This window comes from Salmonella sp. 2020_1395, from assembly GCF_043848115.1.
GTDB lineage: Bacteria > Pseudomonadota > Gammaproteobacteria > Enterobacterales > Enterobacteriaceae > Salmonella > Salmonella enterica.
The window spans coordinates 1-56,175 of sequence record NZ_JBCMFH010000009.1 but is presented as its reverse complement, the minus strand read 5'-3'; the positions used below and the strand labels follow the sequence as shown (position 1 = coordinate 56,175).

At 54.3% G+C, this 56,175-nt stretch carries 59 protein-coding genes (1 of these 59 only partly in view); 25 read left to right on the top strand and 34 right to left on the bottom strand.

Going from position 1 to position 56,175, the window contains the following annotated elements; all coding sequences use genetic code 11:
• The 4 genes from glmM to rlmE all read right to left on the bottom strand — a co-directional run.
• Positions 1-401 carry the start of a phosphoglucosamine mutase gene (gene glmM, locus ACH0WD_RS16000; protein WP_000071169.1) on the bottom strand. The gene continues 937 nt to the left of window position 1, outside the view, so only the first 401 of its 1,338 coding nucleotides appear in the window; its start codon is at positions 399-401; its stop codon lies off the left edge, out of view.
• On the bottom strand, positions 394-1,242 hold the full coding sequence (gene folP, locus ACH0WD_RS15995; protein ID WP_000764711.1) for a dihydropteroate synthase: 849 nt from the start codon (positions 1,240-1,242) through the stop codon (positions 394-396). Before folP ends, glmM begins: the two co-directional genes overlap by 8 nt.
• A 103-nt stretch (positions 1,243-1,345) precedes the next feature.
• Positions 1,346-3,280 carry an ATP-dependent zinc metalloprotease FtsH gene (gene ftsH, locus ACH0WD_RS15990; RefSeq protein ID WP_001107481.1) on the bottom strand — a complete coding sequence of 645 codons (1,935 nt, stop codon included), beginning with the start codon at positions 3,278-3,280 and terminating at the stop codon, positions 1,346-1,348.
• A 103-nt stretch (positions 3,281-3,383) separates the two neighbouring features.
• Positions 3,384-4,010 carry a 23S rRNA (uridine(2552)-2'-O)-methyltransferase RlmE gene (rlmE, locus tag ACH0WD_RS15985; protein ID WP_000145974.1) on the bottom strand — a complete coding sequence of 209 codons (627 nt, stop codon included), beginning with the start codon at positions 4,008-4,010 and terminating at the stop codon, positions 3,384-3,386.
• Positions 4,011-4,136: 126 nt separating this feature from the next.
• Here rlmE and yhbY point away from each other — a divergent pair, with 126 nt between their 5' ends.
• Positions 4,137-4,430: a ribosome assembly RNA-binding protein YhbY gene (gene yhbY, locus ACH0WD_RS15980; protein WP_001592995.1), complete on the top strand. Its 294-nt coding sequence runs from the start codon at positions 4,137-4,139 to the stop codon at positions 4,428-4,430.
• 155 nt (positions 4,431-4,585) lie between these two features.
• Here the strand turns inward: yhbY and greA are convergent, their stop codons facing one another.
• On the bottom strand, positions 4,586-5,062 hold the full coding sequence (greA, locus tag ACH0WD_RS15975; RefSeq protein WP_001148008.1) for a transcription elongation factor GreA: 477 nt from the start codon (positions 5,060-5,062) through the stop codon (positions 4,586-4,588).
• A 247-nt stretch (positions 5,063-5,309) separates the two neighbouring features.
• On the opposite strand from greA, the gene dacB reads away from it, so the two are divergent.
• Entirely contained in the window at positions 5,310-6,743 is a 1,434-nt protein-coding gene (dacB, locus tag ACH0WD_RS15970) for a serine-type D-Ala-D-Ala carboxypeptidase (RefSeq protein ID WP_001212687.1), read from the top strand.
• 130 nt (positions 6,744-6,873) lie between these two features.
• Here the strand turns inward: dacB and cgtA are convergent, their stop codons facing one another.
• From cgtA to rplU, 4 genes are all read right to left on the bottom strand, one after another.
• Positions 6,874-8,046, bottom strand: coding sequence for an Obg family GTPase CgtA (gene cgtA, locus ACH0WD_RS15965; RefSeq protein ID WP_000673556.1), 1,173 nt, complete (start codon positions 8,044-8,046; stop codon positions 6,874-6,876).
• 15 nt (positions 8,047-8,061) lie between these two features.
• On the bottom strand, positions 8,062-9,027 hold the full coding sequence (locus ACH0WD_RS15960) for a DMT family transporter (protein ID WP_000813052.1): 966 nt from the start codon (positions 9,025-9,027) through the stop codon (positions 8,062-8,064).
• 129 nt (positions 9,028-9,156) lie between these two features.
• Entirely contained in the window at positions 9,157-9,414 is a 258-nt protein-coding gene (gene rpmA / locus ACH0WD_RS15955) for a 50S ribosomal protein L27 (RefSeq protein ID WP_000940593.1), read from the bottom strand.
• A 19-nt stretch (positions 9,415-9,433) separates the two neighbouring features.
• Positions 9,434-9,745 (bottom strand): 50S ribosomal protein L21, encoded by a 312-nt coding sequence (rplU, locus tag ACH0WD_RS15950; protein WP_000271396.1) that lies wholly within the window; start codon positions 9,743-9,745, stop codon positions 9,434-9,436.
• A 257-nt stretch (positions 9,746-10,002) separates the two neighbouring features.
• Here rplU and ispB point away from each other — a divergent pair, with 257 nt between their 5' ends.
• Positions 10,003-10,974: an octaprenyl diphosphate synthase gene (gene ispB / locus ACH0WD_RS15945; RefSeq protein ID WP_001047354.1), complete on the top strand. Its 972-nt coding sequence runs from the start codon at positions 10,003-10,005 to the stop codon at positions 10,972-10,974.
• 232 nt (positions 10,975-11,206) lie between these two features.
• Complete coding sequence (sfsB, locus tag ACH0WD_RS15940; protein ID WP_000444167.1) at positions 11,207-11,494, top strand: DNA-binding transcriptional regulator SfsB; 288 nt, start codon at positions 11,207-11,209, stop codon at positions 11,492-11,494.
• A 58-nt stretch (positions 11,495-11,552) separates the two neighbouring features.
• Here sfsB and murA read toward each other — a convergent pair whose 3' ends face one another.
• The 7 genes from murA to mlaF form a co-directional block, all read right to left on the bottom strand.
• A complete protein-coding gene (gene murA, locus ACH0WD_RS15935) occupies positions 11,553-12,812 on the bottom strand; it encodes a UDP-N-acetylglucosamine 1-carboxyvinyltransferase (RefSeq protein ID WP_000357288.1) in 1,260 nt (419 codons plus the stop codon).
• Between the two features lie 53 nt (positions 12,813-12,865).
• Positions 12,866-13,120, bottom strand: coding sequence for a BolA family iron metabolism protein IbaG (ibaG, locus tag ACH0WD_RS15930; RefSeq protein WP_001518349.1), 255 nt, complete (start codon positions 13,118-13,120; stop codon positions 12,866-12,868).
• 187 nt (positions 13,121-13,307) lie between these two features.
• Positions 13,308-13,604, bottom strand: a complete 297-nt coding sequence (gene mlaB, locus ACH0WD_RS15925; RefSeq protein WP_000188843.1) for a lipid asymmetry maintenance protein MlaB — start codon at positions 13,602-13,604, stop codon at positions 13,308-13,310.
• On the bottom strand, positions 13,604-14,239 hold the full coding sequence (gene mlaC, locus ACH0WD_RS15920) for a phospholipid-binding protein MlaC (RefSeq protein WP_000476475.1): 636 nt from the start codon (positions 14,237-14,239) through the stop codon (positions 13,604-13,606). Before mlaC ends, mlaB begins: the two co-directional genes overlap by 1 nt.
• Positions 14,240-14,257: 18 nt before the next feature.
• Positions 14,258-14,809: an outer membrane lipid asymmetry maintenance protein MlaD gene (gene mlaD / locus ACH0WD_RS15915; RefSeq protein WP_001193591.1), complete on the bottom strand. Its 552-nt coding sequence runs from the start codon at positions 14,807-14,809 to the stop codon at positions 14,258-14,260.
• A 4-nt stretch (positions 14,810-14,813) separates the two neighbouring features.
• Positions 14,814-15,596 (bottom strand): lipid asymmetry maintenance ABC transporter permease subunit MlaE, encoded by a 783-nt coding sequence (gene mlaE, locus ACH0WD_RS15910; RefSeq protein ID WP_000925786.1) that lies wholly within the window; start codon positions 15,594-15,596, stop codon positions 14,814-14,816.
• A 7-nt stretch (positions 15,597-15,603) separates the two neighbouring features.
• Positions 15,604-16,416 carry a phospholipid ABC transporter ATP-binding protein MlaF gene (mlaF, locus tag ACH0WD_RS15905; RefSeq protein WP_000531566.1) on the bottom strand — a complete coding sequence of 271 codons (813 nt, stop codon included), beginning with the start codon at positions 16,414-16,416 and terminating at the stop codon, positions 15,604-15,606.
• A 212-nt stretch (positions 16,417-16,628) separates the two neighbouring features.
• Here mlaF and ACH0WD_RS15900 point away from each other — a divergent pair, with 212 nt between their 5' ends.
• From ACH0WD_RS15900 to yrbL, 12 genes are all read left to right on the top strand, one after another.
• On the top strand, positions 16,629-17,606 hold the full coding sequence (locus tag ACH0WD_RS15900) for a calcium/sodium antiporter (protein WP_000922742.1): 978 nt from the start codon (positions 16,629-16,631) through the stop codon (positions 17,604-17,606).
• A 13-nt stretch (positions 17,607-17,619) separates the two neighbouring features.
• A complete protein-coding gene (gene kdsD / locus ACH0WD_RS15895; RefSeq protein ID WP_000018619.1) occupies positions 17,620-18,606 on the top strand; it encodes an arabinose-5-phosphate isomerase KdsD in 987 nt (328 codons plus the stop codon).
• A 20-nt stretch (positions 18,607-18,626) separates the two neighbouring features.
• Complete coding sequence (gene kdsC, locus ACH0WD_RS15890; RefSeq protein ID WP_000030030.1) at positions 18,627-19,193, top strand: 3-deoxy-manno-octulosonate-8-phosphatase KdsC; 567 nt, start codon at positions 18,627-18,629, stop codon at positions 19,191-19,193.
• Positions 19,190-19,765: an LPS export ABC transporter periplasmic protein LptC gene (lptC, locus tag ACH0WD_RS15885; protein WP_000047845.1), complete on the top strand. Its 576-nt coding sequence runs from the start codon at positions 19,190-19,192 to the stop codon at positions 19,763-19,765. Before kdsC ends, lptC begins: the two co-directional genes overlap by 4 nt.
• Positions 19,734-20,288 carry a lipopolysaccharide ABC transporter substrate-binding protein LptA gene (gene lptA, locus ACH0WD_RS15880; protein WP_000669770.1) on the top strand — a complete coding sequence of 185 codons (555 nt, stop codon included), beginning with the start codon at positions 19,734-19,736 and terminating at the stop codon, positions 20,286-20,288. The genes lptC and lptA overlap by 32 nt, the downstream gene beginning before the upstream one ends.
• A 6-nt stretch (positions 20,289-20,294) precedes the next feature.
• Positions 20,295-21,020 (top strand): LPS export ABC transporter ATP-binding protein, encoded by a 726-nt coding sequence (gene lptB / locus ACH0WD_RS15875; RefSeq protein WP_000224104.1) that lies wholly within the window; start codon positions 20,295-20,297, stop codon positions 21,018-21,020.
• 47 nt (positions 21,021-21,067) lie between these two features.
• The gene (gene rpoN / locus ACH0WD_RS15870) at positions 21,068-22,501 is read left to right on the top strand and encodes an RNA polymerase factor sigma-54 (protein WP_000809020.1); all 1,434 of its coding nucleotides are present in this window, start codon (positions 21,068-21,070) and stop codon (positions 22,499-22,501) included.
• A 22-nt stretch (positions 22,502-22,523) separates the two neighbouring features.
• The gene (hpf, locus tag ACH0WD_RS15865) at positions 22,524-22,811 is read left to right on the top strand and encodes a ribosome hibernation promoting factor (RefSeq protein WP_001176589.1); all 288 of its coding nucleotides are present in this window, start codon (positions 22,524-22,526) and stop codon (positions 22,809-22,811) included.
• Between the two features lie 117 nt (positions 22,812-22,928).
• A complete protein-coding gene (gene ptsN / locus ACH0WD_RS15860; protein WP_000609332.1) occupies positions 22,929-23,420 on the top strand; it encodes a PTS IIA-like nitrogen regulatory protein PtsN in 492 nt (163 codons plus the stop codon).
• Positions 23,421-23,465: 45 nt separating this feature from the next.
• Positions 23,466-24,320 (top strand): RNase adapter RapZ, encoded by an 855-nt coding sequence (rapZ, locus tag ACH0WD_RS15855; RefSeq protein WP_000243749.1) that lies wholly within the window; start codon positions 23,466-23,468, stop codon positions 24,318-24,320.
• Positions 24,317-24,589: a PTS phosphocarrier protein NPr gene (gene npr / locus ACH0WD_RS15850; protein ID WP_000216797.1), complete on the top strand. Its 273-nt coding sequence runs from the start codon at positions 24,317-24,319 to the stop codon at positions 24,587-24,589. The genes rapZ and npr overlap by 4 nt, the downstream gene beginning before the upstream one ends.
• A 248-nt stretch (positions 24,590-24,837) precedes the next feature.
• The gene (yrbL, locus tag ACH0WD_RS15845; RefSeq protein WP_000576796.1) at positions 24,838-25,470 is read left to right on the top strand and encodes a PhoP regulatory network protein YrbL; all 633 of its coding nucleotides are present in this window, start codon (positions 24,838-24,840) and stop codon (positions 25,468-25,470) included.
• Positions 25,471-25,544: 74 nt separating this feature from the next.
• Here the strand turns inward: yrbL and mtgA are convergent, their stop codons facing one another.
• The 4 genes from mtgA to ACH0WD_RS15825 all read right to left on the bottom strand — a co-directional run bounded on the left by mtgA (position 25,545) and on the right by ACH0WD_RS15825 (position 30,509).
• A complete protein-coding gene (gene mtgA / locus ACH0WD_RS15840; protein WP_000044645.1) occupies positions 25,545-26,273 on the bottom strand; it encodes a monofunctional biosynthetic peptidoglycan transglycosylase in 729 nt (242 codons plus the stop codon).
• Entirely contained in the window at positions 26,270-26,923 is a 654-nt protein-coding gene (gene elbB, locus ACH0WD_RS15835; protein ID WP_000719811.1) for an isoprenoid biosynthesis glyoxalase ElbB, read from the bottom strand. The genes mtgA and elbB overlap by 4 nt, the downstream gene beginning before the upstream one ends.
• A 226-nt stretch (positions 26,924-27,149) precedes the next feature.
• Positions 27,150-29,486, bottom strand: coding sequence for an aerobic respiration two-component sensor histidine kinase ArcB (gene arcB, locus ACH0WD_RS15830; protein WP_000809820.1), 2,337 nt, complete (start codon positions 29,484-29,486; stop codon positions 27,150-27,152).
• A gap of 93 nt (positions 29,487-29,579) precedes the next feature.
• The gene (locus tag ACH0WD_RS15825; protein WP_001176887.1) at positions 29,580-30,509 is read right to left on the bottom strand and encodes a TIGR01212 family radical SAM protein; all 930 of its coding nucleotides are present in this window, start codon (positions 30,507-30,509) and stop codon (positions 29,580-29,582) included.
• 671 nt (positions 30,510-31,180) lie between these two features.
• Here ACH0WD_RS15825 and gltB point away from each other — a divergent pair.
• The 5 genes from gltB (at position 31,181) to ACH0WD_RS15800 (ending at position 41,017) form a co-directional block, all read left to right on the top strand.
• Positions 31,181-35,641: a glutamate synthase large subunit gene (gene gltB, locus ACH0WD_RS15820; protein WP_000965028.1), complete on the top strand. Its 4,461-nt coding sequence runs from the start codon at positions 31,181-31,183 to the stop codon at positions 35,639-35,641.
• A gap of 9 nt (positions 35,642-35,650) precedes the next feature.
• Positions 35,651-37,069: a glutamate synthase subunit GltD gene (gltD, locus tag ACH0WD_RS15815; RefSeq protein WP_000081637.1), complete on the top strand. Its 1,419-nt coding sequence runs from the start codon at positions 35,651-35,653 to the stop codon at positions 37,067-37,069.
• 207 nt (positions 37,070-37,276) lie between these two features.
• Positions 37,277-38,380, top strand: a complete 1,104-nt coding sequence (locus tag ACH0WD_RS15810; RefSeq protein WP_000184305.1) for a YhcG family protein — start codon at positions 37,277-37,279, stop codon at positions 38,378-38,380.
• A 116-nt stretch (positions 38,381-38,496) separates the two neighbouring features.
• Positions 38,497-39,750, top strand: a complete 1,254-nt coding sequence (gene codB, locus ACH0WD_RS15805) for a cytosine permease (protein ID WP_000076261.1) — start codon at positions 38,497-38,499, stop codon at positions 39,748-39,750.
• Positions 39,737-41,017: a cytosine deaminase gene (locus ACH0WD_RS15800; RefSeq protein WP_001180680.1), complete on the top strand. Its 1,281-nt coding sequence runs from the start codon at positions 39,737-39,739 to the stop codon at positions 41,015-41,017. Before codB ends, ACH0WD_RS15800 begins: the two co-directional genes overlap by 14 nt.
• Positions 41,018-41,099: 82 nt before the next feature.
• On the opposite strand, the gene nanQ is transcribed toward ACH0WD_RS15800, so the two are convergent.
• The 8 genes from nanQ to sspA all read right to left on the bottom strand — a co-directional run bounded on the left by nanQ (position 41,100) and on the right by sspA (position 47,850).
• Entirely contained in the window at positions 41,100-41,567 is a 468-nt protein-coding gene (nanQ, locus tag ACH0WD_RS15795) for an N-acetylneuraminate anomerase (protein WP_000979899.1), read from the bottom strand.
• Positions 41,564-42,439 carry an N-acetylmannosamine kinase gene (nanK, locus tag ACH0WD_RS15790; protein WP_000208983.1) on the bottom strand — a complete coding sequence of 292 codons (876 nt, stop codon included), beginning with the start codon at positions 42,437-42,439 and terminating at the stop codon, positions 41,564-41,566. Before nanK ends, nanQ begins: the two co-directional genes overlap by 4 nt.
• Positions 42,436-43,125 carry an N-acetylmannosamine-6-phosphate 2-epimerase gene (locus tag ACH0WD_RS15785; protein WP_000054439.1) on the bottom strand — a complete coding sequence of 230 codons (690 nt, stop codon included), beginning with the start codon at positions 43,123-43,125 and terminating at the stop codon, positions 42,436-42,438. The genes nanK and ACH0WD_RS15785 overlap by 4 nt, the downstream gene beginning before the upstream one ends.
• 46 nt (positions 43,126-43,171) lie before the next feature.
• Positions 43,172-44,662 (bottom strand): sialic acid transporter NanT, encoded by a 1,491-nt coding sequence (gene nanT / locus ACH0WD_RS15780; RefSeq protein ID WP_000108078.1) that lies wholly within the window; start codon positions 44,660-44,662, stop codon positions 43,172-43,174.
• A 115-nt stretch (positions 44,663-44,777) separates the two neighbouring features.
• Positions 44,778-45,671, bottom strand: coding sequence for an N-acetylneuraminate lyase (gene nanA, locus ACH0WD_RS15775; RefSeq protein WP_001029668.1), 894 nt, complete (start codon positions 45,669-45,671; stop codon positions 44,778-44,780).
• Between the two features lie 134 nt (positions 45,672-45,805).
• Positions 45,806-46,597: a transcriptional regulator NanR gene (gene nanR / locus ACH0WD_RS15770; protein WP_000382926.1), complete on the bottom strand. Its 792-nt coding sequence runs from the start codon at positions 46,595-46,597 to the stop codon at positions 45,806-45,808.
• 108 nt (positions 46,598-46,705) lie between these two features.
• A complete protein-coding gene (gene sspB / locus ACH0WD_RS15765) occupies positions 46,706-47,206 on the bottom strand; it encodes a ClpXP protease specificity-enhancing factor (protein ID WP_000366112.1) in 501 nt (166 codons plus the stop codon).
• 5 nt (positions 47,207-47,211) lie between these two features.
• Positions 47,212-47,850: a stringent starvation protein SspA gene (gene sspA, locus ACH0WD_RS15760; protein ID WP_000257298.1), complete on the bottom strand. Its 639-nt coding sequence runs from the start codon at positions 47,848-47,850 to the stop codon at positions 47,212-47,214.
• Positions 47,851-47,964: 114 nt separating this feature from the next.
• Here sspA and ACH0WD_RS15755 point away from each other — a divergent pair, with 114 nt between their 5' ends.
• Entirely contained in the window at positions 47,965-48,138 is a 174-nt protein-coding gene (locus tag ACH0WD_RS15755; protein ID WP_006494685.1) for a hypothetical protein, read from the top strand.
• Positions 48,139-48,164: 26 nt separating this feature from the next.
• On the opposite strand, the gene rpsI is transcribed toward ACH0WD_RS15755, so the two are convergent.
• From rpsI to zapE, 3 genes are all read right to left on the bottom strand, one after another.
• A complete protein-coding gene (rpsI, locus tag ACH0WD_RS15750) occupies positions 48,165-48,557 on the bottom strand; it encodes a 30S ribosomal protein S9 (protein WP_000829815.1) in 393 nt (130 codons plus the stop codon).
• 15 nt (positions 48,558-48,572) lie between these two features.
• Positions 48,573-49,001 (bottom strand): 50S ribosomal protein L13, encoded by a 429-nt coding sequence (gene rplM / locus ACH0WD_RS15745; protein ID WP_000847559.1) that lies wholly within the window; start codon positions 48,999-49,001, stop codon positions 48,573-48,575.
• 301 nt (positions 49,002-49,302) lie between these two features.
• Positions 49,303-50,427, bottom strand: a complete 1,125-nt coding sequence (gene zapE / locus ACH0WD_RS15740; protein ID WP_001191217.1) for a cell division protein ZapE — start codon at positions 50,425-50,427, stop codon at positions 49,303-49,305.
• A gap of 192 nt (positions 50,428-50,619) precedes the next feature.
• On the opposite strand from zapE, the gene zapG reads away from it, so the two are divergent.
• The 3 genes from zapG to degS all read left to right on the top strand — a co-directional run bounded on the left by zapG (position 50,620) and on the right by degS (position 53,705).
• Entirely contained in the window at positions 50,620-51,018 is a 399-nt protein-coding gene (gene zapG, locus ACH0WD_RS15735; RefSeq protein WP_001519074.1) for a Z-ring associated protein ZapG, read from the top strand.
• 156 nt (positions 51,019-51,174) lie between these two features.
• On the top strand, positions 51,175-52,542 hold the full coding sequence (gene degQ, locus ACH0WD_RS15730; protein WP_000716690.1) for a serine endoprotease DegQ: 1,368 nt from the start codon (positions 51,175-51,177) through the stop codon (positions 52,540-52,542).
• Positions 52,543-52,634: 92 nt separating this feature from the next.
• A complete protein-coding gene (degS, locus tag ACH0WD_RS15725; RefSeq protein WP_000497705.1) occupies positions 52,635-53,705 on the top strand; it encodes an outer membrane-stress sensor serine endopeptidase DegS in 1,071 nt (356 codons plus the stop codon).
• A gap of 33 nt (positions 53,706-53,738) precedes the next feature.
• Here the strand turns inward: degS and ACH0WD_RS15720 are convergent, their stop codons facing one another.
• From ACH0WD_RS15720 to ACH0WD_RS15710, 3 genes are all read right to left on the bottom strand, one after another.
• Positions 53,739-54,470: a triphosphoribosyl-dephospho-CoA synthase gene (locus ACH0WD_RS15720; RefSeq protein WP_000602023.1), complete on the bottom strand. Its 732-nt coding sequence runs from the start codon at positions 54,468-54,470 to the stop codon at positions 53,739-53,741.
• Between the two features lie 19 nt (positions 54,471-54,489).
• Positions 54,490-55,791 (bottom strand): oxalacetate decarboxylase subunit beta, encoded by a 1,302-nt coding sequence (locus ACH0WD_RS15715; RefSeq protein WP_000444857.1) that lies wholly within the window; start codon positions 55,789-55,791, stop codon positions 54,490-54,492.
• Between the two features lie 15 nt (positions 55,792-55,806).
• On the bottom strand, positions 55,807-56,175 hold a 369-nt coding region (locus ACH0WD_RS15710; protein ID WP_130549548.1), incomplete at its 5' end, for a biotin/lipoyl-containing protein.

Sequence of the window (56,175 nt, the reverse complement as noted above, 5' to 3'; positions counted from 1 at the left end):
TCCATTTCGGCTTCGATGGCTTCTTCCACATCGTCAGGCAGTTTCGTACCGTCGATAGAGAAGAATTTAATGCCGTTATCATAGAACGGGTTATGCGAAGCCGAGATAACGATACCCGCCTCCGCGCGGAAAGTCCGCGTCAGATAGGCGACGGCTGGCGTTGGCATAGGTCCGGTAAACGAGGCCGACAGCCCCGCAGCGGCAAGGCCCGCCTCCAGCGCGGACTCCAGCATATAGCCGGAAATACGCGTATCTTTACCGATAATGATTTTACGCGAGCCATGACGCGCCAGCACTTTTCCGGCAGCCCAACCCAGTTTAAGCACGAAATCAGGTGTAATGGGGGCATTGCCTACACGTCCGCGAATCCCATCGGTACCGAAATATTTACGATTACTCATAGCGTTTGTTTCCCTTTGCAGACAGAGTGGCTTCCACCACCCGCATCGCCTCTACGGTTTCTTTGACGTCATGGACGCGAATGATCTGCGCGCCCTGCATCGCGGCAATTACCGCGCACGCAAGGCTGCCGTTCAGACGGTCTGATGGTCCCACGTTAAGTAACTGACCAACCATCGTTTTACGTGACATGCCCACCAGCAGCGGCAGGTTAAAATGATGAAACTCACCCAGTCGCGCCAGTAAGGTATAATTGTGAGAGAGATTTTTACCGAAACCGAATCCGGGGTCGAGCAACAATTTCTCTTTTGCGATGCCGGCCTTCTCACAACGTGCTATTTGCTCAATAAAGTAGCGATTCACCTCGGCAAAGACATCGTCATATTTCGGCGCCTCCTGCATGGTTTTGGGGTTGCCCTGCATGTGCATAAGACTGACCGGCAAGCCGGTTTCCGCTGCCGCTTCCAACGCGCCGGGCTCGGAGAGCGAACGGACATCATTGATAATATGCGCGCCCGCCCTTGCCGCTTCACGGATCACCTCGGGTTTAGAGGTATCCACAGAAATCCACACTTCAAAACGTTGCGCGATTGCTTCCAGTACCGGAATAACGCGATCCAGCTCTTCTTCCACGCTCACTTCCGCCGCGCCTGGTCGCGTTGATTCCCCCCCCACATCAATAATTGTCGCCCCGGCATTCACCATTAAATTCGCATGTTTCACCGCCTCAATCAGCGTGTTATGCGCGCCGCCGTCGGAGAACGAATCCGGCGTTACGTTCAGGATCCCCATAACATGCGGATGAGTGAGATCGAGCGTGGCGCCCTGAGCGAAGAGTTTCATGGTCAAAATCCCTGTTTTATTTATGGTGAGTTAAAAAAGAAAAACCCCGGGGCAAGCCCCAGGGTTTCGGTGAGCGCTAAACATAATGTTGTACAACAAATGCTTATTTGTCGCCCAGCTGCTCTGACATCGTGTTGCCCGGGTTCGGCGTACGTGGTTCATCAACCGGACGCGGCGCCTGAGGCGTACCATTGCTGTCAGAGTTATTGGTGCCGTTTGGATCTTCCCAGCCCGCAGGCGGACGCACTTCACGACGCGCCATCAGGTCATCAATCTGCGGCGCATCGATGGTTTCATATTTCATCAGCGCATCTTTCATCGCGTGCAGAATATCCATATTGTCAGTCAGGATCTGACGAGCGCGATTGTAGTTACGTTCAATCAGCGCTTTCACTTCCTGGTCGATGATACGCGCAGTTTCATCAGACATATGTTTCGCTTTTGCGACGCTACGGCCGAGGAACACTTCGCCCTCTTCTTCCGCGTACAGCAACGGACCGAGTTTCTCCGAGAAGCCCCACTGGGTGACCATGTTACGCGCCAGGTTAGTCGCGACTTTAATGTCGTTCGACGCGCCGGTAGAAACATGCTCAACGCCGTAGATAATCTCTTCCGCCAGACGTCCGCCGTACAGCGTGCTGATTTGGCTTTCCAGCTTCTGACGGCTGGCGCTGATCGCGTCGCCTTCAGGCAGGAAGAAGGTCACGCCCAGCGCACGACCGCGCGGGATAATCGTCACTTTGTGCACCGGATCGTGTTCCGGCACCAGGCGACCGATAATCGCGTGGCCCGCTTCGTGGTACGCGGTCGACTCTTTCTGCGCTTCCGTCATCACCATGGAGCGACGTTCGGCGCCCATCATGATTTTGTCTTTCGCTTTCTCGAACTCAACCATCGACACTACGCGTTTGTTGCCGCGTGCGGCAAACAGCGCCGCTTCGTTGACCAGGTTCGCCAGGTCCGCACCGGAGAAGCCCGGCGTACCGCGCGCAATGATCGCCGCATCAATATCCGTCGCTAACGGTACGCGACGCATATGCACCTTCAAAATCTGCTCACGACCGCGAACATCCGGCAGACCTACCACCACCTGACGGTCAAAACGGCCTGGACGCAGCAGCGCCGGGTCCAGAACGTCCGGACGGTTAGTTGCAGCGATGACGATGATACCTTCGTTACCTTCGAAGCCGTCCATCTCAACCAGCATCTGGTTCAACGTCTGCTCACGTTCATCGTGACCACCGCCCAGACCAGCGCCACGCTGGCGACCTACGGCGTCAATTTCATCGATGAAGATAATGCACGGCGCCGCTTTCTTGGCCTGTTCGAACATGTCACGCACACGAGACGCGCCGACACCGACGAACATTTCCACAAAGTCAGAACCGGAAATCGTAAAGAATGGCACCTTCGCTTCACCCGCAATGGCTTTTGCCAGCAGGGTTTTACCGGTACCCGGCGGGCCGACCATCAGGACGCCTTTCGGAATTTTACCGCCCAGCTTCTGGAAACGGCTCGGTTCACGCAGGTATTCAACCAGTTCCGCCACTTCTTCTTTCGCTTCGTCACAACCCGCGACGTCAGCAAACGTGGTTTTGATCTGATCTTCCGTCAGCATACGCGCCTTGCTCTTACCGAACGACATGGCGCCTTTGCCACCGCCGCCCTGCATCTGACGCATGAAGAAGATCCAGACGCCGATCAGCAACAGCATCGGGAACCAGGAAATGAAGATAGAAGCCAGCAGGCTTGGCTCTTCAGGTGGTTCGCCAACAACCTTGACGTTTTTAGTCAGCAGGTTATCAAGCAGCTTCGGATCATTAATCGGAATGTAAGTCGTGTAACGGTTACTATCTTTCTTGGTAACGTTGATCTCACGTCCGTTGATACGCGCTTCGCGAACCTGGTCCTGATTGACCTCTTGCAGGAAGGTAGAGTAATCCACCTTACGGCCATTAGACTCGCTGGGCCCAAAGCTCTGGAATACTGACATCAGCACAACGGCAATGACCAGCCAGAGTATTAGGTTTTTCGCCATGTCACTCAAGGGATTAACCTCTTATTACAACTGTGTTAAAAACAGCGTCAGGATACTCTATATCCAGTTTCTTTCAAACCTTACGTCTGAAATCTGCCGGTTATCACTTTCGCCCGGTCGCTACAATGTACACTTCACGCGAACGCGCACGCGAAGAGTCCGGCTTACGAACTTTAACCTTCGTAAACAGGGAGCGAATTTCCCTTAGATACTCATCGAAACCTTCGCCCTGGAACACCTTCACTACAAAACTTCCGCCTGGCGCCAGCACATCGCGGCACATCTCTAACGCCAGCTCCACCAGATACATGGCGCGGGGGATATCCACCGCCGGTGTTCCGCTCATGTTTGGTGCCATATCCGACATGACAACTTGTACTTTACTGTCACCCACGCGTTCCAGTAACGCTTTCATGACAAGTTCATCACGAAAATCGCCCTGAAGAAAGTCCACACCAACGATAGGATCCATAGGTAAAAGATCACAAGCGATGATGCGGCCTTTGCCGCCAATCTGCGTGACCACATACTGTGACCAGCCTCCTGGCGCAGCGCCGAGATCGACTACCGTCATTCCCGGCTTAAAAAGTTTGTCACTTTGCTGTATTTCATCAAGTTTAAACCAGGCACGGGAGCGTAGCCCCTTTTTCTGCGCCTGTTGAACATATTTATCGCTAAAGTGTTCCTGAAGCCAGCGGCTTGAGCTGGCAGAACGCTTTTTACCTGTCATTTAACTTTCCCGTCGGGGCAGTTCATCGTAGCCAATGGCGTAAATTTCTACACGCCTATTTGGCGATATAAGGGAGATGGCGGTAGAATGACCCGTTTTCAATCCCAACGTAAGCAAAAATATACGATGAATCTGAGTACTAAACAAAAACAGCACCTAAAAGGTCTGGCACATCCGCTCAAGCCTGTTGTTATGCTTGGCAATAATGGTTTGACCGAAGGGGTACTGGCCGAGATTGAACAAGCGTTAGAGCACCATGAACTTATCAAGGTGAAAATCGCCTCGGAAGATCGCGAAACAAAAACCTTGATCGTGGACGCTATCGTGCGCGAAACCGGCGCCTGTAACGTACAGGTCATCGGTAAAACGCTGGTGCTGTATCGCCCAACTAAAGAGCGTAAAATCTCGCTGCCGCGTTAAGGATATCCTAAAGTCGAACACAAAATCTGTGTAAAACGAGGGGTTTTCCACGAGCAGGAGAGCAAAATGCCACGCTCTCTCCGTTGATAAAAGGCCGCTATGCGGCCTTTTTCCTTTCTTTACAATACACCAACAATTTGCGTATTGAGTACTGCTTAAAGGTATTCCACTTTAAGCACTTCGTATTCCACATCGCCGCCAGGCGTTTTGATCACCACGACGTCATCCTGCTCTTTGCCGATCAGACCGCGAGCGATTGGCGAGTTTACCGAAATGAGATTTTGCTTAAAATCCGCCTCATCATCGCCAACAATACGATAGGTCTGCTCTTCGTCGGTGTCCAGGTTCAGCACCGTGACGGTAGCGCCGAAAATCACGCGACCATTGTTCGGCATTTTAGTGACATCAATCACCTGCGCATTCGACAGTTTTGCTTCGATATCTTTAATGCGCCCTTCGCAGAAACCCTGCTGTTCGCGTGCAGCATGATACTCCGCGTTTTCTTTTAAATCGCCATGTTCGCGCGCTTCGGCGATAGCGGCGATGATTTCAGGACGGCGCACAGATTTCAGAAAATCCAGCTCTTCGCGCAGTTTTTCGGCTCCGCGTAAGGTCATCGGAATAGCTTGCATTTGTTATACCTCTTGAACATTCCTGTAGGGGGCAATGAACTCTACCCCGGCTGCTAAGCCAGCCCCGGCATATGCCATACCAGGGTCAGAAGCAAAAAAACACCAACCCGGGCGCGCAGTCCCAGGTCAGCTACAATTTCCTCTTTGATAACCATTTTACCCTGGAGTTCCCTATGGGTCATCGTTTACTTTTTAGGGCGTTGCGCCGTAGTATGACGGCTTGTTTCCAGGGTGTTAGCGCGAGATTATGCGATTTTCCAGATTTATCATCGGATTGACCACCAGTATAGCGTTCAGCGTTCAGGCCGCGAATATTGACGAATACATCAAACAGCTTCCGGCCGGCGCCAACCTCGCGCTGATGGTGCAAAAGATTGGCGCGCCCGCGCCAGCTATTGATTATCATAGTCAGCAGATGGCGCTTCCCGCCAGTACCCAAAAGGTGATTACCGCGCTGGCGGCGCTGATTCAACTCGGCCCGGATTTCCGTTTTACGACCACGCTGGAGACTAAAGGCAACGTCGATAACGGCATCCTGAAAGGTGACGTAATTGCGCGATTCGGTGGCGATCCAACGCTAAGACGTCAGGATATTCGCAATATGGTCGCGACGTTGAAAAAGTCCGGCGTCACGCAAATCGACGGCAATGTGCTTATCGACACGTCGATTTTCGCCAGCCACGATAAAGCGCCAGGCTGGCCGTGGAACGACCTGACGCAGTGTTTCAGCGCGCCTCCCGCCGCCGCCATTGTTGACCGCAACTGTTTTTCTGTGTCGCTTTATAGCGCGCAAAAACCAAACGATTTAGCCTTTATTCGCGTGGCCTCTTATTATCCGGTAACGATGTTCAGCCAGGTACGGACTCTGCCGCGCGGTTCGGCAGACGCACAGTATTGCGAGCTGGATGTGGTGCCTGGCGATTTGAACCGTTATACGCTTACCGGCTGTTTACCACAGCGCGCCGACCCGCTGCCGCTGGCCTTTGCTATTCAGGACGGCGCCAGCTACGCGGGCGCGATCCTCAAGCAGGAACTGAAAGAGGCCGGGATAACTTACCGCGGCACGCTGCTGCGCCAGACGCAGGTTAACGAGCCCGGAACGATCGTCGCCAGTAAACAGTCGGCGCCACTGCACGATCTGCTTAAGATTATGCTGAAAAAGTCAGACAACATGATCGCCGATACTGTTTTTCGGATGATTGGTCATGTCAGGTTTAACGTGCCTGGCACCTGGCGGGCGGGATCGGATGCCGTTCGCCAGATCCTGCGCCAACAGGCGGGAATTGATATCGGCAATACCATTATTGCCGACGGTTCCGGTCTTTCTCGCCATAATCTGATCGCTCCCGCCACGATGATGCAGGTGCTGCAATATATCGCCCAACACGATAACGAGCTGAACTTTATCTCTATGCTGCCGCTGGCGGGCTATGATGGTTCATTACAATACCGCGCCGGGCTGCATCAGGCGGGCGTAGACGGTAAGGTTTCAGCGAAAACCGGGTCACTGCAGGGCGTGTATAATCTGGCGGGCTTTATTACCACCGCAAGCGGGCAACGGATGGCATTTGTACAGTATTTGTCCGGCTACGCGGTTCCACCTGCCGATCAGCGTAATCGACGTATTCCGCTGGTACGCTTCGAGAGTCGGTTGTATAAGGATATTTATCAGACTAACTGAGTGCATTATTGCCGGATGGCGGCGCTAACGCGTCTTATCCGGCCAACAAAGGACATAATAAAACGGGCCGCAAATGCGGCCCGTTGGCTTTTGTAGACCGGATAAGCGTAAGCGCCATCCGGCTACGAGATTAACGTTTGTAGATGAACTCGACGCCTTCTTCGTCGTCTTCATCCCAGTCGTCATCCCAGTCATCGTCTGCGTCTTCTTCCACTTCAGCCAACTGCTGGCGATGATAATCGTCCCACATGAACTCGACTTTTTCCGGCTGTTTTGCTTCTTCAGCCTGCGCGATCGGATTCTCGATGATAAAGGTCATCACATCCCAGCAGAGATCTTTCACCCCCAGCTGACTGGCGGCGGAAATCAGATAGTATTTCCCTTCCCAGCCCAACGCTTCGGCGATCGCTTTCGCTTTCTCTTCCGCTTCGGTTTTATCCATCAGATCGATCTTGTTGAACACTAACCAGCGCGGTTTAGCCGCCAGATCCTGGCTGTATTTTTCCAGTTCGCCAATAATGATACGGGCGTTTTCCACCGGATCGGAACCGTCGATCGGATCGATATCAATGAGGTGCAGCAGTACGCGGCAACGTTCGAGGTGCTTCAGGAAGCGAATCCCCAGGCCCGCGCCTTCCGCCGCGCCTTCGATCAACCCCGGAATGTCGGCCACCACAAAACTCTTTTCGCTGTCCATACGTACCACGCCCAGGCTCGGCACCAGCGTGGTAAACGGATAGTCCGCGACTTTCGGTTTTGCTGCCGATACCGCACGAATGAACGTTGATTTACCGGCGTTTGGCATCCCCAGCATCCCGACATCCGCCAGCAGCATCAGTTCCAGCAGCAGGTCGCGCTTATCGCCCGGCGTACCATTGGTTTTCTGGCGCGGCGTACGGTTAACCGAGGATTTAAAACGGGTATTGCCTAGCCCATGCCAGCCGCCCTTCGCGACCAACAGACGCTGACCGTGTTTGGTCATGTCGCCCATCGTTTCACCGGTTCCCTGGTCGATAACGCGCGTACCGACCGGCACTTTGATGGTCACGTCTTTACCGCGTTTACCGGTACAGTCGCGGCTCGCGCCATTCTGACCACGTTCAGCGCGGAACGATTTTTCAAAGCGGTAATCGATCAGCGTATTCAGGTTTTCATCGGCTTCCATCCAGACGTCGCCGCCGTCGCCGCCATCACCGCCGTCCGGGCCGCCTTTCGGGATATATTTTTCGCGGCGGAAGCTCACACAGCCATTACCGCCATCGCCTGCAACGACCAGAATCGATGCTTCATCAACAAACTTCATTTTATTCTCCGTAAATCATTCGCCTGAGCGGGGTTGCGAAACCACCGTTTCATGCTTGCGTAAACCGCCCCAAATACGATGACCAATGGCGGAATACATCGCGCCCGCAACCACGACAAACGCACCGAGATAACCTAAAAGGTTTAACATCGGTCTGGCGAAGAAATCGGGCCAGGCCATAGATAAAAGATCTGAAAACAGCAGGGTAAATAGCGGTGTAAGCGTGATTATCGCGCTCACCTGCGCCGCCTGCCAACGCGCCATCGCTTCCGCCAGGGCGCCATATCCTACCAGCGTATTTAGCCCGCAGAAAATCAAACAGGCGAGCTGCCAGTCGCTCAGTTGCGCTATCACCATCGGTTTTGCCAGCGGCAAGAGCGCTATCGTACATAAAGTGTACAGTAAAAACAGGATCTGCTGCGAGGCCAGACGTCGCAATAATACTTTTTGCGCCACGCCATAGCTCACCCACACCATCGCCGCGCCTACGCCAAAAATAACGCCCCAGGTGTAGTCGGTCAGTCGGGTAAAAATCTCGATCAGACTGGTGTTAAAAAACATCACCAGCCCGCTCAATAACATCAGCGCGCCAATCACCTGCGTACCGCGCATCTTTTCTTTCAGAATAAAGACGCTGGCGACCATCATGCCAACCGGCGAGAGCTGGCCGATAACCTGCGACGCGGTTGGGCTTAAATATTGCAGGGAAGAACTGAACAAAATGAAATTACCGAACAGTCCGCAGGTCGCTATCGCCAATAACACCAACCAGCGCGGCTTACGAAAAATACGCAGCGGCGGCAGCTTTCTTTTTACTGCCAGTATCGCCCCGAGGCCAATACTGGCCATTAAGAAGCGGTAGAAGACAATGGTTGAAGGCTCCATCACCTCCAGCACTTGCTTCATTGCTATTGGCAACGCTCCCCAGCACATCGCGGTAGTGAGCGCTAAAAGAATGCCAATGCCTGCCTGCTGCTTCATGCCGTGTTCCCTGCAAAGACCCGTTAACGGCATTCGCACAGCCACACGGGTATATTTTAGTCGGCCATCGAATGTAAAAAGCCCCGCAACAGGTGCGGGGCTTTCATCCGTTACCGGACCACAAAAAACTTACTCAGCAACGATGCTGATGTATTTACGGTTTTTCGGGCCTTTAACTTCGAATTTCACTTTACCGTCTGCTTTAGCAAACAGAGTGTGGTCACGACCGCAACCAACGTTGGTACCAGCGTGGAATTTAGTACCACGTTGACGAACGATGATGCTGCCTGCCAGAACTGCTTCACCGCCAAAGCGTTTTACGCCCAGACGTTTAGCTTCAGAATCGCGACCGTTACGAGTCGAGCCGCCAGCCTTTTTATGTGCCATTTAATCTGCTCCCCTAATCTTAAGCGCTGATGCCGGTAATTTTCACATCAGTGAACCACTGACGATGGCCCTGCTGCTTACGGTAGTGTTTACGGCGACGAAACTTAACGATTTTAACTTTCTCGCCACGACCGTGGGCAACAACTTCAGCTTTGATTACGCCGCCATCAACGAAAGGAACGCCGATTTTGACTTCTTCACCGTTTGCGATCATCAGAACTTCAGCGAACTCGATAGTTTCGCCAGTTGCGATGTCCAGCTTTTCCAGGCGAACGGTCTGACCTTCGCTTACTCGGTGTTGTTTACCACCACTTTGGAAAACCGCGTACATAAAAAACTCCGCTTCCGCGCACACCTTTCAATGATTCAGAGCGCGCTATAAATATTCACAATAGGGCGCGAATATTACGCAAATTGCACGGCTTTGACAAGTGCTACCATCAATACATGAAGAAAAAAAACACAACGCATACGGTAACGTTTATCTGCGGCGTTTTTTCAGTACAATCAGGGTATATTTCTAACCATAAACCCTACGTTACCTCATTCAGACATGGGATAATCGGGGCGATAAGCCCGGCTTTTGCGATGAATTTAGAAAAAATCAACGAGTTAACCGCGCAAGATATGGCGGGTGTCAATGCGACAATCCTTGAACAGCTTAATTCCGACGTTCAACTGATTAATCAGCTAGGATATTACATTATTAGCGGCGGCGGAAAACGCATTCGTCCGATGATTGCCGTTCTTGCCGCGCGTGCGGTGGGTTATCAGGGTAACGCGCACGTGACTATCGCCGCTCTGATCGAGTTTATCCACACGGCGACGCTGCTACATGATGATGTGGTGGATGAATCTGATATGCGTCGCGGCAAAGCGACGGCAAATGCCGCTTTCGGTAATGCCGCCAGCGTGTTGGTCGGCGACTTTATCTATACCCGCGCCTTCCAGATGATGACCAGCCTCGGCTCGTTAAAAGTGCTGGAAGTGATGTCGGAAGCGGTCAACGTGATTGCAGAAGGCGAAGTGCTGCAATTGATGAACGTGAATGACCCGGACATTACCGAAGAAAATTACATGCGAGTGATTTACAGTAAAACGGCCCGTCTGTTCGAAGCCGCCGCCCAGTGCTCCGGTATTCTTGCCGGTTGTACGCCTGAGCAAGAGAAAGGGTTGCAGGACTATGGCCGCTACCTTGGTACGGCTTTCCAGCTCATTGACGATCTGCTGGATTACAGCGCCGACGGCGAGCATCTCGGTAAAAATGTGGGTGATGACCTCAATGAGGGCAAACCCACCTTACCGTTGCTTCACGCCATGCGCCACGGTACGCCAGAACAGTCAGCGATGATCCGTACCGCTATTGAACAAGGCAATGGCCGTCATCTTCTGGAACCGGTTCTGGAAGCGATGACCACCTGCGGCTCGCTGGAATGGACGCGTCAGCGAGCGGAAGAAGAAGCCGACAAAGCGATATCCGCGTTGCAGATATTGCCGGATACTCCATGGCGTGAGGCGCTAATCGGTCTCGCACACATCGCGGTGCAGCGCGATCGTTAATGCCATTCTCTTATCCCGCGCACTGCGCGGGATATCCCATTAAGTTCTAATAAACTCCAGATACCCTATTGCCTGTCTTTTCGTATATTCATATACGGCTTCCCCTGGCATATTCTGAATATTGCCGCCACTTACATGAACTTTTTAGAACATTCCTTCACGAAGCGTTATAGTATCGAACGTCGTCGGGTTGTTAAAACCGTAAGTGATTAACCTAAGGAGTGATGGATGTATGGAAAGCAAGCTTATTGACTGGCATCCGGCCGATATCATTGCCGGACTACGTAAAAAAGGGACTTCAATGGCCGCTGAGTCACGTCGGAATGGATTGAGCTCATCCACGCTGGCCAATGCATTAACGCGCCCGTGGCCGAAAGGAGAGTTGATTATCGCGAAAGCATTGGGAACGGAACCCTGGGTTATTTGGCCATCGCGTTATCACGATCCGCGCACGCATGAGTTTATCGACAGAACGCGGCTTATGAGAGCGCGTAATAAAGACAAACAGAATGTAGAGTAAGCGCCTGAAAAATAACCCCCGCAATCGCGTTCGCGGGGGTTATTCAGCGTACAGAAGGTTATTCGCCTTTCACGCGTTCAATATTCGCGCCTAGCGCGCGCAGTTTGTCTTCGATGCGCTCATAACCGCGATCGATGTGATAAATGCGATCCACAATCGTCGTGCCTTCCGCAATACAGCCCGCCAGCACCAGGCTCGCAGATGCTCGCAGATCTGTCGCCATGACCTGGGCGCCAGAGAGCGTTTCTACGCCATGGCATATGACGGTATTGCTTTCAATTTCCGCACGCGCGCCCATGCGGCTGAGTTCAGGCACGTGCATAAAACGGTTTTCAAAGACGGTTTCAGTGATAAAGCCCGTCCCTTCCGCCACCAGGTTCAGCAACGTGAACTGCGCCTGCATATCGGTCGGGAATGCCGGGTGTGGCGCGGTACGGACATTGACCGCCTTCGGTCGTTTGCCGTGCATGTCCAGACTAATCCAGTCCTCGCCCACTTCGATATCCGCGCCAGCATCGCGCAGTTTCGCCAGTACCGCGTCCAGAGTGTCCGGTTGCGCGTTACGGCAGAGGATTTTGCCGCGAGAGATCGCTGCCGCCACCAGGAAAGTCCCCGTTTCGATACGATCCGGCAGCACACGATAAACGCCGCCGCCCAGACGCTCTACGCCCTCGATCGTAATACGATCGGTGCCCTGCCCGGCGATCTTCGCCCCCAGCGTAACCAGGAAGTTAGCGGTGTCGACAATTTCCGGCTCGCGCGCGGCGTTTTCAATGATGGTCGTCCCTTCCGCCAGCGTAGCGGCGCACATAATGGTGACGGTCGCGCCGACGCTGACCTTATCCATCACGATATGCGCCCCTTTAAGACGTCCTTCGACGGAGGCCTTTACGTAGCCCTCTTCCAGCTTGATGGTCGCACCCAGTTGTTCCAGACCGGTAATATGCAGATCAACCGGACGCGCGCCGATAGTACAGCCCCCCGGCAGAGAGACTTGTCCCTGACCAAAACGGGCAACCAGCGGCCCCAGCGCCCATATCGAGGCGCGCATGGTCTTAACCAGATCATAAGGCGCGCAGAACACGTTCACCTGGCTGGCGTCAATGTGTACCGATCCATTGCGTTCCACTTTCGCGCCTAATTGGCTCAGGAGCTTCATCGACGTATCCACGTCTTTCAGTTTTGGAACGTTTTGGATCTCTACCGGTTCTTCTGCCAGCAGAGCGGCGAACAGGATCGGCAGCGCGGCGTTTTTGGCGCCGGAAATTGTGACTTCGCCCTGGAGCGTCGTTGGCCCCTGTACACGAAATTTATCCATTATTGTATTCTCAGTTAAGCATTCATCTCCGCTACCGGCAGGTTACCCGTAGCTTAAAATCCGTTAAGTTTACGATCGCGCGCCCATTCCGCCGGGGTATATGCTTTGATCGATACGGCATGGATACGGTTGTCCGCAATGTACTCCATTAGCGGCCCATAGACCGTTTGCTGTTTCTTGACCCGGCTCATGCCGTCAAACATCTCGCCCACGGCAATAACCTGAAAGTGACTGCCATCGCCGGAGACGTGGACTTCCTGGAGGGAGAGGGCATTCATCAGCACACTCTGAATTTCATGATTTTCCATGGGTTCTTTATTCGTCAAATAGTGAAAACAGCCCAACATCTTAGAGCAAAGTCGCGCCGTCTTAAATAAGCAAAAGATTACGCTGATAAATCAGCGCGGTAAAAGTGCCGGATGGTGCTGCTAACGCAACTTATCCGGCCTACGGGGATCATGCGAAGTGTAGGCCGGATAAACCATCCGGCATTCATTACATACGGGGAAGTACGTCTTCGGGCAAGTTATATAATTGCGCCAGCGCGTAAACCTTGTCGTTAACGCCAGACAGCGACACGGCATTGCCCTGCTTTTTTGCCTGGTTCACAAGGTGCGCCAGCAGCGCCAGTCCCCCCGTATCCACCCTGGAGATCTGGCTCAGGTCGATACGGGTAACGCCATTCATCGCTTCTACGCGCGCGTCCCATAGCGGCGCCAACACGTCCTGATCCAGCTCTCCCGCCAGCACCAGAGTGTCCGCCTCACGCGTCCAGGTGAGTTGCGGCGTCATTACTGTTTCTCGTCCAAAGTAATTTTCTGTTGAGAGATAGATTTCAGTTGTGCGGTCAGGCCGTCGATGCCTTTAGTACGCAGCAGATCGCTCCACTCATTTTGCTTGGTGGTGATCATGCTGACGCCTTCCGCAATCATGTCATACGCCTGCCAGTTGCCGGTCTGGGTGTTTTTGCGCCACTGGAAATCCAGGCGTACCGGCGGACGACCGTTGGGATCGATAATCGTTACACGGATAGGCACAATGGTCGCATCGCCCAGCGGTTGCTCAGGCGCTATCTGGTAAGTCTGGCCGTGGTACATCGCCAGCGCCTGACCGTATGCCTGTTTGAGGTATTCGCGAAACGCGGCAAAATAGGCTTCACGCTGCGCCGGAGTCGCCTCTTTGTAATAGCGGCCCAACACCAGCGCGCCGGCATATTTTACCTGCACGTACGGCAGAAGTTCCTGATCAACAACGTCGCGCAGGTAATCCGGATTGGCACGAATTTTCGGCTGTTCGTTTTTCAGGCGATCAAAAGTTTTCTGCGCCGCCTCGTTCATCAGTTTATAAGGATTGCTCTGATCCGCTGCCGTTGCTGCGCTTAATGGCGCAATGACCAGCAGGGCCACCATCATCAGTCGTTTAAACATGCCTCAATTCTCCTGAGATTATTTCGTTTCGCCCGCGGGCGTTGTGGCTTCAGTATGGCCTTCCGTTGCGGCTGGCGCATCGCCAGAATTCTTATTGTCGTCGCCTTTGCTGTTATAGAGGAACTGGCCAATCATATCTTCCAGCACCATTGCAGACTTGGTGTCCTGAATCGTACTCCCATCTTTGAGGATAGACGTTCCCAGCTCAGGATCTTCAAAACCGACGTTTAATGCCAGATATTGCTCCCCCAGCAGCCCGGAAGTACGAATACTCAACGAGCTGGTATCGGGAATATGGTTATAACGCTCTTCGATGTCGAGCGTTACGCGCGGTAGGTATGTTTTCGGATCAAGCGAGATATCTTCAACCCGCCCGACAACCACCCCGCCGATGCGTACCGGGGAACGCACTTTCAGACCGCCGATGTTATCGAAGGTCGCATAAACCTTATAGGTCGGCTCCGTGCGCATAGAGGTCACATTTGCCGCCTTCAGGCAAACAAACAGCGCCGCCAGCAACGCTACCAGCAAAAAAACGCCTACCCAAATTTCATTTTTTTTCGTTTGCATGAACTCAATTCCCAAACATCAGTGCGGTCAGCACAAAATCCAGCCCCAGAACGGCCAACGATGCGTGAACCACGGTACGCGTCGTTGCCCGGCTAATCCCGGCAGAAGTTGGTATTGCGTCATAACCGTTGAATAACGCAATCCATGTTACCGTAATGGCGAACACCACGCTCTTTATCAGACAGTTCACCAGGTCCATACGCCAGTCGACGGCATTCTGCATCGCGGACCAGAAGAACCCGGCGTCGATTCCCTTCCAGCTTACGCCGACCAGCGAGCCGCCCCAGATACCGACCGCCACAAAGATAATGGTCAGTAGCGGCAACGAAATCACGCCCGCCCAAAAGCGCGGCGAAATCACCCGGCGCAATGGATCGACCGCCATCATCTCCATACTGGAGAGCTGCTCCGTCGCCCGCATCAGGCCGATTTCCGCCGTCAACGCCGACCCGGCCCGCCCGGCAAACAGCAACGCCGCGACCACCGGCCCCAGCTCGCGCAGCAGCGAAAGCGCCACTAACATGCCAAGACTGGTCTCCGCGCTGTAAGTGGTCAGAACCAGATAGCCTTGCAGCCCCAGCACCATACCGATGAATACGCCGGAGACAATAATGATAAGCATCGACAAGACGCCCACATTATAAAGCTGGCGCACCAGCAGCGGCGCATGTTTGCGAAACTCCGGCTTACCGATAATCGCATTGAATAACATTAACCCGGCGCGCCCGAACGTCCTGACGGTTTTGATCCCGCTGTGTCCGAGTGCTGCCAGCGCATTTAACAGCATGAGTGGCTTAACTCCCTGTTTCGAGTAAATCAAGGTGATAGTCGCCCGCCGGATAGCGGAACGGAACCGGCCCGTCGGCAATACCGTCAAGGAACTGACGCACGCGCGGGTCCGTATTCTCCTGCAACGCCTGAGCGCTACCGTGAGCGACGATTTTTTTGTCCGCCATGATCCAGGCGTGATCCGCAATACTGAGCACCTCTGGCACATCATGCGAGACCACCACGCAGGTCACGCCCAGCGCGCTGTTCAATTCTGAAATCAGCTTCACCAGAACGCCCATGGTAATCGGGTCCTGGCCGACAAACGGCTCATCGAACATGATGAGATCCGGTTCCAGAGCGATGGCGCGCGCCAACGCGGCGCGGCGCGCCATCCCACCGGAGAGCTCGGAAGGCATCAGTTTTGCCGCGCCGCGCAGCCCGACAGCTTCCAGTTTCATCATCACGACGCTTTTTAGCAGCGGCGCGGGTAAATTGGTGTGCTCCCGTAGCGGATAGGCCACATTGTCAAACACGTTCATGTCGGTAAACAGTGCTCCCGACTGAAACAGCATACTCATACGTTTACGGACGGTGTAGAGCCGCGAACGGGACATGGCCGGCACATTCTCGCCATCAAATAAGATCTCGCCCTTATCCGGCGGGATCTGTCCGCCAATCAGGCGCAACAGCGTGGTTTTACCGATGCCCGACGGCCCCATGATCGCCGTGATCTTCCCGCGCGGCACCGTCAGGGAAATATTATCGAAAATGCAGCGTTCGCCACGGGAAAAGCTGACGTCGCGCATATCGACTAAATTGGCCGCAGACTGACCCATTGATTCATCCTTCGTATTGCCTTGTTGAGGTAACCATGGCGCTGAATTTAACCATGGGTTCGACATAATTACAGAATATTAACTGACAGGGTTAGCGAAAGCTGGCATTCGTTTTACTTTTTAGCCGCATAAAGTCAAAATTAGGACTTCGTTACGGCTTCCAGATATCCCTTCCAGGGGACCGGCGAGTATACCTGAAGAAAGGACTTTAGATGCTTTTAGCGATGGCGCTACTCATAATTGGTTTGCTTCTGGTGGCCTACGGCGCCGATCGTCTGGTGTTTGCGGCCTCTATTTTATGCCGTACATTCGGTATTCCCCCGCTGATCATCGGGATGACGGTCGTGAGTATCGGCACCTCGCTGCCGGAAATTATTGTGTCGGTCGCCGCATCGCTACACGGTCAGCTCGATTTGGCCGTCGGCGCGGCGCTCGGTTCTAACATCACCAATATTTTGCTGATCTTAGGGCTGGCGGCGCTGGTTCGTCCATTTACCGTGCATTCCGATGTTTTACGTCGCGAATTGCCATTAATGTTATTTGTTAGCGTGGTAGCCGGTTCCGTACTGCATGACGGACAGTTAAGCCGCAGTGATGGTATCTTTCTCCTGCTTCTGGCTGTGCTATGGCTGTTATTCATTGTTAAAATCGCGCGTCTGGCCGAACGCCAGGGGAATGACAGCCTCACCCGCGAACAACTGGCGGAGCTGCCGCGCGAAGGCGGGCTCCCCGTCGCGTTCTTATGGCTGGGCATTGCGCTGGTCATCATGCCGATGGCGACGCGCATGGTAATCGATAACGCTACGGTGCTGGCGAACTATTTCGCCATGAGTGAATTAACGCTCGGTCTGACAGTCATCGCCGTCGGCACCAGTCTGCCAGAACTGGCGACGGCGATTGCCGGCGTGCGAAAAGGCGAAAATGATATTGCCGTTGGTAATCTCATTGGTGCCAATATTTTTAATCTCGCCATCGTGCTGGGACTGCCTGCGCTGATCGCGCCGGGGGAGATCAACCCGCTGGCGTTTGGGCGTGATTATAGCGTGATGTTGCTGGTTAGCGTGGTTTTCGCTTTACTTTGCTGGCGGCATCCGCGTCAGATTGGTCGGGGCGCAGGTATACTGCTGACCGGCGGGTTTATCGTATGGCTGGCGATGCTCTATTGGCTATCGCCACTTCTTGTTGGATAACTGGAAACGGATTATGTCGCATTTAGCGTTGCAACCGGGGTTTGACTTTCAGCAGGCAGGCAAAGAGGTCCTGGAAATTGAACGTGAAGGCCTGGCGGAGCTTGATCAATATATCAACCAGCATTTCACGCTGGCCTGTGAAAAAATGTTCAACTGCACCGGAAAAGTGGTGGTCATGGGGATGGGAAAATCCGGTCATATCGGACGGAAAATGGCCGCCACGTTCGCCAGTACCGGCACCTCTTCCTTTTTTGTACATCCAGGCGAAGCCGCGCACGGCGATTTGGGGATGGTTACGCCGCAGGATGTGGTTATCGCTATCTCCAACTCCGGCGAATCCAGCGAGATCGCGGCGCTAATACCGGTGCTTAAACGGCTGCACGTACCGTTAATTTGCATTACCGGGCGACCGGAAAGCAGCATGGCGCGTGCGGCAGATGTGCATCTGTGTGTTAAAGTGCCCAAAGAAGCGTGTCCGTTAGGCCTGGCGCCTACCACTAGTACCACCGCAACGCTGGTGATGGGCGACGCTCTCGCCGTGGCGTTGTTAAAAGCGCGCGGCTTTACCGCCGAGGATTTCGCTCTATCGCATCCTGGCGGCGCGCTGGGACGTAAGCTACTGCTGCGCGTAAGCGATATTATGCATACTGGCGATGAAATCCCGCATGTTAATAAACATGCCACCCTGCGTGATGCGCTGTTAGAAATTACGCGTAAAAATCTCGGTATGACCGTCATTTGCGATGAATCCATGAAGATCGACGGTATCTTCACCGACGGCGATTTACGTCGCGTGTTCGATATGGGCGGCGATATGCGCCAGTTGGGGATCGCCGAGGTGATGACGCCAGGGGGCATTCGCGTGCGTCCCGGTATTCTCGCTGTCGATGCGCTGAATTTAATGCAGTCCCGCCATATCACCTCCGTACTGGTTGCTGATGGCGACCAGTTACTCGGTGTGTTACATATGCATGATCTCCTGCGTGCAGGCGTCGTGTAGAAACTCAAGGATAATTAACGATGAGTAAAGCAGGTGCGTCGCTTGCGACCTGTTATGGCCCCGTCAGCACTCATGTCATGACCAAAGCGGAGAATATCCGCCTGCTCATCCTGGACGTGGATGGCGTATTGTCTGACGGCCTGATTTATATGGGCAATAACGGCGAAGAGCTGAAGGCTTTCAACGTTCGTGACGGCTATGGTATTCGCTGTGCTTTGACCTCCAATATCGAGGTTGCCATTATTACCGGACGAAAGGCTAAACTTGTAGAAGATCGCTGCGCCACGCTGGGGATTGTCCATCTTTATCAGGGACAGTCGAATAAGCTGATCGCCTTTAGCGATCTGCTGGAAAAACTGGCCATTGCGCCGGAAAATGTTGCCTATGTCGGCGATGATCTGATTGACTGGCCGGTGATGGAAAAAGTGGGGTTAAGCGTTGCCGTTGCGAATGCGCATCCGCTGCTGATCCCCCGCGCTGACTATGTGACGCACATTGCCGGCGGGCGCGGCGCGGTACGTGAGGTGTGCGATTTGCTGCTGCTGGCGCAGGGCAAGCTGGATGAGGCCAAAGGGCAATCGATATGAGTAAAACCAGACGTTGGGTTATCATTCTACTGTCGCTGGCCATTCTGGTACTGATTGGTATCAATCTGGCGGATAAAGACGATCCTGCTGCCGTGATGGTCAACAGCAACGATCCCACGTATAAAAGCGAGCATACGGATACCGTCGTGTACAGTCCGGAAGGCGCGTTGAGCTATCGTCTGATCGCGCAGCACGTTGAATATTTTTCCGATCAGGCGGTCTCATGGTTTACGCAACCGGTATTAACCACCTTTGATAAGGATAAAGTGCCGACATGGTCGATCAAGGCCGATAAAGCCAAATTGACTAACGATCGGATGCTCTATCTGTATGGTCATGTTGAAGTCAACGCCCTGGTGCCTGACGCTCAATTACGCAGAATTACCACCGATAACGCGCAGATTAATCTGGTGACGCAGGATGTTACCTCGAACGATCTGGTGACGTTATACGGCACAACATTTAACTCCAGCGGACTGAAAATGCGCGGTAACTTACGCAGCAAGAACGCCGAGCTGATTGAAAAGGTTAGAACCTCTTATGAAATTCAAAACAAACAAACTCAGCCTTAATCTTATGCTTGCCGGCTCGCTGCTGGCCGCCAGCATTCCGGCTTTCGCCGTCACGGGCGATACTGAACAGCCTATTCATATTGACTCGGATCAACAGTCGCTGGATATGCAAGGCAACGTCGTGACCTTTACGGGCAACGTGGTGATGACCCAGGGCACGATTAAGATCAACGCCGATAAAGTCGTGGTTACCCGCCCTGGCGGCGAACAGGGGAAAGAGGTGATCGACGGTTACGGCAATCCGGCCACCTTCTACCAGATGCAGGACAACGGTAAGCCGGTGAAAGGCCACGCTTCCCATATGCACTACGAGCTGGCGAAAGATTTTGTGGTGCTGACCGGCAACGCTTATCTGGAGCAGCTTGACAGCAACATTACCGGCGACAAAATCACCTACCTGGTGAAAGAGCAGAAAATGCAGGCCTTCAGCGAGAAAGGCAAACGCGTCACCACCGTTCTGGTGCCGTCGCAGTTGCAAGACAAAAACAAAGGCCAGACTCCGGCGCAAAAGAAGAGTAACTAATTCGTTATGGCAACATTAACTGCAAAGAATCTGGCGAAGGCCTATAAAGGCCGTCGCGTAGTGGAAGATGTCAGTCTGACCGTTAACTCCGGGGAGATTGTCGGGCTGCTCGGTCCAAACGGCGCGGGTAAAACCACCACCTTTTATATGGTCGTCGGTATCGTGCCGCGTGACGCGGGCAATATCATCATCGATGATGAAGATATCAGTCTGCTGCCGCTGCACGCGCGCGCGCGCCGCGGTATCGGCTATTTGCCGCAGGAAGCCTCTATTTTCCGCCGTCTCAGCGTATTTGATAACCTGATGGCGGTACTGCAAATTCGTGACGATTTGACCGCAGAACAGCGAGAAGACCGCGCCAACGAGCTGATGGAAGAGTTTCATATTGAGCATCTGCGCGACAGTATGGGACAGGCGCTGTCCGGTGGTGAACGCCGTCGTGTAGAAATAGCCCGCGCGTTGGCCGCTAATCCCAAATTTATCCTGCTGGATGAACCGTTTGCCGGCGTTGACCCGATTTCCGTTATCGACATCAAACGCATTATCGAGCATCTGCGCGATAGCGGGCTCGGCGTGCTGATCACCGACCATAACGTCCGTGAGACGCTGGCAGTCTGTGAACGCGCCTATATCGTGAGCCAGGGCCACCTTATTGCCCACGGTACGCCGACAGAAATCCTGCAAGACGAACACGTTAAGCGTGTATATCTTGGGGAAGACTTCAGACTCTGATAGGGTAGAGGGCTATGCTGCTCTAGCGGGAGAAAACGACTCTGAATATGAAGCAAGGTTTGCAACTCAGGCTTAGCCAACAACTGGCGATGACGCCTCAGCTACAACAGGCCATCCGTCTGTTGCAGTTGTCTACGCTGGAACTTCAGCAGGAACTCCAGCAAGCGCTGGAAAATAACCCGCTGCTTGAGCAAACCGATCTTCATGACGAAATCGACACTCAGCAACCTCAGGATAACGATCCTCTCGATACCGCCGACGCGCTCGAACAAAAAGAGATGCCGGAAGAGCTGCCGCTTGACGCCAGTTGGGATGAAATTTACACCGCCGGGACGCCGTCCGGCCCCAGCGGCGATTATATCGACGATGAGCTGCCCGTCTATCAGGGCGAAACGACGCAGTCGTTGCAGGATTATCTGATGTGGCAGGTTGAGCTAACGCCCTTCTCGGACACCGATCGCGCTATTGCGACATCCATTGTCGACGCGGTAGATGATACCGGTTATCTCACCGTATCCCTGGACGAAATTCGCGAAAGTATGGGCGATGTAGAGGTGGATCTCGATGAGGTTGAAGCCGTTCTGAAGCGCATTCAGCGTTTTGATCCGGTAGGCGTCGCGGCAAAAGATCTTCGCGACTGTCTGCTGATCCAGCTTTCACAATTCGACAAATCCACGCCGTGGCTGGAAGAGGCGCGGCTTATTATCTGCGATCATCTTGATCTGCTGGCCAACCACGATTTCCGCACGTTGATGCGCGTTACCCGACTGAAAGAAGAGGTGCTGAAAGAGGCGGTAAACCTGATTCAGTCGCTCGATCCCAGACCCGGTCAATCGATCCAGACCGGCGAGCCGGAGTACGTTATCCCGGATGTGCTGGTACGCAAGCATAACGGTCGCTGGACGGTGGAGCTTAATAGCGACAGTATTCCCCGTTTACAGATTAACCAGCACTATGCCGCCATGTGCAATAGCGCGCGCAACGATGCCGACAGCCAGTTCATCCGCAGTAATTTACAGGATGCGAAGTGGCTGATAAAAAGCCTTGAAAGCCGCAACGACACGCTGCTGCGCGTCAGTCGCTGCATCGTCGAGCAACAGCAAGCCTTTTTTGAACAGGGCGAAGAATATATGAAACCGATGGTACTGGCGGATATCGCCCAGGCCGTCGAGATGCACGAATCCACTATATCCCGCGTGACCACGCAGAAGTATTTGCACAGCCCGCGCGGTATTTTTGAACTCAAATATTTCTTTTCCAGCCACGTCAATACCGAAGGCGGAGGCGAAGCCTCTTCCACCGCGATTCGCGCGCTGGTGAAGAAGTTAATTGCGGCGGAAAACCCCGCGAAACCACTGAGCGACAGCAAGTTAACCTCTCTGCTGTCAGAACAAGGTATCATGGTGGCGCGCCGCACTGTTGCGAAGTACCGAGAGTCTTTATCCATTCCGCCGTCAAACCAACGCAAACAGCTGGTTTGACCCAACCGATAAGGAAGACACTATGCAGCTCAATATCACCGGACATAATGTCGAAATTACTGAAGCCCTGCGTGAATTTGTGACGACAAAATTCGCCAAACTTGAACAGTATTTTGAGCGGATTAATCAGGTATACGTGGTGTTGAAAGTGGAGAAGGTCACGCATATCTCGGATGCGACGCTACACGTTAACGGCGGCGAAATTCACGCCAGCGCGGAAGGCCAGGATATGTATGCCGCCATTGACGGCTTGATTGATAAACTGGCAAGGCAGTTAACCAGGCATAAAGATAAACTGAAACAACACTAATTGTCCGGGCAGTTAGCCAGTGCAGGACGGCCTGTTGTGTGACACAACGGGCCATTTGTACAGTTAGCGCTCCGAACCTGGCCATCAACCTGACAGGACAGGTTCTTAGGTGAAATTATGATAAATAACGATACGACTCTACAACTGAGCAGTGTACTTAACCAGGAGTGTACGCGTAGCGGCGTTCATTGTCAGAGTAAGAAACGCGCGCTGGAAATCATCAGCGAACTGGCGGCAAAACAGCTCAGTTTACCTCCTCAGGTCGTGTTTGAAGCCATTCTGACACGCGAAAAAATGGGCAGTACCGGTATTGGTAATGGTATCGCCATCCCGCACGGGAAACTGGAAGAAGATACCTTACGCGCCGTCGGCGTGTTCGTTCAGCTCGAAACGCCAATCGCGTTCGACGCCATCGATAACCAGCCGGTCGATCTCCTCTTCGCCCTGCTGGTGCCCGCCGATCAAACTAAAACGCATCTGCACACGCTGTCGCTGGTGGCGAAACGTCTGGCGGATAAAACGATCTGCCGCCGCCTGCGCGCGGCGCTGAATGATGAAGAGCTGTATCAAATCATTACTGACACCGAAGGTGAGCAGAATGAGGCATAACAACTCAATGGCATTTATTTCTGTCGTTGTGAGGAGAAACGGTACATGGTACTGATGATCGTCAGCGGGCGTTCCGGATCAGGTAAATCTGTCGCTCTGCGCGCGCTGGAAGATATGGGATTTTACTGCGTGGATAACCTCCCCGTCGTGCTGTTGCCCGATCTGGCGCGAACGCTGGCCGATCGCCAGATTTCCGCCGCCGTCAGCATTGATGTGCGCAATATGCCTGAATCACCTGAGATTTTTGAACAGGCGATGAATAATCTGCCTGGCGCTTTCTCGCCGCAATTGCTGTTTCTTGATGCCGACCGCAATACCTTGATTCGCCGCTACAGCGACACGCGCCGTTTGCATCCGCTTTCCAGCAAAAATCTTTCTTTAGAGAGTGCGATCGATAAAGAGAGTGACTTGCTGGAGCCGTTACGCTCACGTGCGGATCTGATCGTCGACACTTCAGAAATGTCCGTCCATGAGCTGGCGGAGATGCTGCGTACCCGGCTGTTGGGCAAACGCGAGCGTGAACTGACGATGGTATTTGAGTCCTTCGGCTTTAAACATGGTATCCCGATTGATGCGGACTATGTGTTCGATGTCCGCTTTCTGCCCAACCCGCACTGGGACCCAAAACTGCGCCCCATGACCGGGCTTGATAAGCCGGTAGCCGCGTTTCTTGACCGACACACAGAAGTTCACAATTTTATCTATCAGACTCGCAGCTATCTTGAGCTATGGTTACCGATGCTGGAGACCAACAACCGCAGCTACCTTACCGTCGCTATCGGTTGTACCGGCGGGAAACACCGTTCGGTGTATATTGCAGAACAGCTGGCAGACTACTTCCGCTCGCGCGGTAAAAATGTCCAGTCTCGCCATCGCACGCTGGAAAAACGCAAAACATGACCGTAAAGCAAACTGTTGAAGTCACCAATAAGCTGGGCATGCATGCCCGGCCTGCCATGAAGCTTTTCGAACTGATGCAGGGGTTTGACGCCGAGGTGCTATTACGCAATGACGAAGGCACTGAAGCGGAAGCGAACAGCGTCATCGCTCTGTTAATGCTCGACTCCGCCAAGGGGCGTCAGATCGAAATTGAAGCCACCGGCCCGCAAGAAGTTGAAGCGCTGGCGGCGGTTATCGCGCTGTTCAATTCCGGCTTTGACGAAGACTAAACCTCCCCCTCTATACTCTATTTCCCCCAACGCCGTCCCGGTATTTGATGACAGTCACCCCAAAACCGGGCGTGTTACGCCTGCCTGCCACTTGTCCCGCAGCCCCACCCTTTCGTAAGATTTGTACATTTCGTGCGCTTTACCTATGCATAAAAACATTAAGAAAACCTTAAAAAATTTCGTTTAGGTTTTGTTTAAGTTCTTTGTCCATACTAAATTTATGTGAATAAATTTTTCCAGGACTTGCCATGATCTTCTTATCCGAACAGACTCCGCTGGGCGCCGGTCGACATCGTAAATGCTATACGCATCCGGATAATGCCCGGCGTTGCATAAAAGTCATTTACAACCGTGACCACGGCGGTGATAAAGAGATTCGGCGTGAACTGAGCTACTATGCGCATCTGTCTCGCTACCTGACAGACTGGAGCGCTATCCCCCGTTATTACGGCACGGTAGAAACCGATTGCGGCACTGGCTATGTCTACGACATGATTACCGATTTCAACGGCGCGCCCTCTATTACCCTGACCGAGTTCGCCGCGCAATGTCGTTATGAAGAGGATGTCGCTGTCCTGCGGCGGCTACTGAAAAAACTGAAACGTTACCTGCTGGATAACCATATTGTGACGATGTCGCTGAAGCCGCAAAACATCCTGTGCCAGCGTATCAGCGAGTCAGAAGTGGTTCCGGTGGTTTGCGACAATCTGGGGGAAAGTACCTTTATCCCGCTGGCAACCTGGTCAACATGGTGCTGTGAACGCAAACTGGAGAGAGTGTGGCAGCGGTTTATCGCCCAGCCTGCGCTGACCGTTGCCCTGGAGAGGGATGCGCAGCCAAAAGACAAGAAACGGCTGGCGCTTACTTCTCACGAAGCTTAATGACCTGTGCTTATCAGGCCTGGACGACACAGATCGCAGGCCGGATAAGGCGTTCGCGCCGCTAATCGGCAAAATTAATTAAGCTGGTTGCGCGTCATAAAAGATTCCCCGCCCAGTTGGCGCATCTGGCGCATAATCCACGCCTGCCGGCTACGCACATAGCCGGAAGGCGCATTCGCCTTATAGCGTAACGGATTTGGCAATACCGCCGCCAGTAACGCGGCTTCGGACATATTTAAGCGGCTGGCGGGTTTATGAAAATACCGTTGTGCCGCAGCCTCCACGCCAAAAATACCATCGCCAAACTCCGCGATATTCAGATAAACCGTGAGAATGCGCTTTTTGCTCCAGACAGTTTCAATGCCCAGCGTTAGCCCAGCCTCCAGACCTTTGCGCAACCAACTGCGTCCATCCCATAAAAAGAGATTTTTCGCCGTTTGCTGCGAAAGCGTAGAGGCGCCGCGAATACGGCTCTCATTCCGCTCATTATGCGCCAGCGCTTTTTCAATCGCCGGAACATCAAAGCCCCAGTGCTCAGGGAACTTCTGGTCTTCCGCCGCAATTACCGCCAGCCCCATCCACGGCGAGATATCCGCCATACTGACCCAGTCAGAATGCGCCACATAACCGAACTCTCCGCCGAGCCAGGCGCTAATCTGCCGTTCCGCCATCACCGCCGAAAAAGGCACCGGAACCACGCTAAACAGCGCAATGCCGCCGCCCCAAAAGACGGCGAGCGCAGCAAGGATACGTAAAAGTAGACGGCGCAAAAACGTTAACGGCGCGATGCGTCGTTTGCTCATTCCGCCAGAACCAGCACGCGCGACACTAATTTATCAATGCCGCTTGCCGCCTGGGCGATATCCTGCGCCAGCATATAGGCAGGGGTGGTCACGACCTTGTTATCCTCGTCCACAACGATATCATCAACCGGGCAAGGTACGTGTTCGGCCCCCATCTCTTCAAGTACTTCAGCGGTATCAATATCCGTCCCTATTGTCAGACGTAGCGGGAAGTCAAAGATCTTCGGCAACATTGCGGGCGCGATACAGATGAATCCCAGCGGCTTGCCGGACTGGTGCATGGCCTTCGCCAGCGCGACGACATCGCTATCCACCCGGCATTCGCTCCCCTGGCTGGCGAAATTACTCAGGTTCTTCGCCGCGCCGAAACCACCAGGCACAATGAGCGCATCCAGCTCCTCTGGCTGAGCCTGGGACAGGGGACGAATATCGCCCCGCGTAATACGCGCCGCCTCAATCAGGACGTTACGCGTTTCCGCCATCGCTTCGCCGGTCAGGTGATTAATAACATCCGCTTGTGGTTTATCCGGCGCGAAGCAGACAGCCTGCGCGCCGCTGCGGGCAATGGCCAACAGCGTCAGAACGGCCTCATGAATTTCGGCGCCGTCATAGACGCCGCATCCGCTGAGCACTACGCCAATTTTTTTCATGGTGAACATCCTCCTGCAACCGACTCAAGCCCATTAATAATTTTGATTAAAATGCTATGCTTCACACATTTAAATGATTCATGTAACAAATCATTTAGGATTTGCTATCTTAACTGCGTGCGGCCTGAAAACAGGACTGCGCCTTTGACATCATCATAATAAGCACGGCGCAGCCACGATTTCCCTGGTGTTGGCGCAGTATTCGCGCACCCCGGTCAAACCGGGGTCATTTTTTTTCCGCGTTTGCCACCCAGGCTTTCAGCACCGCGACATCGTGCTGCCACTCCTGCTTCATCTCTTCAATCCATTCCGCGACATTATCTTCCCAGGCGGGAAGATCCGGCGACTGGATTTGCTGGCCAAGTTGTTGCAGATGACGCAGCCCTACCGAACCGGCGGCGCCTTTAATCTTATGCCCTTCCTCAACGACGCCTTTTTTGTCACGCGCCGTCAGATTGGACTCCAGCACGCTTAAATAGCCAGGCATCATTTTTTCAAACACCGCGAGGCCGTCGGTGATCAATTTAGGCCCAACCAACTCGATGTATTGTTCCAGCATCGGGATATCCAGCAGCGCTTGCGCTTTATCGCTCTCTTCAGGCGTCACGGTACTCTCCTCTTTATCGGTGGCATCCCAGAATTTTTTAATCATCGCGGTTAAGGCTGGCACCGACAGCGGCTTACTCAGCACATCGTCCATACCAGCGTCCAGATACTCTTTTTTATCTTTCAGAACGTTAGCCGTAAGCGCTACCAGCGGCGGTAAATCTTCCCGCGTGTGGCGACGGGTCAGTTCTCTGGCAATATCCAGACCCGTCATATCCGGTAGCTGAATATCCAGTAAGACCAGGTCATATTCGCCTGGCGCGAACATCTCCAGCGCCGCCTTGCCGGTCATCGCGACATCCACGCTGTTACCCAGTTTTTCCAGTACCGAACGCGCTACGATCACGTTCAGTTCAATATCTTCGACCAGCAGAACATGCAGCGCCGGCAGCGGCATGTCGTCTTCATCAAAGGCGTCCTCCACCTCTTCCGCCACCGCTGGCGCATGAACCGTTAGCGTAAAGGTCGATCCTTTGCCCGGCAGACTGGAAACGGTAATATCGCCGCCCATATTTTTCGCCAGCCGACGGGAGACCGCCAGCCCGATACCGGTACCCGTCGCCGGTTTACCGCCGTTACTGTCTTTCACCTGATAATACATGGCGAAAATTTTATCCTGCTCATCCTGCGGAATGCCGATCCCGGAATCTTCCACTTCAAAGTGCAGCATGTCGCCTTCATCATAGCGCGCCCGCACCGTCACCTGGCCCTGCTGAGTAAATTTCACCGCATTGCTGATCAAATTCCATAAAATCTGGCGCAGACGCGTTCCGTCGGTAATGACTTTGTGCGGCAGCGGCAGCGTCGGCTCAAGCACAAAACGTAGCCCTTTTTGCTGCGCCTGCAAACCGGAAAGGTTTTCCAGATCGGCCATAAAGCTGGTGAAATCAACCGGTTGGTTATCAAGCTGAACCTTACGCCGCTCCATCTTATCCATATCAATGATGTCATTGAAAATATTGCCTAACGTCACGGCGGAGACATGGATTGTTTTAAGGTATTTTTCCTGTTCGGCGGTGAGATCGGTATCCAGCAGGATGCGGCTTAAACCGACGATGCCGTTAAGCGGGGTGCGCAGCTCATGACTGATGGTAGAGATAAACGTGGTCTTGTCGCGGCTGGCGCGCTCCAGCGCGTCCTGATAACGCTTACGTTCGGTAATATCACGACCAAATCCCATCAGGCCATGACGTTTACCGACACGGTCGTAATAAGGCACTTTACGAATTTCAAAGCAGGCCTTTCGTCCGTCCGGGTAATCCAGCCACTGTTCGTAGGTCAGGGAGACGTTATGGCGGAATACTTTTTCATCGGTTTCAATGACTTTCTCCGCCGCTTCGGGAGAGTACACATCTTCCGGCTTCAAATGCACCAGCTGTTTTTCGCTCTTGCCGGTTAGCAATTCCATTGCGCGGTTACAGCCGGAAAACTCTTTATCCTCATTACGATAAAAAACCAAATCCGGCGAGGCGTCCAGAAAGGAGCGCAGAAAAGAGGATTGCTGTTCTAGCTGGATTTGCGCCTCTTCACGCTCTTTAATTTCTACTTTTAGCTGTTCAAATGTCTCTTGCAGCTCCGCTTCCGCTTTTTCGCGATCGGCAATTTCCTGATTAAGCTGGGCAATATTGTCCTTCAACTGTACGTTAAGCTTGAGATCGCGCTCGCGCATCTCCTCCAGCTTTTGCACCAGACGCGACAGTCGCTGCCTTGACTCTTCCAGTTGTTCAACAACAACGGATAAGAAATAGACCGCCCAGGGCGTAATTAACAGGCCAAAAAAGATGGAGCGAATGACGTCGATACTTTCAACCTGACCATGCAGCACCATGGTCACCGCCATCTGCACGACAATCGCCAGCACCACCAATGCCAACGCCAGGAGCATGGAAAAGCGCACCAGACCCAATTTCATCATCAGGTCGACATAGTATTGCGCCAGCATACGAATTTGCTTCATAGAGGATTCCTTCACCACAACTTCGCACATAATACCCAATTATGGGAACCGCGTTGAATATTGTGCGAAATATGCGTAGCGCCCCTCATCACGCTACGCTACAGGTGGTATCCAGGGACGGGCCAGCGCAGAGCCCTGTACGCCATGCTCATTCAGGTATTTGTCCAGCTCAACCATCCCCGTCCAGCGATTCTCGCACCACAGCGGGGCAAGCAGCGTCGGACGGCGAGCGCTGGCTGAAATTCGGTGATAAATTACCTCCGGCGGCGTATGACGAATCATCTCACCTGCCGTTAGCGTGTAGTCGTCCAGTTCGATGCCGTTCAGCCGCCCCGCTTCCCAGGCTTTGGCCATCGTACTGCCTTTCACAATATGCAGCGGATGCAGTTTAATACCGTCAACGCCCGTCTCCACCACACGCTCCATGGTTTGCAGGCATTCTGCCTGCCCTTCGCCTGGCAGCCCCACAATCAGATGCGCGCACACTTTCAGCCCGCGCTCCCGGGCAATCCGGGTGGTACGCTGATAGCAGGCGAAGTCATGCCCGCGGTTAATTCGGCGCAGGGTTTTATCGTGCGCGGTTTGCAATCCCAGTTCCAGCCACACCTCGTAGCCTTGATCTTTATATTCACACAGTAAATCTACTACTGCCTGCGGGACGCAATCCGGACGCGTACCGACGCATAACCCGACGATACTGGCCTGGCTGACCGCCTGTTGATACATGGAACGCAGCACCTGCACTTCCGCAAAGGTGCTGGTGTAGGCCTGGAAATAGGCCAGATAGCGTTTAGCGCGGTTCACCAGATGCGCCTGATGCGCAAGCTGCTCGGCAATCGAATGATGCTGCTGCGCCTCATCGGCAAAAGAGGCGACATTACAGAAGGTGCAACCGCCACGCCCGATGGTGCCGTCGCGATTAGGGCAGCTAAAACCGCCATGAAGCGTCAGCTTATGAACCTTTTGCCCATACCGACGTAAAAGATCCCCACCAAACATATTGACTAATTTCTGTAACTGCATAATCTGATAGACCGCCTCTTAAAAAGAGGCCAAAGCCTGCCATTTTTAGTCTCCTTTGGCGATGACCTGGATCAATCGTCCCGGAAGGCTTTTATCCATTGCATAATCAAGCAAAATAAACGATATTTCATTCATAATCCCGCTGATGATTTTTCCTGATATTCCCCTCTTTTTTCAGCGTTTGCTGGGTCATCGATAAAAACAGTAGCATTCAATACTGCTCACGCTTAAAACAGCATAAAATGCCAAGATTTTTGAAAAAGCAAGGTCAGATAATGCCTGGCGAGCGGCTCTTATAGTGAGACAGATCACAGGCTTTCTGCCGCTCCGTATTAGCAGCCCTTCTATAAAAAACCTTTTAATTTCAACATATTCAAAAAGTTATCTGTGCTACAGCACACTTTTGCATAAATCAGTTTGCCATTTGACCTGGGTGTGGATTCCCGATAAGTTGGGGATCCGCTGGAAGCTTTCTGGATGAGCCGTCTGCTCATCATATTTATGCAGTAATTGAGATTCCCTCTTAACCGTATTTACCAATGCGCAAAGGACACAAAGAGGGCGAATGCGAGGTAAGCGTATGATGCGCCAGCCCCGTCGCCATGCTCTTGCTGTGCCCGCGCGCCGTCGGTTGGGAGAGCGTCCCGTAGAGCCTGGGGAGGTTCACTGATATGTTGTACGATAAATCCCTTGAGAAGGATAACTGTGGTTTCGGCCTGATCGCCCACATAGAAGGCGAACCTAGCCACAAGGTAGTGCGTACCGCCATACACGCGCTGGCCCGGATGCAGCACCGTGGCGCGATCCTTGCCGACGGTAAAACCGGCGACGGTTGCGGCTTGCTGTTACAAAAACCAGACCGTTTCTTTCGCATCGTGGCCGAAGAGCGCGGCTGGCGCTTAGCCAAAAACTACGCCGTCGGGATGATCTTTTTGAATAAAGATCCTGAACTGGCCGCCGCGTCACGCCATATTGTCGAAGAAGAATTACAGCAGGAAACCCTGTCGATTGTCGGCTGGCGCGATGTGCCAACCAATGAAGGCGTGCTCGGTGAAATCGCCCTCTCCTCCCTGCCGCGTATTGAGCAGATTTTTGTCAACGCTCCGGCGGGCTGGCGTCCGCGCGATATGGAGCGCCGTCTGTTTATCGCCCGCCGACGCATTGAAAAACGTCTGCAGGACGACAAAGATTTCTACGTATGCAGCCTGTCGAACCTGGTCAACATTTATAAAGGTCTATGTATGCCGGCGGATCTGCCGCGCTTCTACCTGGATCTTGCGGATCTGCGTCTGGAATCGGCCATCTGCCTGTTCCACCAGCGCTTTTCCACTAACACCGTGCCGCGTTGGCCGCTGGCGCAGCCGTTCCGCTACCTGGCGCATAACGGCGAGATTAACACCATCACCGGCAACCGCCAGTGGGCGCGCGCCCGTACCTATAAATTCCAGACGCCGCTGATCCCGGATTTACAGTCCGCTGCGCCGTTTGTTAACGAAACCGGTTCGGATTCCAGCTCGCTGGACAACATGCTGGAACTGCTGCTGGCAGGCGGGATGGACATTATCCGCGCCATGCGCCTGTTGGTGCCGCCCGCCTGGCAGAACAACCCCGATATGGACCAGGATCTGCGCGCCTTCTTTGACTTTAACTCCATGCATATGGAGCCGTGGGACGGGCCGGCAGGCATCGTGATGTCCGACGGGCGCTTCGCCGCCTGTAACCTTGACCGTAACGGCCTGCGCCCGGCACGCTATGTCATTACCAAAGACAAGCTGATCACCTGCGCCTCCGAAGTCGGTATCTGGGACTATCAGCCGGATGAAGTGGTCGAGAAAGGCCGCGTCGGCCCAGGCGAGCTGATGGTGATCGACACCCGCAGCGGACGTATTCTGCATTCCGCGGAAACCGATGACGATCTGAAAAGCCGCCATCCATATAAAGAGTGGATGGAGAAAAACGTCCGCCGCCTGGTGCCGTTTGAAGAGCTGCCTGATGAAGAAGTCGGTAGCCGCGAACTGGACGATGACCTGCTCGCCAGCTATCAAAAACAGTTTAACTACAGCGCCGAAGAGCTGGACTCGGTTATCCGCGTGTTGGGCGAAAACGGCCAGGAAGCCGTCGGTTCAATGGGCGACGATACCCCCTTTGCCGTGCTCTCCAGCCAGCCGCGTATTATTTACGACTACTTCCGCCAGCAGTTCGCGCAGGTCACTAACCCGCCTATCGACCCGCTGCGTGAAGCGCACGTCATGTCGCTCGCCACCAGCATCGGCCGCGAAATGAACGTCTTCTGCGAAGCGGAAGGTCAGGCCCATCGCCTGAGTTTTAAATCGCCAATTCTGCTGTACTCCGATTTCAAACAGCTCACTACCATGAGCGAGCATCACTACCGCGCCGACTGGCTTGACATTACCTTTGATGTCACCGAAACCACACTGGACGCGACGGTTAAGGCGCTGTGCGATGAAGCGGAACAGATGGTGCGTAACGGCACCGTGTTGCTGGTCCTCTCGGATCGCAATATCGGTAAGAATCGCCTGCCGGTGCCCGCGCCGATGGCGGTGGGCGCGGTGCAAACGCGTCTGGTGGAACAAAGCCTGCGCTGCGACGCCAACATCATCGTAGAAACCGGAAGCGCCCGCGATCCGCATCACTTTGCGGTACTGCTCGGCTTTGGCGCAACGGCTATCTATCCGTACCTGGCCTACGAAACGCTGGGGCGTCTGATTGATACCCAAGCCATCGCCAAAAACTACCGTACCGTGATGCAGAACTACCGTAACGGCATCAACAAGGGGCTGTACAAGATTATGTCCAAAATGGGCATTTCGACCATTGCCTCTTACCGCTGCTCCAAACTGTTTGAAGCGGTCGGACTGCACGATGATGTGGTAAACCTGTGCTTCCAGGGCGTGGTCAGCCGTATCGGCGGCGCGAGCTTTGATGACTTCCAGCAGGATCTGCTGAATCTCTCCAAACGCGCCTGGCTGGCGCGCAAACCCATTAGCCCGGGCGGCCTGCTGAAGTACGTCCACGGCGGCGAATATCACGCCTATAACCCGGATGTCGTGCGTACCCTGCAACAGGCGGTACAGAGCGGCGAGTACAGCGATTATCAGGAATACGCCAAACTGGTCAATGAGCGTCCGGCGGCAACGCTGCGCGATCTGCTGGCGATACATCCAGACGGCGAGGCGGTGACTATCGACGAGGTTGAGCCCGCCAGTGAGCTGTTTAAACGCTTTGATACCGCAGCCATGTCTATCGGCGCATTAAGTCCGGAAGCGCACGAAGCGCTGGCGGAAGCGATGAACAGCCTCGGCGGCAACTCCAACTCCGGCGAAGGCGGCGAAGACCCGGCGCGCTACGGCACCAATAAAGTGTCGCGTATCAAACAGGTGGCCTCCGGTCGCTTTGGCGTGACGCCGGCCTACCTGGTCAATGCCGATGTGATTCAGATTAAAGTCGCGCAGGGCGCGAAACCGGGCGAAGGCGGTCAGTTACCGGGGGATAAAGTCACTCCGTATATCGCTAAACTGCGTTATTCAGTGCCGGGCGTGACGCTGATCTCCCCGCCGCCGCACCACGATATCTACTCTATCGAGGACTTAGCGCAGCTCATTTTCGATCTCAAGCAGGTCAACCCGAAGGCGATGATCTCCGTGAAGCTGGTGTCCGAACCGGGCGTCGGCACCATCGCGACCGGCGTGGCGAAAGCCTATGCGGATCTGATCACCATCGCCGGCTACGACGGCGGTACCGGCGCCAGCCCGCTCTCTTCGGTGAAATATGCGGGCTGTCCGTGGGAACTCGGACTTGTTGAAACCCAGCAGGCGCTGGTCGCCAACGGTCTGCGTCACAAGATTCGTTTGCAGGTGGACGGCGGTCTGAAAACCGGCGTCGACATCATTAAAGCGGCGATTCTCGGTGCGGAAAGTTTCGGCTTCGGCACCGGCCCGATGGTGGCGCTGGGCTGTAAATACCTGCGCATTTGCCATCTGAACAACTGCGCAACCGGCGTGGCGACGCAGGATGAAAAACTGCGTAAGAACCACTATCACGGCCTGCCGTTCAAAGTGACCAACTACTTTGAATTTATCGCCCGCGAAGTGCGCGAGCTGGTGGCTTCGCTTGGCGTGACCCGCCTGGTGGATTTGATTGGCCGCACCGACCTGCTGAAAGAGCTGGAGGGCTTCACCGCTAAACAGCAGAAGCTGGCGCTGTCTCGTCTACTGGAAACCGCTGAACCTCATCCGGGTAAAGCGCTGTACTGCACCGAGAATAACCCGCCGTTTGATAACGGCGTGCTGAATGCGCAACTGTTGCAGCAGGCGAAGCCGTTTGTCGATGCGCGCCAGAGCAAAACCTTCTGGTTCGACATCCGCAACACCGATCGTTCCGTCGGCGCGTCGCTTTCCGGCTACATCGCACAGACCCACGGCGATCAGGGGCTGGCTTCCGATCCGATTAAAGCGCACTTCAGCGGTACCGCAGGCCAGAGCTTTGGCGTGTGGAACGCGGGCGGCGTAGAGTTATATCTGACTGGCGATGCCAACGACTATGTCGGTAAAGGTATGGCAGGCGGTTTGATCGCCATCAGACCACCGGTAGGTTCCGCCTTCCTCAGTCATAAAGCCAGCATTATCGGCAACACCTGCCTGTATGGAGCCACCGGTGGCCGTCTGTACGCGGCGGGCCGCGCGGGCGAACGTTTCGGCGTGCGTAACTCCGGGGCGATTACCGTAGTAGAGGGCATCGGCGACAACGGCTGTGAATACATGACCGGCGGCATCGTCTGCGTGCTGGGTAAAACCGGCGTTAACTTCGGCGCGGGGATGACCGGCGGCTTCGCCTATGTGCTGGACGAAGATGGCGAATTCCGTAAACGCGTGAACCCGGAACTGGTAGAAGTACTGGACGTTGATTCGCTGGCTATCCACGAAGAGCATCTGCGCGGCCTGATCACCGAGCACGTACAGCATACTGGTTCGCAACGCGGCGAAGAGATCCTGTCCAGGTGGTCAAGCTTCTCAACCCAATTCGCGTTAGTGAAGCCCAAGTCCAGCGATGTCAAAGCCCTGTTGGGCCACCGTAGTCGTAGTGCGGCAGAATTGCGCGTGCAGGCGCAGTAAGGAATTGAAATGAGCCAGAATGTTTATCAATTTATCGACCTGCAGCGCGTTGATCCGCCGAAGAAACCGCTGAAGATCCGTAAGATCGAGTTTGTTGAAATCTACGAACCGTTTTCTGAAGGTCAGGCGAAAGCCCAGGCGGATCGCTGTTTGTCCTGCGGGAATCCCTACTGCGAGTGGAAATGTCCGGTACATAACTACATCCCGAACTGGCTGAAACTGGCTAACGAAGGGCGTATTTTTGAGGCGGCAGAGCTATCGCACCAGACTAACACCCTGCCGGAAGTGTGTGGCCGCGTCTGCCCGCAGGACCGCCTGTGCGAAGGCTCCTGTACGCTGCACGATGAGTTCGGCGCAGTGACCATCGGTAACATTGAGCGCTATATCAACGATAAAGCGTTCGAAATGGGCTGGCGCCCGGATATGACCGGCGTGCGCCAGACGGACAAACGGGTAGCGATTATCGGCGCAGGTCCGGCAGGGCTGGCGTGCGCCGACGTGCTGACCCGCAACGGCGTGAAGGCGGTGGTCTTTGATCGCCATCCGGAAATCGGCGGCCTGCTGACCTTCGGTATTCCAGCTTTCAAACTGGAAAAAGAGGTGATGACCCGTCGTCGCGAGATCTTCACCGGCATGGGTATTGAGTTCAAACTTAATACCGAAGTGGGTCGTGATGTACAGCTTGAAGATCTGCTGAAAGATTACGATGCGGTATTCCTTGGCGTCGGCACCTATCAGTCGATGCGCGGCGGGCTGGAAAATGAAGATGCGGACGGGGTTTTCGACGCTCTGCCGTTCCTGATCGCCAATACGAAGCAGATCATGGGGTTTGGCGAAACCAGCGACGAACCATATGTCAGCATGGAAGGCAAACGCGTGGTGGTGCTGGGCGGCGGCGATACCGCAATGGACTGCGTACGCACTTCCATACGCCAGGGCGCAACGCACGTAACCTGTGCTTATCGTCGTGATGAAGAGAACATGCCGGGTTCCAGACGCGAAGTGAAAAACGCGCGCGAGGAAGGTGTCGAGTTTCAGTTTAACGTTCAACCGCTGGGCATTGAAGTCAATGCCAACGGCAAAGTGAGCGGCGTAAAAATGGTGCGCACTGAAATGGGCGAACCGGATGCCCAAGGCCGTCGACGGGCGGAGATCGTCGCCGGTTCCGAGCATGTGGTTCCGGCTGATGCGGTGGTGATGGCGTTTGGTTTTCGTCCACACAGCATGGAATGGCTGGCGAAACACAGCGTGGAACTGGACTCGCAGGGACGAATTATCGCGCCGGAACGCAGCGATAATGCTTTCCAGACCAGCAACCCGAAAATCTTCGCCGGTGGCGACATCGTGCGCGGTTCCGATCTGGTGGTGACGGCGATTGCCGAAGGCCGTAAGGCGGCTGACGGGATTATGAACTACCTCGAAGTGTAACCCTTCCGGCTCCCCGGTTGATGCCTTGTGCTGATGGCTGGGGAGCCGATATTCCTCTCCTCAATATCTCTCCTGCCGATTCTGGAAACCCGCTCGTAAATCGAGATGTAATGCCATGTAAAATCCGTTCATGGATTGATCCGTTTACGCCTGAAGCGTATTGATAGCGTTCTAATTTCACAATGAAACTATCACGTAAGGGATGACATGACGAATCCAACTTTAGCGCCACAGTCTGATGAATATCAGCAAATTCATGACGGTATTATTCGTCTGGTCGATACGGCACGTACCGAGACCGTGCGCAGCATCAATGCCATTATGACTGCCACCTACTGGGAAATTGGCCGACGCATTGTCGAATTTGAACAGGGAGGAGAAGCGCGAGCGGCCTATGGCACCCAGCTTATCGAACGATTATCGGTAGATTTAAGTCAGCGCTATAAGCGCGGTTTTTCCACCAGAAACCTATGGCAAATTCGTACATTTTATCTTTGTTTTCAACACATTGAAATTCCGCAGACACTGTCTGCGGAATCTTCAAATCTCATACCGCTCGCCAAAACATTCCCACTCCCCTGGTCGGCGTATGTCCGCCTCTTGTCGGTAAAAAATCCCGATGCCCGCACTTTTTACGAGAAAGAGACGCTACGTAACGGCTGGTCCGTACGGCAGCTCGACAGGCAAATCGCCACTCAGTTTTACGAACGAACGCTACTGTCCCACGACAAATCCGCCATGTTGCAGCAGCCTGCACCCGCCGAGCCAAACGTTTTGCCGGAGCAAGCCATACGCGACCCGTTCATTCTGGAATTTCTTAACCTGAAGGACGAGTATTCCGAATCAGATCTCGAAGACGCGCTGCTCAGCCACCTGATGGACTTTATGCTGGAGCTTGGTGACGATTTTGCTTTTGTTGGCCGCCAACGCCGACTACGCATAGACGATAGCTGGTTCCGCGTCGACCTGCTGTTCTTCCATCGTCGCTTGCGCTGCCTGTTGCTCGTTGACCTGAAGGTAGGCAAATTCGGTTATGCGGATGCCGGGCAGATGAATATGTACCTGAACTATGCCAAAGAGCACTGGACAATGCCCGGAGAAAACCCGCCAGTCGGCCTGGTTTTGTGCGCAGGGAAAGGCGCGGGGGAAGCGCATTACGCGCTGACTGGCCTGCCAAACACCATCATGGCGAGCGAGTACAAAGTGCAGTTGCCCGACGAAAAATTACTCACAGACGAACTTATTCGTTCGCAAACCATGCTGGAAACTCAACTCACACGCGGTGGTTCACTGACAACGGAGAAAAACTAACGAACCATTAATGCCATGAATGATTATCAAAAAAAATATCATACGAAAACGTTTGCTTTATTCTGAGAACTGTATATTATGCGGCGGATTTTTTGGGCAAAATTCATGGAGGCGTTGTGTCGCAGGACAACAATTATAGCCAGGGCCCCGTCCCTCTGGCGGCGCGGAAGGGCGTGATTCCACTGACGTTTGTCATGTTGGGTTTAACGTTTTTTTCCGCCAGTATGTGGACCGGAGGGACACTCGGCACCGGTCTTTCTTATAATGATTTCTTCCTCGCAGTTCTCTTCGGTAATCTCCTCCTCGGTATCTACACTGCATTTCTTGGTTACATCGGCGCAAAAACCGGACTCTCCACCCACCTCCTTGCACGTTACTCCTTTGGCGTTAAAGGATCATGGCTTCCCTCGCTGCTGCTAGGCGGCACACAGGTAGGCTGGTTTGGCGTTGGCGTAGCGATGTTCGCTATTCCGGTCAGTAAAGCGACGGGCATTGATGCCAATATTCTGATTGCCGTTTCGGGTCTACTGATGACCCTGACCATTTTTTTCGGCATCTCGGCGTTGACCATTTTGTCTATCATTGCCGTACCCGCGATCGTTATACTGGGCAGCTACTCCGTCTGGCTGGCGATCAGCGGCGTGGGTGGGCTGGAGCATTTAAAAACGATAGTGCCGCAGACGCCGCTGGATTTTTCCAGCGCGCTGGCGCTGGTGGTGGGATCGTTTGTCAGCGCCGGTACATTGACCGCCGACTTCGTCCGCTTCGGGCGTCATGCCAAAAGCGCCGTACTGATTGCGATGATCGCTTTTTTCCTCGGCAACTCGCTGATGTTTATCTTTGGCGCGGCAGGCGCTGCCGCCGTCGGTCAGGCGGATATCTCTGACGTGATGATAGCGCAGGGGCTGCTGCTGCCCGCGATTGTGGTGCTTGGCCTGAATATCTGGACCACCAACGATAACGCGCTGTACGCATCGGGTCTGGGCTTCGCCAATATTACCGGTCTTTCCAGCCGCACGCTGTCGGTGGTGAACGGGATTATCGGTACCGTGTGCGCGCTGTGGCTTTACAATAATTTTGTCGGCTGGCTGACGTTCCTGTCATCTGCCATCCCACCGATTGGCGGAGTGATTATTGCCGACTATCTGTTGAACCGCCGCCGCTATGCCGACTTCAACACCGTGCGCTTTATTCCCGTTAACTGGATTGCTATTCTTTCCGTCGCGCTGGGCATCGCCGCCGGACATTATGTTCCTGGTATTGTGCCCGTCAACGCCGTACTCGGCGGCGTCTTCAGCTATATCCTGCTGAATCCACTTTTCAACCGCAGCCTTGCTAAATCACCAGAGGTCAGCCATGCAGAACAATAACATCACTATTCGTCAGACGCGTCTGCAGGGACACGAAGGATTATGGCAGATTACGATTGAAAACGGGCGCTTTAGCCGGATTGAGCCTCAGGAAGCCGCATCGTTACCGCAGGGCGAAGTGCTTGATGCCGAAGGCGGCCTGGCTATTCCACCGTTTGTTGAGCCACATATCCACCTGGATACCACGCAAACGGCGGGTGAACCGAGCTGGAACCAGTCCGGCACACTGTTTGAAGGGATTGAGCGCTGGGCAGAACGTAAAGCAATGCTCACGCATGAAGATGTGAAAGCGCGCGCGATGCAGACCCTGAAATGGCAGATGGCTAACGGCATCCAGTACGTTCGTACTCACGTTGACGTTTCAGATCCTACGCTCACCGCGCTGAAAGCCATGCTGGAAGTGAAGCAAGAGGTTGCGCCGTGGGTAGATCTGCAAATCGTCGCCTTTCCGCAAGAAGGTATTCTGTCTTATCCCAACGGTGAAGCGCTGTTAGAGGAAGCCGTGCGTTTGGGCGCTGACGTTATTGGCGCCATTCCGCACTTTGAGTTCACGCGGGAATATGGCGTTGAATCGCTGCACAAAATCTTTGCACTGGCGCAGAAATACGATCGCTTGATCGATGTGCACTGCGACGAAATTGATGACGAGCAGTCTCGCTTTGTCGAAACGGTCGCGGCGCTGGCGCATCGTGATGGCATGGGGGCGCGCGTGACCGCCAGCCACACCACGGCTATGCACTCGTACAACGGCGCGTATGCGTCACGCCTGTTCCGCCTGTTGAAAATGTCGGGGATTAACTTCGTCGCCAACCCGCTGGTGAATATTCATCTGCAAGGGCGGTTTGACACTTACCCGAAACGTCGTGGCGTCACGCGAGTGAAAGAGATGCTGGAAGCGGGGATCAACGTCTGCTTTGGCCATGATGACGTCTTCGACCCGTGGTATCCATTAGGCACAGCAAATATGCTGCAGGTGTTGCATATGGGGTTACACGTTTGCCAGTTGATGGGGTATGGGCAAATCAACGACGGGTTAAATCTGATCACTACCCACAGCGCAAAAACCCTGCATTTACAGGACTACGGTCTGAGCGTCGGCAATGCCGCGAATCTGGTTATCTTACCCGCTGAGAATGGATTCGATGCGGTACGTCGCCAGACGCCTGCCCGTTACTCGATTCGCCACGGGCGGGTGATTGCCGAGACGGTGCCGAGCCAGACGACGCTGCACCTGACCCAGCCGGAAGCCGTGACGTTTAAGCGTTAACCCGTCATACCCGCGCTCTCCGGCACATTCACCACGCAGCCCCGTAAGGGGCTGCGTTCGGAAGACTGCTCCGGCAAGAGATTCAGGCCGCCAGCAGACTGGCGCGTACTTTCACTACCACTTTTTTGATGTCATCTGGCTCACCCACTGCACATCCCGGTTTATGCGGTTCTCCCGGCATAAACACAGCAAACATCCCCGCTTGCAGCGTAATAGTCTGCTCGTCGGCAATTTGACTACAAAGCTGGTAATCCTCTTCAACATGCATCTCCTCGCACTGGCGAGCGGCACCGGACATCCCAAACGCAATACGCTCGACGCCGGTTAGTAGTAGCTGAATATCAATGTATTGTTCATGCAATTCCGCTTTCTTCGCGGCCGGCATTTGCGTCGTTAACTGCATTACATTCATAAAGATATTGTCGCCCTGCAATTCATAGCGCCCCGGCGCTTTCTCCTGCGGCCTTGCCGCCAGCGCGAGAGTCAAGGCATCCAGCAGTCGCGGATGCAACCCGCAAGAAGGCAACGACTGTACTTCCCCCATCATCATAATGTGTCTCCTTGAGCTAACAAAGCAGCGCCTAATAATCCTGCGTCATGCCGATAGCGAGCGGCGCTCAGCGCCACGTGATAAGGCGCAGGCTCTTGCATCAAAAACGCGCGAACCTGCTCCAGGTATCCCTCAGCTAACCCTACGCTGCCGCCAATGACCACACACTGGCAGTCGGTAGTCGCTTTCACATCGGCGATCATCCGCGCTATTACCTGCGCGGATTGGCTTACCAGATGTCGCGCCTGCTGATGACCTTCGCCAGCGCGAATAAATAGGGTTTTGGCGTCGCATCCCGCCAGATCGTCCCGCGCCGCCGCGGCCATCCCTCGTCCGGAGGCGATGGCCTCTACGCAGCCAACGCGTCCACAGCCGCATACGGGCCCGTGTGGGTCCGCCAGGGTGTGTCCCAGGTGCCCGGCCAGACCGCCTTTTCCGGTAAGGAGCTTGCCGTCGCAGACAACGCCGCCGCCAACGCCGGTTGAAACGGTGATAAATACCATATCGCGAATATCATCAGGGAGCGCGTGATACTCCGCCCAGGCCGCCGCCTGCGCGTCGTTCACCGCCAGCGTCGGCAGGCCAGCGATCGTTTCCAGTGTTTGTACTAACGGAAAGTGTAGCAAGCCGCCCAGATTATGGGGGTTTAGCGCCAGCAGCATCCCTTCCTGAATGATCCCGGTAGAAGCTATCGCTACCTGACGCGCCTCTGCCCGTAGTGGTTCAACCAGCGCCTTTAATGCTTCACGTAACGCATCCGGCGTTTTGCTCGCGGGGGTCGGTAGCTCGCGACGCTGGCTAATGCGCAAGTTGTTGTCGATGAGCGCGGCGGCAAGTTTAGTACCGCCAATATCGATTGCTAACGTAGTCATGACGCCGCCTTTTTTAATGCGTCGTTATACCATCCACAGATATGTTCCAGACGGGTAATGGCGGACCCCACCGTCACCGCCCATGCGCCATAGCGGATCGCCTCCGCCGCCAGTGCTGGCGAGTTATAGCGCCCTTCGGCTATTACCCGGCATCCGGCGTCATGCAACGCTTTGACTAAGGGCAGATCGGGTTCCTCCGGCGTATCGGGGGTGGTGTAGCCGGACATTGTCGTGCCGATAATGTCCGCGCCCAACCGTTGACAGGCGAGACCATCGTCCACGGATGAGCAGTCGGCCATCGCCAGTAGATGGTGGTGATGAATGCGCGCCAACAACGCCTCAACGGCTACCGGCCGTTGCCGAGCGGTTCCATCAACGGCGATAATAGCTGCGCCGGCCTGCGCCAGCGCATCTACATCGTCGAGAAAAGGGGTAATGCGCACTGGAGAGTCGTCCAGATCGCGTTTGATAATGCCGATAATGGGTACCGAAACGAGCGAGCGGGTCATACGCAGGTTGTCTATGCCTTCAATACGCACCGCAACCGCGCCCGCCTGTTCCGCCGCCAATGCCATTGCCGCTACAATCTCCGGCTTATCCAGCGGACTGCCCGGAACGGGCTGGCAGGAGACAATCAGGCCGCCAGAAGCGGCAATATTTTTATCCAGTTGTTCAAGTAACGACATACTACTCCCTTACAAATATTGCCCGGTTGAAAACCGGGCAAGCGGATTAACTTTTCGTTTTTACAAAGGCACCTTTACCACTGCCAAGCGGTACGGCTCCGCTGAACGGTTTGTCGTCAATAGCATCGTGGGTGCGTAACGCTTCCGGACGTAGCCAACGCTGTACGCGAGACGGCATATCAAGCCCAATAAGCAGGATCACGACAAACGTCAGGCTGAAAGAGAGCGATGCCAGCGCAGTGCCCAAATCCAGACGTTGAGCGATCAGCGCTCCCAGGATCGGCGCCAGCGCGCCGCCGAGCGCGCCGACGTTATAAGTAAAGCCCAGCCCCGCCGCGCGCTGATCGGTATCGAAGTAACCGCCGATCAGTTTCGGTAGAATCCCGGCAATCCCCTGCCCCAACATCTGTTGGAAAAACAGTAGCAGACCCAGAACCCAGACGTTTGTGCCGCCAATCGCAAAGACCGGAATAATGAGGATTTGCGAGGCCAGCAGGCTACAGACATATGCTTTACGCGTTCCCAGCCAGTCGCCAAGAAAACCGCCTACGCAGCAACCAACCGCCGCGCCAAATCCGCTAAAGAACAGGACATTCGCCACCGTATGCGGATCGTAGGCCAGCTCAGTTTTCAGATAAGTGGGTAATAGCGCCTGAATCGGCCAGGAATAGAGGAAAGCAAACAGTACCACCAGCATCAGCATGACGCCAGTGGGCCAGCGTTTACCGCTGCTCTGCACCATAAAGCTGATAAAGATAACCGCGCACAGTAGTCCCAGCCCCGCCACAATCGCAGCATTTTGTAGGTTACCGGCAAAACAGAACCACAGCGCAGCGGCGGCGGCGAAGGTCATTAAAATGTTGATGATGCGATGTTCGCCCCGATAAAGAATGTCGACCATCGTACGTACCGGCGCTTTACCCGCGTGTTTCTCTTTCCAGTCTTCCGCTTCCGGAATGTTTTTCCGCAGCCAGAGGGCGAAGATAATTGGCAAAATGCCAATGAAAAACAGCGCGCGCCAGCCCCAGACAGGCACCACCTGGCTGTACACCTGCGCGGCAACGACCGCGCCGACGGAGAAGCCGGAAATCAGAAAACCGCTGGCTTTATTGCGTAAATGTTTTGGCCAGCTTTCGATTACATAGGTCGCGCTGGAACCATATTCGCCCGCCATGCCCATACCAATCACCAGTCGGGCGATGAACATGGTGGTGTAACCGGGCGCAAACCCGCATGCCAGGGTTCCCACCGAAAACAGAATGATGCTGCTGACCATCGCCAGACGACGCCCATAGCGATCGCCCATCGCGCCCAGTAATAACCCGCCGAACCAGCGAGAGATAAAAGCCGCAGAAATCAGGCTTGCCGCCTGTACCGTCGTCAGCCCAAATTCGCTTTGTACCTCAGTCAGTACAAGAGCAATCAACACAAAATCAAAACCATCAAGCAGATATCCCAGCCAGGCAGCGGAAAATGCCCGCCACTGCGCCCGGTTGAGATGGCGATACCACGGGATGTTCTGGGTAGAAGTACTCATTTTACTCTCCCGACGATTTTTGTTGTCGTTATGCCGAATGGCGGCTCCGCCTTATCCGGCCTACCGCTCACACTGTTGTAGGCCGGGCAAGCGTAGCGCCCCCGGCATTATGCTGTTACGCCTTTTCTTCCATCAGTTGTTGAGCCAGCGCCTTGAGCGCCGGCAGGTATTTTTCATCAACAGGCGCGAGCGGTTTACGACACAGCGGCACCGATACCACGTCCATATAATGCAGGACCGTTTTCAGGCCGCGGAATACGCCGGTTTTAATCAGTAAATCAATAACCTTATTGCACTCGGTTTGCAGACGCTGCGCTTTCGCCACATCGCCCTCACGTAATGCCTGCACAATCCCCTGGTAACGCCAGCCCATAATGTTGTATGTGCTGCCGATACCGCCGTCCGCGCCCGCCAGCAGGCCGGAAGCGAAGATTTCGTCATAACCGTTGTACAGCACCAGATCCGGATGCGCGCGGCGGATCTGCTCCATCTGGAAGAGATCGCCGGAGGTTTGCTTCAGCGCGCTCACGCCCGGTAATGTCACCAGCGTATTGATCTGATCGAGGGTAAGTTTTACACCGCTTAACGCCGGAATGTTGTATACCACCATCGGCAATCCATCTGCGGAATCAATGATTGCCCGATAATGGTCACAGTGCTCTTCAAAACTGAAAGGGTAATAAAAAGGCGTCACCGCAGAGACCGCATCAAAACCGTAACGCTTTGCGGCGCTGGCAAGCTGCTGGCTTTCTGCGGTGCTTACCGTCCCGACATGGGCGATCAGCGTGATTTTTCCCTTCGCCTCTTCGGCGACAATCTCCAGTACCTGCTCTCTTTCAGCAAGGCTCTGTACGAATGCTTCCCCGGTGGAACCGCCAACGTACAGCCCGTCGATACCCTGGCCGATGTTAAAACGCACCAGACGGCGCAGGCTTTCGCTATCCAGTTGCTGCTGATGATCAAATGGGGTCAACAACGCCGCCATTACGCCTTGCAATGCTTTTGCCATACCTACCTCTACGGATGATGAATATATTAACTACCTACCTTTATACCTGTTATACCAGATCAAATAAGCAGCAAATAATACAGAACGCTTATAGTGCGATCTGCTTCACTAAACTGGGATCGGAGGCGCGATCGCTACCGCATTTTTTGACTTTTTTTACCGAGTGCGTGCCAGGTAGCGGAAACGCTATTGAGGTGGGTTTGCAGAGCGCGATCCGCTTTATCGGGATCTCGCTGGCGAATGGCATCAACAATCACAATATGCTGTTGATAACTCACGTTATTATGTTCATGCAGCTCACGATCGGGAACGCTTGGGCGGGCGGCGATTAGCCAGTCCAGCAGAGCAACATGAATAGCCATAAAGATCGGATTGCCGGGAATTTCAGCCAGCACCCGGTGAAACTCGACATCCGAACGAATAAACAGCGCGTTGTCATCCAGCGACTGGCTATTAATTTCCAGCGCTTTCGTTAACAACGCGATCTGCTCGTCGGTGGCATGTTCCGCCGCATAGCGTACCAGGCTGGATTCAAAGAAAAGCCGTAGCTGTTCAAAGTGAGCGATGCCGCCAGGATGAGTAAGAAAATCTTTCGCCATACCCGACAGTTCGCTGATGATGGTATCAGCAGAGGGGCGCGAGACGCGGGCGCGTTCGCCGTTATTGATTTGCACCAGACCTTTACGCTTCAGCGCAGCTAACGCTTCACGCACAGAGGGACGTCCCACATTGAAGAAGGCCATTAATTCACGTTCAGACGGTAGCTGTTCTCCCTCGCCAAACTCATGACGGCGGATCATCTGCTCCAGCTCTTCCTCAACCATTTCAGACAGTTTTTTACGCGCCAGCGGGCGGCGGCGCAAACTACGCCCGAGGGATGTCGGTGAATCTTCTGCTTGCGAATCAAATGCGTTCATAACGTCCATTCATGAGTGGTCGGTGGCAAATAATAGCAAGCTTATCGTAACACAGCTTCAAAAGCAGGGTGAACCCGCGAGGAGGCCAAACAAAACAGGCCCTTCAGGGCCTGTTGATTATTTTACTACGCGCAGTGCCGGACGTCCGCCACGCGGCGGAGGCGGCTCGTCATCAGGGCTACTGTCGTCATCGTGGTCGGGCTTATCGCCATCAATGACGGACATCACGGTCTCGCTTTCCGCGCCTGCGGTATTGTCATCATCATTTAAGCTGACAACGTCTTCATCATAGGCGGCTTCAGGCTCAAACATGGTGCCTGCGCCGTTTTCACGGGCGTAAATCGCCAGCACCGCAGCCAAAGGCACAGAAACCTGACGGGGAACGCCGCCGAAGCGCGCATTAAAACGCACTTCATCATTAGACAGCTCCAGATTACCTACCGCCCGCGGCGCAATATTAAGGACGATTTGCCCATCGCGCGCATATTCCATAGGGACATGCACGCCAGGCAGCATCACATCCACCACCAGATGCGGGGTCAACTGGTTATCCAGCAACCACTCGTAGAAAGCACGCAACAGGTAAGGACGACGCGGCGTCAACTGTGACAAATCCATACAGGTTAACCCCGACCGAGGCGCATTTCACGTTCAGCTTCGGTTAAAGAAGCCAGGAAAGAATCACGTTCAAAGACGCGGGTCATATAGCCTTTCAGCTCTTTCGCCCCTGCGCCGCTGAATTCAATACCCAACTGCGGTAAACGCCACAGGAGAGGCGCCAGGTAGCAATCAACCAGGCTGAATTCGTCGCTCAGGAAATACGGTTTCTGACCAAATACTGGCGCAATCGCCAGCAGCTCTTCACGCAGTTGTTTACGTGCAGAGTCGGCCTCGGAAGCAGACCCGTTTACGATGACGTTCATCAGCGTATACCAGTCTTTTTCAATACGGTGCATGTACAGACGGCTTTCACCGCGCGCGACCGGATAAACCGGCATCAGCGGCGGATGAGGGAAACGCTCATCCAGATATTCCATAATGATGCGAGATTCCCACAGGGTCAGCTCACGATCCACCAGTGTCGGAACGCTTTGATTCGGGTTGAGGTCAATCAGATCCTGAGGTGGATTGTCCTTTTCCACATGTTCGATCTCAAAACTAACACCCTTTTCAGCCAACACAATGCGGACCTGATGGCTATAGATGTCAGTAGGACCAGAAAACAGCGTCATTACCGAACGTTTGTTGGCAGCGACAGCCATGAAAACCTCCAGGTATATTCAGAATTTTTACTGCTACCAGCCACAATGTGACCAGCCAGATGTTATGTCACCCAGGGCGAAAAAAGCCATCATTGCTCAGAAACGAGACAAAAAATGAACATTCCCCGCTATTTGGGCAGAAAATTGGATGATAGTTTACCAGATTTTGTGGCCTTTGTGGTGAGTCGATTCTGGAATTGGGGAAAAAGAGACAACAATCCGCATTTCATCGTGACAGATAAATGCATTGCCCATAAAAAAACCCGCCGAAGCGGGTTTTTTCGCTAACAGTTGTCTGCCGAAGCAGAAACCCATTAACGTTTGGAGAACTGCGGACGACGACGTGCTTTACGCAGGCCGACTTTCTTACGTTCAACCTGACGAGCGTCACGAGTAACGAAGCCAGCTTTACGCAGTTCGCCACGCAGGGACTCGTCGTACTCCATCAGAGCGCGGGTGATACCGTGACGGATCGCACCAGCCTGACCAGAGATACCACCACCTTTAACAGTGATGTACAGATCCAGTTTCTCAACCATGTCGACCAGTTCCAGCGGCTGACGAACTACCATGCGGGCAGTTTCACGACCGAAGTACTGTTCCAGAGAACGTTGGTTGATAACGATTTTACCGTTGCCCGGTTTGATGAAAACGCGAGCTGCGGAACTTTTGCGGCGACCAGTGCCGTAGTATTGATTTTCAGCCATTGCCTATAATCCCGATTAGATGTCAAGAACTTGCGGTTGCTGTGCCGCGTGGTTGTGCTCGTTGCCCGCGTAAACTTTCAGTTTACGGAACATAGCACGACCCAGCGGGCCTTTTGGCAGCATGCCTTTAACCGCGATTTCAATCACACGCTCAGGACGGCGGGCAATCATCTCTTCAAAGGTCGCTTGTTTGATACCACCGATGTGGCCGGTGTGGTGATAGTACACTTTGTCAGTACGCTTGTTGCCGGTTACAGCAACTTTGTCAGCGTTCAGAACGATGATGTAATCACCAGTATCTACGTGCGGAGTGTATTCCGCTTTGTGCTTACCGCGCAGGCGACGAGCCAGTTCAGTAGCCAGACGGCCCAGAGTTTTACCGGTCGCGTCAACAACATACCAGTCGCGTTTTACGGTTTCTGGTTTAGCTGTAAAAGTTTTCATTAAAAGCTTACCCAAATAAATAAGTTACACGTTGGTGAACACCCAAACGTTTAAATAGTTGAGGTTCACACGACAAAGTCCGGTAAACCTACCCCCTCGGATATGTTTGGCCGGCACAGAGAAAGTTTGGGAAAAAACTCTCTTGTAACGTGGGGTCGCAGGATTATAGAGAAGTCCAGGTCAAAGATCGACCCCTTTTTGCGATTTGCCGCGGGTTTTGTTCAGGCCTGGTTCCCCCTCCGGTAGGGGAGGTTGCACAGATATGATACCGCACAATGCCGGGGCGCTGCGCTTGTCCGGCTTACGGCATATGCTCCCGCTTGAGGTACTCCGCACTCTGCATCTCTTGCAGGCGCGACAGACAGCGCTGAAATTCAAACTTGAGCCGTTCCCCCTGATAAATTTCATATAACGGTGCGGCGGCGCTGACCACCAGCTTAACGTGGCGCTCGTAAAACTCATCCACCAGCGCAATAAAGCGGCGCGCTTCGTTCTCCATCAGCAGCGTCATGACCGGCACGTCAAACAGCAGAACCGTGTGAAATAACCTTGAGAGCGCAATGTAATCATGCTGGCTGCGGGCCTCGACGCACAGCGTAGCGAAAGAGACCGCTAACGTTTGGTTTTCAACGCCCAGGGTGGATAAAGGGCGATGATTGATTTCCAGCGTCGGAGCGTGTTCTCGTGCGGCCCCCGCTAACGCCAGCCACAGTTTATCCATTTGCCGCTGGGTTTCATCATTAAGCGGCGTTAGCCATAAATGGGCCTGCGTCAGCGTCCGCAGCCGGTAATCGACGCCGGCGTCCACATTCATAATGTCGCAGTGCTGTTTAATGGCATCGATAGCTGGCAGGAAGCGGGCGCGTTGCAAACCGTTGCGGTAGAGTTCATCCGGCGGAATATTGGAGGTCGCGACCAGCGTAATGCCGCGTGCAAACAGCGCTTTCATTAAACCGCCCAGCAGCATGGCGTCGGTAATATCGGTGACGAAAAACTCATCGAAACACAGTACGTCCGTCTCGGTTTTAAACCGATCGGCAATAATGTCTAACGGATCGATCTGTCCCTGTAACGCGGTAAGTTCTTCATGCACGCGCAGCATAAACCGATGAAAATGCAGACGTAGTTTTCGCTCGCCCGGCAGGCTGTGGTAGAAGAGATCCATGAGCCAGGTTTTGCCGCGCCCCACGCCCCCCCACATATACAGCCCGCGAACCGGTATTTGCGCGTCCGGTTCGTTTTTGCCTAATAATTTCCCCAGTCGCGCTATCAGACCGCCGGGTGGCGTAGCCGACGATTTTTTCGCGGTGAGCGCCTGATAAAGGGTTTCCAGACGGTCGACCGCCTCTTTCTGTACGTCGTCAGGCTGATGGGTGCCTTCGTTGAGTGCCTGGAGATAACGCGATGTAGGGGAAAGGCTTTGCATAATGTTATTGTTATTCCTTGAAAATCGATGTGCCGTCGTTCACGGCTGACGAAAAAAAGGCCGTTCTACACTACGCGATATGCTGTCGGGATTCCACTTCTACGGAATTAGCGGTTATAGTGGCATAATCAGGCGCGGGCATGGAGCCTGGAGCCAACACCCTACGGAAACATAAGACAACGGGAGATGTTCATGACCTGGGAATATGCGCTAATTGGATTAGTCGTCGGTATCATCATTGGTGCCGTGGCCATGCGTTTTGGTAATCGTAAGTTACGTCAACAGCAGGCATTGCAGTACGAACTGGAAAAAAACAAAGCTGAGCTGGAAGAGTACCGTGAAGAGCTGGTTAGCCACTTTGCCCGCAGCGCGGAACTGTTGGATACCATGGCGCATGATTATCGCCAGCTATATCAGCATATGGCGAAAAGCTCCAGCAGCCTGCTGCCGGAAATGTCTGCGGAGTCGAATCCGTTCCGTAACCGTCTGGCGGAGTCTGAGGCGAGCAACGATCAGGCGCCAGTACAAATGCCACGTGATTATTCTGAAGGCGCGTCTGGCCTGTTACGTAGCGGCGCAAAGCGCGATTAATCGCACGCCGTTAAGAAATTTATCGGGCGCATCGCTTGCGCCCTCTCTCTATCTTTCCTGTCCCAGCTATTATCATTGTTACCAGGCTGAAAATTCAATAACATCAATCTGTTTTGAATTGTCTATCCGTTCATTCAAGGTACGAGAGCAGCATCCATGAAAAAACACACCCAGCTGTTAAGTGCATTAGCGTTAAGTGTCGGATTAACTCTTTCGGCGCCGTTTCCAGCCCTTGCATCAATACCAGGCCAGGTGCCAGGCCAGGCGACGCTGCCAAGCCTTGCCCCTATGCTGGAGAAAGTGCTGCCTGCTGTCGTCAGCGTAAAAGTCGAGGGAACCGCCGCCCAGAGCCAAAAAGTGCCGGAGGAGTTTAAAAAATTCTTTGGCGAGGATCTGCCAGACCAGCCGTCCCAGCCGTTTGAAGGACTCGGTTCGGGGGTGATTATCGATGCCGCGAAAGGCTATGTATTAACCAATAATCATGTGATTAATCAGGCACAGAAGATCAGCATTCAACTGAATGACGGACGCGAATTCGACGCGAAGCTGATCGGCGGCGACGACCAGAGCGATATCGCTCTGTTACAAATTCAGAATCCCAGCAAGTTAACGCAAATTGCCATCGCCGATTCCGACAAACTCCGCGTCGGCGATTTCGCCGTGGCGGTCGGTAATCCGTTTGGCCTTGGGCAAACCGCCACCTCCGGGATTATTTCAGCGCTAGGACGCAGCGGGCTTAATCTGGAAGGGCTTGAGAACTTTATTCAAACCGATGCCTCTATTAACCGCGGCAACTCCGGCGGCGCGCTGCTTAACCTGAACGGCGAGCTGATCGGGATTAATACCGCGATCCTCGCGCCAGGGGGCGGGAGCATCGGCATTGGCTTTGCTATTCCTTCCAATATGGCGCAGACGCTGGCGCAGCAGTTGATTCAGTTCGGCGAAATCAAACGCGGATTGCTGGGAATTAAAGGCACTGAAATGACCGCTGATATCGCTAAGGCATTCAAACTGAACGTTCAGCGTGGCGCTTTTGTCAGCGAGGTTTTACCCAATTCAGGTTCGGCGAAGGCCGGGGTGAAATCCGGAGACGTGATTATCAGTCTTAACGGTAAGCCGCTGAATAGCTTTGCCGAACTGCGTTCGCGTATCGCCACCACCGAACCGGGCACGAAAGTGAAGCTGGGCCTGCTGCGCGATGGTAAGCCGCTGGAGGTGGAAGTCACGCTGGATTCCAATACCTCTTCTTCCGCCAGCGCCGAAATGATCGCCCCGGCGTTGCAAGGCGCGACGTTGAGCGACGGCCAGCTGAAAGACGGGACGAAAGGCGTTAAGGTTGATAGCGTCGAAAAAAGCAGTCCTGCCGCGCAGGCCGGTTTGCAAAAAGATGATGTTATCATCGGCGTTAATCGCGATCGCATCAGTTCTATCGCCGAAATGCGCAAAGTGATGGCGGCAAAACCGTCCATCATTGCTCTTCAGGTAGTACGCGGCAACGAGAACATTTATCTATTGCTGCGCTAATCCTGTCTTAAACCGGGCATCAGCCTGCGATGTGATGTCCGGTTAACTCATGGTATGCTGCTGCCGTTCCCTTTTTTAACGACGCCTCCATCATGTTTGTGAAGCTCTTACGTTCGGTCGCAATAGGTTTAATTGTCGGCGCTATTCTGTTGGCCGTCATGCCTTCTTTGCGCAAAATTAATCCTATCGCCGTCCCGCAATTCGACAGTACCGATGAGACGCCAGCCAGTTATAATTTTGCGGTTCGCCGCGCCGCGCCTGCCGTCGTCAATGTCTATAACCGCAGTATGAACAGTACCGCGCATAATCAACTGGAGATCCGCACGCTGGGTTCCGGCGTGATCATGGATCAACGCGGTTATATTATTACCAACAAGCACGTGATTAACGATGCCGATCAGATTATCGTCGCGCTACAGGATGGCCGCGTCTTTGAAGCGCTACTGGTTGGCTCCGATTCGCTTACCGATCTGGCGGTGCTGAAGATCAACGCCACTGGCGGGCTGCCTACCATCCCGATTAATACAAAGCGTACACCGCATATTGGCGACGTCGTACTGGCTATCGGCAACCCATATAATCTGGGACAGACCATCACCCAGGGGATCATCAGCGCAACGGGTCGTATCGGCCTGAACCCGACGGGGCGACAGAATTTTCTCCAGACCGACGCCTCGATTAACCACGGTAATTCCGGCGGCGCGCTGGTCAACTCGTTAGGCGAACTGATGGGGATCAACACCCTCTCTTTTGATAAGAGTAACGATGGCGAAACGCCGGAAGGTCTTGGTTTTGCGATTCCCTTCCAGCTAGCCACGAAAATTATGGATAAGCTTATCCGCGACGGTCGCGTGATTCGCGGCTATATCGGTATTGGCGGACGAGAAATCGCGCCGCTGCACGCGCAGCAGGGTAGCGGCATGGACCCGATTCAGGGCATTGTCGTTAATGAAGTGACGCCAAACGGCCCCGCCGCGCTTGCCGGTATTCAGGTTAATGATTTGATTATTTCGGTCAATAATAAACCCGCTGTGTCCGCGCTGGAGACGATGGATCAGGTGGCGGAAATCCGCCCGGGCTCCGTCATTCCGGTCGTGGTAATGCGGGATGATAAGCAGCTCACGTTCCAGGTGACGGTGCAGGAATACCCGGCGTCGAACTAAAACGACGCGGCTTTTGCCCGCGTCGTTCGACGGCTAGTCAATGAAGACTGGCCCTGCCGGAAAATGCGCCAGGAAACTCGTGAAGATCAGCAGAGCGGGGAAACTCTTTTCCCCAACGGCCTCTTCACGCAGCGCCTTATCCAGTGCAAGCAGGCTATGCTCCCCCCCTTCCCCCAGAATGCCGCCCATCCAGAGCAGTCGTTGCGCCTGTTGACGCGCATACTGCGATGCGCTTTTCCAGGCGACCAGATGCAGCAACGTTTGTAACAGCAGGATCCGAGACGCGTGACCATCGCGTTGTAATCGCCTGAATACGGGTAATGCAATACTACGTACCGTCGAGAAACCGCTCGCCGCTTCCTCCTCAATCGGCGATAAACCAACAGCCGCCTGTTTGACGAAATCGCATAACTGATTGTGTGTTAATGGCCGCTCGCCTGCGCTCATATACCCTGCGGCAAAACAGAGTAACCCGATACCCTGAGCCCAATCGGTTGATGGCAGAATCCCCTGCGGAACATTCGGTGCCGACGTCTGTGCGGCACAAAGCCCCTCGTCGTAACACTGTGCAAAACGTTGCTCATATATTGCTGAGTTGACGCCAGACCACGGCAGTAAATGCAGCGCTGGCTCAAGCTCAGTTATCTGATTCACCGTCTCAACAACATAATGCAAGATGGTTTCTCTGGATGGCATGGATGTACCTTGCCGAAACGCAACCATTTCACTCATTACTGTGTCCTCATTTTGCGGGAGCAGAATCACTGCTCCCGATTAGATTGGATTACATTGCCAGCACGTACTTGAGCATCACGCCCGCGGCAATGGCCGAGCCAATCACACCCGCCACGTTCGGCCCCATCGCGTGCATCAGCAGGAAGTTCTGCGGGTCTGATTCCAGGCCCACTTTGTTCGATACGCGGGCCGCCATCGGCACTGCCGACACGCCGGCGGAGCCAATCAGCGGGTTAATTTTGTTCTTACTGCACAGGTTCATCAGCTTCGCCATCAGCACCCCGGCCGCCGTCCCAATCCCGAACGCAATCACCCCCAGCAGCAGAATGCCCAGCGTCTGCGGCTGCAGGAACTTATCCGCGACCAGCTTCGCGCCCACCGACAGTCCGAGGAAGATGGTGACGATATTAATCAGCCCGTTCTGTACCGTGTCGCTCAAACGCTCCACCACGCCGCTTTCACGCATCAGATTGCCAAAGCAGAACATCCCCAGCAGCGGCGCGGCGTCCGGCAACAGCAGGGCCACCAGCAGCAACAGCACCGCCGGGAACAGAATCTTCTCCCGCTTGCTCACCGTGCGCAGCTGCACCATGCGGATTTTCCGCTCCTTCTCCGTGGTCAGCGCCTTCATAATCGGCGGCTGGATTAACGGCACCAGCGCCATATACGAGTACGCCGCCACCGCGATGGCCCCCAGCAGCTCCGGCGCCAGCTTGCCCGACAGGTAAATCGCCGTCGGGCCGTCCGCGCCGCCGATGATGCCGATGGCCGCCGCCTGCGGCAGGGTGAAGGCAATCAGGCCGAAGTAGTTCAGCGTCAGCGCCCCCAGCACGGTGGCGAAGATGCCGAACTGCGCCGCCGCGCCGAGCAGCAGGGTGCGCGGGTTGGCCAGCAGCGGGCCGAAGTCGGTCATCGCGCCGACGCCCATGAAGATGACCAGCGGCGCGACACCGGAGCCAATCGCCACTTTATAGAACAGTGCCAGCACCCCCGGCGTATAGCCCATGTCCACCGCCAGGTTCTCCATCTGGCTCTGCACCGACGGCAGAGCAAGGGCCAGCGCTTCCTTGATGGCGTGCACGTCCGGCGCGCAGTTCAGCTTCGCGGCAATCACCGCCAGCTGCCCGGCGTCGTGATGCGCCAGCAGGCTTTCCAGCGCGGTCAGCGCCATGCCCGCTTCCGGGATGTTGGAGAGCAGGCCGCCGAAGCCAATCGGCAGCAGCAGCAGCGGCTCGAACTTCTTCGCAATCGCCAGCCACAGCAGCAGCAGGCTCACCAGCAGCATGATGGCCTGGCCTGCGCCAAGGTGCATCAGCCCCATGCCCTGAAGCAGGGCGTTCAGACTTTCCATTTCCGCTCCTCGTCCTTACGCCAGCGTCATCAGGGTGTCGCCGACGGAGACCGCATCCCCAGCTTTCACCGCGATACCGCGTACCGTCCCGGCCTGCGCGGCGCGGATTTCGGTTTCCATCTTCATGGCTTCCAGAATCAGCAGCACGTCGCCTTCGGCCACGCTCTGGCCTTCGGTGGCAATCACCTTCCAGATGTTGCCCGCCAGCGGGGCGGTGACCGGGGTGCCGGCGCCTGCCGGGGCGGCAGCCTGAACCGGTGCGGAAGACGGGGTGGCAGCAGTGAGCTGGCTGATATCGCCGCCGTCGCTGACCTTCACCACAAAGGCTTTGCCTTCCACTTCCACGGTGTAGATACCGGAAGCGGCAGGCTTCTCTGCTTTTGC

Excerpts from the sequence above, each read along its gene's own strand:
- hpf (WP_001176589.1), top strand. The coding sequence starts at position 22,524 with ATGCAGCTCAATATCACCGGACATAATGTCGAAATTACTGAAGCCCTG.
- lptC (WP_000047845.1), top strand. The coding sequence starts at position 19,190 with ATGAGTAAAACCAGACGTTGGGTTATCATTCTACTGTCGCTGGCCATT.
- mlaF (WP_000531566.1), bottom strand. The coding sequence starts at position 16,416 with ATGGGTCAGTCTGCGGCCAATTTAGTCGATATGCGCGACGTCAGCTTT.
- ACH0WD_RS15810 (WP_000184305.1), top strand. The coding sequence starts at position 37,277 with ATGACGAATCCAACTTTAGCGCCACAGTCTGATGAATATCAGCAAATT.
- ptsN (WP_000609332.1), top strand. The coding sequence starts at position 22,929 with ATGATAAATAACGATACGACTCTACAACTGAGCAGTGTACTTAACCAG.
- yhbY (WP_001592995.1), top strand. The coding sequence starts at position 4,137 with ATGAATCTGAGTACTAAACAAAAACAGCACCTAAAAGGTCTGGCACAT.
- nanT (WP_000108078.1), bottom strand. The coding sequence starts at position 44,662 with ATGAGTACTTCTACCCAGAACATCCCGTGGTATCGCCATCTCAACCGG.
- rplM (WP_000847559.1), bottom strand. The coding sequence starts at position 49,001 with ATGAAAACTTTTACAGCTAAACCAGAAACCGTAAAACGCGACTGGTAT.
- elbB (WP_000719811.1), bottom strand. The coding sequence starts at position 26,923 with ATGAAAAAAATTGGCGTAGTGCTCAGCGGATGCGGCGTCTATGACGGC.
- mlaD (WP_001193591.1), bottom strand. The coding sequence starts at position 14,809 with ATGCAAACGAAAAAAAATGAAATTTGGGTAGGCGTTTTTTTGCTGGTA.
- gltB (WP_000965028.1), top strand. The coding sequence starts at position 31,181 with ATGTTGTACGATAAATCCCTTGAGAAGGATAACTGTGGTTTCGGCCTG.
- murA (WP_000357288.1), bottom strand. The coding sequence starts at position 12,812 with ATGGATAAATTTCGTGTACAGGGGCCAACGACGCTCCAGGGCGAAGTC.
- folP (WP_000764711.1), bottom strand. The coding sequence starts at position 1,242 with ATGAAACTCTTCGCTCAGGGCGCCACGCTCGATCTCACTCATCCGCAT.
- zapE (WP_001191217.1), bottom strand. The coding sequence starts at position 50,427 with ATGCAAAGCCTTTCCCCTACATCGCGTTATCTCCAGGCACTCAACGAA.
- sspA (WP_000257298.1), bottom strand. The coding sequence starts at position 47,850 with ATGGCTGTCGCTGCCAACAAACGTTCGGTAATGACGCTGTTTTCTGGT.
- greA (WP_001148008.1), bottom strand. The coding sequence starts at position 5,062 with ATGCAAGCTATTCCGATGACCTTACGCGGAGCCGAAAAACTGCGCGAA.
- nanK (WP_000208983.1), bottom strand. The coding sequence starts at position 42,439 with ATGACTACGTTAGCAATCGATATTGGCGGTACTAAACTTGCCGCCGCG.
- lptA (WP_000669770.1), top strand. The coding sequence starts at position 19,734 with ATGAAATTCAAAACAAACAAACTCAGCCTTAATCTTATGCTTGCCGGC.
- mlaE (WP_000925786.1), bottom strand. The coding sequence starts at position 15,596 with ATGCTGTTAAATGCGCTGGCAGCACTCGGACACAGCGGGATCAAAACC.
- degQ (WP_000716690.1), top strand. The coding sequence starts at position 51,175 with ATGAAAAAACACACCCAGCTGTTAAGTGCATTAGCGTTAAGTGTCGGA.
- kdsD (WP_000018619.1), top strand. The coding sequence starts at position 17,620 with ATGTCGCATTTAGCGTTGCAACCGGGGTTTGACTTTCAGCAGGCAGGC.
- kdsC (WP_000030030.1), top strand. The coding sequence starts at position 18,627 with ATGAGTAAAGCAGGTGCGTCGCTTGCGACCTGTTATGGCCCCGTCAGC.
- rpoN (WP_000809020.1), top strand. The coding sequence starts at position 21,068 with ATGAAGCAAGGTTTGCAACTCAGGCTTAGCCAACAACTGGCGATGACG.
- ftsH (WP_001107481.1), bottom strand. The coding sequence starts at position 3,280 with ATGGCGAAAAACCTAATACTCTGGCTGGTCATTGCCGTTGTGCTGATG.
- yrbL (WP_000576796.1), top strand. The coding sequence starts at position 24,838 with ATGATCTTCTTATCCGAACAGACTCCGCTGGGCGCCGGTCGACATCGT.
- rpmA (WP_000940593.1), bottom strand. The coding sequence starts at position 9,414 with ATGGCACATAAAAAGGCTGGCGGCTCGACTCGTAACGGTCGCGATTCT.
- rpsI (WP_000829815.1), bottom strand. The coding sequence starts at position 48,557 with ATGGCTGAAAATCAATACTACGGCACTGGTCGCCGCAAAAGTTCCGCA.
- ACH0WD_RS15960 (WP_000813052.1), bottom strand. The coding sequence starts at position 9,027 with ATGAAGCAGCAGGCAGGCATTGGCATTCTTTTAGCGCTCACTACCGCG.
- ACH0WD_RS15825 (WP_001176887.1), bottom strand. The coding sequence starts at position 30,509 with ATGCAGTTACAGAAATTAGTCAATATGTTTGGTGGGGATCTTTTACGT.
- mlaB (WP_000188843.1), bottom strand. The coding sequence starts at position 13,604 with ATGACGCCGCAACTCACCTGGACGCGTGAGGCGGACACTCTGGTGCTG.
- ACH0WD_RS15785 (WP_000054439.1), bottom strand. The coding sequence starts at position 43,125 with ATGTCGTTACTTGAACAACTGGATAAAAATATTGCCGCTTCTGGCGGC.
- zapG (WP_001519074.1), top strand. The coding sequence starts at position 50,620 with ATGACCTGGGAATATGCGCTAATTGGATTAGTCGTCGGTATCATCATT.
- ACH0WD_RS15900 (WP_000922742.1), top strand. The coding sequence starts at position 16,629 with ATGCTTTTAGCGATGGCGCTACTCATAATTGGTTTGCTTCTGGTGGCC.
- ibaG (WP_001518349.1), bottom strand. The coding sequence starts at position 13,120 with ATGGAAAATCATGAAATTCAGAGTGTGCTGATGAATGCCCTCTCCCTC.
- mlaC (WP_000476475.1), bottom strand. The coding sequence starts at position 14,239 with ATGTTTAAACGACTGATGATGGTGGCCCTGCTGGTCATTGCGCCATTA.
- gltD (WP_000081637.1), top strand. The coding sequence starts at position 35,651 with ATGAGCCAGAATGTTTATCAATTTATCGACCTGCAGCGCGTTGATCCG.
- rplU (WP_000271396.1), bottom strand. The coding sequence starts at position 9,745 with ATGTACGCGGTTTTCCAAAGTGGTGGTAAACAACACCGAGTAAGCGAA.
- nanA (WP_001029668.1), bottom strand. The coding sequence starts at position 45,671 with ATGGCAAAAGCATTGCAAGGCGTAATGGCGGCGTTGTTGACCCCATTT.
- sspB (WP_000366112.1), bottom strand. The coding sequence starts at position 47,206 with ATGGATTTGTCACAGTTGACGCCGCGTCGTCCTTACCTGTTGCGTGCT.
- nanQ (WP_000979899.1), bottom strand. The coding sequence starts at position 41,567 with ATGATGATGGGGGAAGTACAGTCGTTGCCTTCTTGCGGGTTGCATCCG.
- arcB (WP_000809820.1), bottom strand. The coding sequence starts at position 29,486 with ATGAAGCAAATTCGTATGCTGGCGCAATACTATGTCGACCTGATGATG.
- ACH0WD_RS15800 (WP_001180680.1), top strand. The coding sequence starts at position 39,737 with ATGCAGAACAATAACATCACTATTCGTCAGACGCGTCTGCAGGGACAC.
- ispB (WP_001047354.1), top strand. The coding sequence starts at position 10,003 with ATGAATTTAGAAAAAATCAACGAGTTAACCGCGCAAGATATGGCGGGT.
- npr (WP_000216797.1), top strand. The coding sequence starts at position 24,317 with ATGACCGTAAAGCAAACTGTTGAAGTCACCAATAAGCTGGGCATGCAT.
- lptB (WP_000224104.1), top strand. The coding sequence starts at position 20,295 with ATGGCAACATTAACTGCAAAGAATCTGGCGAAGGCCTATAAAGGCCGT.
- ACH0WD_RS15755 (WP_006494685.1), top strand. The coding sequence starts at position 47,965 with ATGAACATTCCCCGCTATTTGGGCAGAAAATTGGATGATAGTTTACCA.
- nanR (WP_000382926.1), bottom strand. The coding sequence starts at position 46,597 with ATGGACGTTATGAACGCATTTGATTCGCAAGCAGAAGATTCACCGACA.
- degS (WP_000497705.1), top strand. The coding sequence starts at position 52,635 with ATGTTTGTGAAGCTCTTACGTTCGGTCGCAATAGGTTTAATTGTCGGC.
- sfsB (WP_000444167.1), top strand. The coding sequence starts at position 11,207 with ATGGAAAGCAAGCTTATTGACTGGCATCCGGCCGATATCATTGCCGGA.
- dacB (WP_001212687.1), top strand. The coding sequence starts at position 5,310 with ATGCGATTTTCCAGATTTATCATCGGATTGACCACCAGTATAGCGTTC.
- ACH0WD_RS15715 (WP_000444857.1), bottom strand. The coding sequence starts at position 55,791 with ATGGAAAGTCTGAACGCCCTGCTTCAGGGCATGGGGCTGATGCACCTT.
- mtgA (WP_000044645.1), bottom strand. The coding sequence starts at position 26,273 with ATGAGCAAACGACGCATCGCGCCGTTAACGTTTTTGCGCCGTCTACTT.
- rlmE (WP_000145974.1), bottom strand. The coding sequence starts at position 4,010 with ATGACAGGTAAAAAGCGTTCTGCCAGCTCAAGCCGCTGGCTTCAGGAA.
- rapZ (WP_000243749.1), top strand. The coding sequence starts at position 23,466 with ATGGTACTGATGATCGTCAGCGGGCGTTCCGGATCAGGTAAATCTGTC.
- cgtA (WP_000673556.1), bottom strand. The coding sequence starts at position 8,046 with ATGAAGTTTGTTGATGAAGCATCGATTCTGGTCGTTGCAGGCGATGGC.